Source organism: Bacillus cereus group sp. BfR-BA-01381, assembly GCF_022663555.1.
Lineage (GTDB): Bacteria > Bacillota > Bacilli > Bacillales > Bacillaceae_G > Bacillus_A > Bacillus_A pacificus.
Genome location: NZ_JAKUFR010000030.1, coordinates 1 through 54,617 on the forward strand (window position 1 = coordinate 1; position 54,617 = coordinate 54,617).

Sequence of the window (54,617 nt, forward strand, 5' to 3'; positions counted from 1 at the left end):
AGTGACGCGCTTCTCGCGTTGCCACCATGTAAAATTAACGCAAATGGAGTTTGCATATCAGTCATTTTAAATTCCCCCAAACCATCTTTTTTCTATATTGTTATCTTATTATGAAAACGCATACAATTAAACATAAAAAACTTCCGTTGTGTAACGGAAGTTTTTATATACTTCTCTTATAACGATAATAATATCTCTTGAAAATCTTCAACCACTTCAGCCTGAGCTAATTTCTCTATCGTGTTTTGATTAGACATAATATCATATAAAAAATCATAAAGCTTTTGTAAATCTTCATTATTATTGCGCTTTACACTAAATAAAATAATAACTTGTACTTTCTTATCTCCCCAGTCAACCGCTTTATCAAGTGTACAAAACATCAAAAATGTTTTCTCACTTAATAACTGCATCGGATGTGGAATCGCAACTAAATTCCCAACCGCTGTAGGGGATGTATTCTCTCTTTCCATAACAGAGTCATAAAAGCTTTCTGGTACATAATTTTTCTCAGCAGCTTTCTCACATAAAAATTGGATAACCTCTTCCTTTGTAGAAGCACTGTGATTTAAAAAGATTAAATCTTCCTTCATATATTGCTGCACACTATTATTCACATGCGTAAATAACTGTTGACCAATTGACTTAATCTCTTTATCATCAAATATTGAGTTTACTTTTATAACAGGCACAGGTAAACCACTTGGTATATGAATCGTACTAATAATACAATCTATCTTTTCTTTGTAAAGATCTTCTACTTTCAATTGATAATAACCTGTAATCCCTACAATCTCTAATTTATCTCGAAACTGTGATAGAATTTTATATTTCAATAGTTGAGCACTTCCTTGACCAGTCGCACAAACTAATAAACATCTTTTCTTTTGATTCTGTTCCTGTAAACGACTCATCGCTCCGCCGAAGTGAATCGCAATATAACCAATTTCACTTTCCGGAATCGATTCTCCCGTGTATTCACCAATTATATCTCCAACGAGAACCGCAATTTCAAAAGCATACGGATAATTCTTTTTCACTTCTGCCAAAAGAGGATTTCTCGTATTTAACTTATACTTCAAACGGTTTAATAACGTTTTTAAATGCACACCAAACCCAAATAATAATTCTTCATCATAATAAAAAATAAGATTCCGTTCTTCCGCTACTTTAAAAAGAATATGTTGCATAAATGCATATAGATCTTTTCCTAATAGTTCTTCCACATTTTCATAATGATCTTTCGTTGTAACAGCAGTACTTAATAAATGCATCGTCACATATAAAACTTCTTCTTCTGGAAATGAAAGATGCAACTCTTTCTCTAAATCCCCTAAAATCTCTTTCGCAATTGTATATTCTTTCTTTATTATAAGTTCAGCTTGCTCTACATGTATTCCTTTCATATAATGTTGATCTTCACAACGCTTTAATGCAATTGCAATATGAATGACTAAATTATCAATTTCTATATCTGATAAATATATCGTTCCTCCTTCGATATACTTTAATATAACCGAACGGATAAGCGGTATATGAGGTAACAATAAGTATGTATCATTCTGCTCAAATTGCTCATGAAACGGAGTATGATCATAACGCGGTAAACCGTATTGTGATAAACAAGAACGAATATGAAACTCCTCTCCCACAATACGTATACCATAATATGGTCTCTTTTCAATTTGTAATTGATAGCGACCACATATATCTGTCACATCTTTCATAATTAAATTTACAGTCGATTTACTTACATAAATCTCCTCTGCTAACTGTGAAAGCTTCACATATCCCTCAGTCGTTAAAATACGTTGCAGAATGTACGCTACCCTTTCTTCATAAGAAGTTGGGATTTTTTCTGTCTGTTTTTGAAATAGACTCACGCAAAACTCTTCAAACTGCTTTGTTTGTATAATTTCTAGTTCGTATCCAGTCCCTCGCTGTGATTCAATTTTCGCTCCGTTTTCTTCCAATATATCATTTAATAATTTTATATCTTTTTGAATCGTCTTCGTTGATACATGTAAACGGCTCGCTAAAAAAGCTCGATTTAACATCGATTTCTCTTCTAAAAACTCCTCTAAAATAGAAACTAATCGCTGATGCACCTTTGTCATAGCTCTTCCTCTCGCAATTTATATATAAAAAGGAAAAAGCTGCTGAGGTCAGTAGTTTTTTCCTTTTTTAATTTATCTATTTCTTTAATGTAAATCCGAATTTATCCCATGCTTGTAAATAGTCTAGTAAGAAAATCTCTTCTTCTACAATTCGACCAACTACATTTGTTTTTCCTGTATTCACCATATCTTTTAATGCAATTTGCAATTCACCTTTATATTGGCCATATTGCTCATTATCAATTAAAAGATCACCACGCTTAATTTCACGTGTATTATGAGGTTTAAACTCTTCTTTTTTATATTTGACACGGCTTTGTGTCGAACGAATCATATATTCAGATACATCCCCGCGATAAAAATGAGGTTCGTCTAATACGATAATTCTTTCTAATTCTGTCGTTGTATCATATAACTCTATATCAAACGTTTGTTTCTCTTTATTTAATGCACCTAGTGCTTGTAATTCTTCTTCTGATGCATAAGCGTTCGCAATAATAACATCATCAATTAATTCTGTCGCAAATAAATGCTTCGCCTGTGTTGTCATTGGTAGTTCACGATGCTGTTCTAACGTACATAATCCTTCTGTTACGGGCCAAGGTCCATATGTTGCATCAAATGATGAAATAAAAGCAGCCGTTCTCATACCGTAATCTTTAAATTGTTTCGAGCATGTAATGAAATGATCGTATGATAATCCAGAATAACGATGCGGATAAAAATTATGGCAACCAATTAAATTTTCACGATTTGGTCTATGGCTCATAATATTATCTACATACTTCGTACCGTTACTCATATTAATCTCAATTTTTAAGCCATACGGATTGTAAGTCATAATTGATTCTTCTAATCCTGAGAAACCAACATCTAAACGAATACCGTACGCACCTAGTTCATGGAAGAATGATAAATCATTATACGAAATACCTAGTTGTTCAAAAACAGCTGGACTAATATCAACTAATACTTGGAACCCTAATGCATTTGCATGAGAGATCGTTTCTTTAAACTCTTCTATAATTTTCTCTTTTTCTCCATCTACAGACAATAAGCATGTGAATACACGTGTAAATCCGTATTTACTTGCTAATGTTAAATATTCCTTATCTTTCTCTACTGTTGAATGTTCTGGATAAATAGAAATACCTAATCGTCTCATATGTACACGCCTCTTTCTTCATTGTTTTGTAAACCTTTTCAAATATATGTAGTGAAAAAGTATATATCCCCTTCTCATTCACTACTTTTTGAATCCGCTTTCTTTAAAGAAAAAATAATTTCTATCATTCATAACAACTACAAGTCTATACATCTATACTTTACAACTTTTTTTCATAGTTGTGTAGCTTTTACACAAATTTGTCAGTTTTTTACCTCGAAAATTGTTGTACGTTTTCAAGGCACCTTCCTTGACTGTTACATTGGCCAATACATATACTCGAAAGAAAAGAGAAATTTTTTATATAGGGGATGAATACATGGGAGAAGCAATACTCGTAAAACGAGAACCGTTATGGACGAAAGAATTTGTCGCGCTAATTCTAGCAAACTTATGTATGTTTTTAGGATTTCAAATGTTAATTCCTACTTTACCCGTTTATGTGAAAGAAATTGGAGGTACAAGTTCCAATATCGGATTCGTTGTCGGCATGTTTACTGTTGCGGCACTTTTTGTTAGACCGCTAACTGGAAATGCCTTGCAAAAATTTAGCAAAAAAATCATTTTAATGATCGGTACTGCTATTTGTTTACTCGCTATGGGTAGTTACCTTTTCGCTTCAACTGTTTTCCTATTGCTTGCCGTTCGAATTTTACACGGAGCTGGTTTTGGTATTACAACGACTACATATGGAACTGTCGTTTCAGATTTAATTCCGCAAGCTCGCCGTGGTGAAGGCATGGGATATTTCGGTCTTTCTGGAACGATTGCAATGGCGCTCGGTCCACTTATCGGACTTTGGCTTATGCAAACATATAACTTCACGATTCTTTTTTTATGTGCACTTTCCTGTACAATTGTTTCATTAATATTAACGAAACTACTTCAAATCAAAAAATCGCCGCAATCACCACAGCAAACATCTGGTACCTTCCTTGATGGATTTATTGAACGTAAAGCTTTACTTCCTTCATTATTAATATTATGTATTACATTAATGTACGGAGGAATCGGGAGCTTTATTACATTATTTGCTACGGAAGTCGGAATTGCTGATATAAGCCTCTTCTTCTTATTTAATGCACTTGCAATCGCCGTCACTCGGCCGTTTTCTGGAAAATTATATGATGCGAAAGGTCATACATTCGTTATTATTCCAGGAGTTATTATTACGTTTATAGGTATTATTTTATTGTCGTATACAACTACAATTCCAAGTTTAATTATTGCGGCAGCATGCTACGGAAGTGGATTTGGAGCGATTCAACCTGCTCTACAAGCATGGATGATCGACCGAGTAGCACCTCACCGCCGAGGAGTTGCAACAGCTACATTCTTCTCAGCATTTGACCTAGGAATTGGTGCTGGCGCAATTATTTTTGGATTCATTGCACATTTTACAAACTACGCAACTGTATATCGTTATTCCTCTCTACTACTTATTGCTTTCCTGTTCATTTACATCACAAGTGTAAAAAAACAAAAGCATGGAAATAAAAACAGAGAAAAAGCTGCTGGATAATTTCAGTGGCTTTTTTTCGTATTTTTGATGTTATAAAACTACATGCATTTTCCTACATATTTTTTTAACTTTCATCAAAAAATATACGATGAACTCGCAGACGCTTTCCTTCATATTCAACCGAACAATACTATTCTAAAAAGTGTGATTTCTTTACAAAATTAAGATTTATACAAGATAAAAACCAATAAAATACAGCCATTTCTTTAAGGAATTGTAAACTTTTCTTCCCTTTGTAAATTTAGTGTAAATTTTACGGATAAACCGTTTACAGTGCCTCAAGGTTCAGTTAATAATTACATCGTACATGAAATTTAAGGAGTGGAATGCGTGGAATATAATGTTCAAGATATGATCTTCCAGTTCATTGGTGGATTAGGTATTTTCTTATTCGGGATTAAATACATGGGCGATGGACTGCAACAAGCTGCTGGAGATCGTCTTCGCGATATTCTAGATCGCTTTACAACAAACCCACTAATGGGTGTACTAGCAGGTATGTTAGTTACTGTATTAATCCAATCAAGTTCAGGAACAACCGCTTTAACAGTCGGACTCGTAAGTGCTGGATTTATGACATTAAGACAAGCAATCGGTGTTATTATGGGTGCGAACATCGGTACGACAGTTACTGCATTTATTATCGGAATTAAAATCGGAGAATATGCTCTTCCAATTATGGCAGTTGGAGCTATCTTACTATTCTTCTTTAAAAATAAAAAAGTACATTCTTTAGGTCAAGTTATATTCGGTTTTGGTATGTTATTCTTCGGTTTAGAACTAATGAGCACCGGTATGAAGCCTCTTCGTTCTTTAGAGTCATTCCAAGAATTAACAGTTAGCATGAGTGATAATCCAATTTTAGGTATTGTTGTTGGTACAGTCTTCACTTTAATTGTACAAAGTTCAAGTGCAACAATCGGTATTTTACAAGAACTATTCGGTCAAGGTGCAATCGATTTACAAGCTGCCCTTCCTGTATTATTCGGTGATAATATCGGTACAACAATTACAGCAGTATTAGCAGCAATCGGTACTTCAATTGCTGCAAGACGTGCAGCATTGGTTCACGTTATCTTTAATATTGTCGGTACAATCATCTTTACGATTTTATTAATACCTTTTACAAATTTAATTCAATATTTCCAAACGTCATTAAACTTAAATCCAGAAATGACAATTGCATTTGCACACGGAACATTTAACGTAACGAATACAATCATTCAGTTCCCATTCATCGCTGTATTAGCATGGATTGTAACGAAAATTATTCGTGGTGAAGATGCTGCTATTGATTTCAAACCGCAACATTTAAATCCAATCTTTATTGAACAATCTCCAGCTATTGCTTTAACAGAAGCACAAAAAGAAATTATTCGTATGGCTGAGTTTTCATTACATGGATTGAAAGAAGCAAACCAATTTTTAAACACACAAGATAAAAAACACGCTGACATGGCTACTCAATTAGAAGGAGCTATTAACAATTTAGATAAAAAGATTACCGAGTATTTAGTTTTACTATCAGAAAAACCACTTTCACCGACAGACTCTGAGAAGCATTCAGTTCTAGCAGGTGTTGTTGGAGATATTGAACGTGTCGGTGATCATGTAGAAAACCTTGTAGAACTTGTAGATTTCCAAATCTCAAACCGTGTTTCCCTATCAGACGAGGCACTAACTGAACTAAATGAAATGCTTGAATTAACGATTTCAACATTACAAGACGCAGTTGAAGCTTTAACAAACTTCGATACTGAACTAGCTCAAACTGTTATTGCAAAAGAACGTAAAATCGATCAAATGGAACGTGTTCTTCGTAAACGTCACGTATTACGTCTGAACGAACGTAGCTGTTCAGGTGATGCAAGTATCATCTTCGTTGATATGGTAAGTAACTTAGAGCGTATTGGCGATCACGCTGTAAATATCGCTGATGGTGTTTTAGGTGAACAAGGTAAAATCAATTTAAAACAATCATTATAATAAGAAAGAGACGCTAACGTGAGCGTCTCTTTTTTCATTTCATATTTACAACCGTTCTTCCTTTTAACTTTCCTTGCAATATAAGTGTAAACTTCTCATCTAATTCTTCTAATGCACATTCTTCTGTATAAGATCGCAACTCTTTATTTCCCCATTCATTGGCTAGGAGCGTCCACACATCTCTTCTCACATCCACTGGGCATTGCACTGAATCTATCCCTAACAGGCTGATACCTCGTAAAATAAACGGATATACCGTTGTTTGTACTTGCTGGCCTGCCACATTACCGCATGTCGTTACGCACCCGCCATACTTTACCGTTTTTAAAGCTGTTTCTAACATATGTCCACCTACAGTATCGATAACCCCGGCGTATATTCCTTTTAACATTGGTCTTCCTGATTCATCATTCAATTCCGCGCGATGCATCACTTTTTTCGCTCCTAGACGTAATAGCATCTGTTCCTCTTCCATTTTTCCTGTCGCTCCTACTACGCTAAACCCTAACTTACTTAAAATACTAACAGCTACACTTCCTACACCGCCTGTAGCACCCGTTACTAAAACATCGCCCATACTAGGCGTTACTCCTGCTCTAATAAGCTTATATACTGATAAAGCGGCTGTAAAACCTGCCGTCCCGTACATCATACTTTCCTTTAATGACATTCCCTCTGGTAAAGGGACAATCCAAGATGCCGGCACGCGAATATATTCTCCAAAACCACCAGAAGTATTCATCCCTAAATCATATCCCGTTACAATGACTTTATCTCCTACCTTAATGGTAGCATCTTCACTACTCACAATCACTCCTGCTGCATCAATTCCTGGCGTATGAGGATATGTTCTCGTAACACCTTTATTACCTGTAGCTGAAAGAGCATCTTTATAATTTAATGAAGAATAATGAACCTGTATTAATACGTCTCCCTCAGGTAAACTACTTACTTCTCTCTCTACAACGTTTCTTACAAACTGCTTATTTTCTGTTTCGTTCACAACGATTGCTCGGAATGATGTATGATTCATTATGCCCTCTCCTTTATCCGTAAATTTCTTCTTTATTATATAGAAGAAATAATTAAACCTACTCATTTCTTCATGGCTATATTTCAACAAATCTTACTTCTCTATTACTTTCTCACAATACATATTTTCATTTCCACTAAAACAACTTATACTTATTCTACATCTCAAAAATAAAATATAAAAAATCTGACTTTTTATAAATAAATTGAATTTTTACGAAATGTAAATGTTTTGTAATGTTTTTTTTCGTCAAATTTCATTATAATAAGTGGATATGAGTGTCGTATTTCAATCCAAATGAAGGAGTACAGGAAATGGAGCAAAACCCATCTTTGCAAGAAAATACACGCAGTAAACCGAAAAAAAGTAAGAAAAAAACAAAAATTATTATAAGCGTTATTCTATTCTTTTTAATAGTAGGTGGCGGTTATACTTGGTTTTTAGTAAATAAAGCATCTTCTGCTGTTCGAAATGCCGCACACGATTTAGCACGCGGTGATAAATCTGATTTACGTGATAAAGTTGTAAAACCTATTACAAACAATGTCTCTGTCTTAGTAATGGGTGTCGATGAAAGCGATGTCCGTGGGAAAGAATATGGTGAAGCTATAAGAACGGATGCACTATTACTTGCAACGTTTAATAAAGATAGCAAAACTGTAAAACTATTAAGTATTCCACGAGATACATATACGTATATTCCAGTGGAAAAGAAAAAAGATAAAATTACACACGCTCATGCATACGGTTCTACTAAAAACGGAAAAGATGGTGGACCACAAGCAAGTATTGATGCAGTTGAAAAATTACTAAATGTTCCTGTTGATTACTTTGTAAAGTTTAACTTCAAATCATTTATGAAAATTGTCGACGATTTAGGCGGCATTGAAGTTGACGTACCAGTTGAATTTACGGAACAAGATAGCAATGATAATGCTGATGCAATTCACCTGAAGAAAGGTGTTCAAAAGCTAAATAGTGAAGAAGCTCTTGCTCTTGCTAGAACACGCCACATCGATAGTGATGCAATGCGTGGGCAACGTCAACAGCTCGTTATTGAAGCAATTTTAAAGAAACTAACAAGCGTTGGATCTGTAACAAAAGTTGGTAACATCATTGATGATATTAACGGACAATTCGTTACAAACTTAACATTCGATGATATGCTTTCATTCTATAAGTACGGATCGGATTCAGAAATTGAAAAATTACAAATTCAAGGTGAAGACTGCTACATGGCAAAAGGTGATGATACTTGTAGCCAATCTGCTGGTGGCGGCCGAACGTATTACTACAATCCAGATAAAAAAGAATTAGCAAAAGTTACAAACGATCTTCGTACTCATCTTGGATTACCTGCATATACAAAAACAGACTCTGATTCGAAAAAAACAAGTACAGAGAAAACAAAAGAATCTAAGTCTGAAAATTCAAGTGAACGCGAATCAAGTAACAATGAAGTGAAAAATAAAAATAGCAATGAAGATACAGAAACATCGTCTAACGACAATGAATAATAAAGAAGCAGTTCTCTATGGAGGTAGAGTACTGCTTCTTTTTATTCCATCAGAATCAAAAATCAGAACTTTCTAACTATCTTTTTTAATATTTTTAAATTATAATAAATAGTAGCAATCTATTCCAATTATCAGGGGGCTCATACATATGAAAGCTGCAGTAAAACATAACATCTCAGATTTTAAAGACTACTTAAAGTCAAACGATATATTTATGGAAGAAAATATAGATGAAAATGATGGTTCTGTTCATTTTTCAGTAGGATTAGAAACAGAAGCTGGTGCAAAAATTCAACTGATCGCCGCTTTCCAAAACGAACATCCTACTGTAGATATATACTGCTTCAATGTTGCTCACGTACCTGATGCAACAGCAACAAATGATATTTTGCATGTTATTAATGAATTAAACACATCTTATCGATTTGCAAAATTCACATTAAACAAGCAAAATGCAATTGACATTTCAACATCTCTTGCATTCTCAGAACCAAACTTTAATCCAGCACTTGTCTTTGAACATACGAGAATGCTATATAAATTAGCAAATGACGAATATAAAAACTTAATGAAAGTAATTTGGGCGTAAATAAAAGGATGGGCTGTAAGCAGCGCCATCCTTTTATTTCGATATCATATCAATCCACATCTTAACAGCAGTTCCTACAATCAAAATCGATAACATATATTGTAGTGCTTTTTGATTGATCCTCTTCCCAACTCGCGCCCCAAGCGGCGCAGCAAAGATACTTGCAATCGCAACAATAAGAGCTGGAATTACAACTACTTGCCCAGTTATTACTTTTCCAGTTGTAATCCCTACTGAAGAAATAAACGTAATAGCAATAGATGTTGCTATCGTTGTACGTATCGGCAATTTTAAAATAACTAGCATAATCGGAACTAAAAGGAACGAACCTCCAGCACCTATAATGCCTGATGCTCCGCCTACAATAAATGCTAATAAACTTGCTAACCATTTATTATATTTTACTTCATCACCATTATTTCGTTTCGGTACGAACATCATAATAGCAGCTATTGTTGCTAAAGCTGCATAAATAACATTGACCGTATGTTCCTCTAATATGTTAGCACCAAAACTACCTATGAAACTTCCTATTAATATACTAGCTCCCATATATACAACTAGCGTTTTATCCATCTCATTACTTTTCCGATAGGCCCATGCCCCTGCAAAAGTTGCAAAGAATACTTGCACCGCTGTAATACCACTTACTTCATGTGCAGTATAGCCAGTAAATCCTAGCAATACCGGAATGTATAAGATCATCGGATAATTAATAATCGCACCGCCAATTCCAACCATTCCTGATATAAACGATCCTATAAACCCAATTATAAAAAGTAATACGACTAAACTCACCTTATATCCCCCGCCTTCTAAAAAGAAGGTGATTTAAATGAATAAGTTCACATTCCCATCCGAAGCATCTGCTAAATAAGCTCCTACTCCTGCAAACTCTACCCCTTCCATAATCTCTTCCTCTTTTAACCCTAATAAATCTACTGTCATTTGACAAGCTACAAGTTTAATCCCCTGTTCTTTCGCCAAATCTATTAAATCTGGTAAAGGCATCGCATTATGTTTTTTCATAATACCTTTAATCATCTTTGGCCCCATACCGGCAAAATTCATTTTCGATAATCCCATCTTGTCAGCACCGCGTGGCATCATCTTTCCAAATACTTTTTCGATGAAAGTTTTCTTTACCTTCACATGCTCATCTTTCCTTAAAGCATTTAATCCCCAAAAAGTATGAAATATAGTTACCTCTTGATCATACGCCGCTGCACCATTTGCAATAATATAAGCAGCCATCGCTTTATCGTAATCTCCGCTAAATAAAACGATTGTTGTTTTCTTCTGTTGTTCCATGTTGTTTTCCCTCCAATTACCTATAGGGGTATTTTTATTGTTATAAAAAATCGTTTCACCCTATTCTACTTTCCCTTCCCACGCTAACATACCACCTACCATATTAATCACTCGAAAACCGTAACCTTCTAAAAATTGAACAGCTCTTGCACTTCTCCCGCCAGAGCGACAAACGATAATATATTCTTTCTTTTTATCCAACTCATGCATACGAAATTCTAACAGCCCTAGTGGAATATTACACGCTTCTGGAATTTTCCCTTCAGCTACTTCTTCTACTTCACGTACGTCCACGATATTTACTTCTTCTTTACGTAACAATTTTTCTTCCAATTCTTTTACTGTCATTTCTTTCACTTTACATTTCCTCCTCACAAACCATTCATCCCGCCTGAAACATTGATAACGTGCTGAAACCCTAATTTCTTTAATACTTTTGCTGCTTGCTTACTTCTCATCCCGCTCTGACAAATAACGATTACTTCCTTATTTTTATCTAACTGACTTGCTCTACTAGCTAACTCATTTAAAGGGATATTTTGAAATCCTTTCATATGATTTCCTCTATATTCACTTACTGTACGAACATCGATAAGTTGTTTCCCCTTTTTTCCCGCTATATTCTTTAATTGTTTTCCACTTATATTTTGAACACCTTTAACTGGTAAAAAACGCGACATAACAACTACTACAGCAAATAAAATGAAAAGCGTACTTAGTATTGTATTCATATAACCAACCTCTCTATATTTATAAAACTACTACGCCTTCTTAATCCAAAACTTCAGCACATCGGCTTCTTCTACATGCTTTACAATGTCATGACCACTTTTATTTGCCCATGCTGGAATATCCTTAATAGACCCTTTATCCGTTACATGTACTTCTAACACTTCTCCCGTTTGTAAAGTATCCATCGCTTTCTTCGTTCTTACAATCGGCATTGGACATGCTAAACCTGTCGCATCTAATACTTGTTTTACATTCATCATCTATTCCTCCATTTTTTATTTATTTCATTATTCGTGCACTGCACAACGATTTGGACCAATCTCCATTTCACGCTCTTTATCCACACTTAGGTGAATTTTACCCATATTGGTTTGACGGATTTCTTCATATGCATTTGGCTGAGGTGGTAAGTTTTCTGTTACAGTTTTACGGAACTCTACCGCATCCTCAATATTTAACCCTGCATTATTCGCAAACAAATCTTTTAATTTTGCGCTAACAATACCACTTTCGTTCATTTCACTTACTTTTGAATAATGAGCTGGTAACACAACTAAATTTTGAGATAGCTCTTTATATCGGCTATACAAAGTATTACGTAAATCACTTACCCAATCTTCAGCCTTCCCAGCAAGATCTGGACGCCCGATTGAATCCACAAATAAAATATCGCCTGATAATAAATAAGAATCATCTACAATAAATGATGTACTTCCAATCGTATGCCCCGGTGAGTATAATGCGTCAATTCCAATTTTAGTACCCCCCACCGTAATAACAGATTCTTCAACAAGCGGTTCGTATGAAAAAACAACTTCCTCCGCATCTTTTGGCGGTAACCAATACGTACCACCGATTTTTTCCGCTAGCTTACGTCCTCCAGAAATATGGTCTGCATGTAAATGCGTATCCATTACATTCGTAATCGTAACACCATGCTCTTTCGCAAATTCTTCATACGCTTCAACTGTTCTTACTGCATCAATAACTGCTGCTTCACCGTTTGAAACGACTATATAAGATAAACAACCTTTTCCAAGGCGGTTAAACTGATACATACTTCCGCCATTTTTTAAATCTCCAACTTTTATAGGCTTTACATATTCACTCCAAGCCTTCATACCACCAGCTAAATAATAAATATTTTCTAACCCAGCCTCTGTTAACTGCTCTGCCACAAATATAGAAGACCCTTCTTTTGCACATACTACTAAAACATCTTTATCTTTAGGCAATTCACTTGCAATATGATCTACACCCTCTAATAAATCAAAGTACGGCACATTCATTGAAGTAACTTCTTTTCCTTCAATTTTCCAATCTTCATAATCCGCCTCATTACGAACATCTAAAATAAACAACTCTCCGAATAAAACTTTCTCTGCAACATCTTTCGCTTGTAACGGTTTAACATTCATTTAATTACCCCCATAGGTATATTTTTATTTGAAAAATTTTAATGCTTTATATTCCCTTGCCACTCTAACATGCCTGGAATGACATTCTTCACATTTACATAACCTTTCTCTTTCAACATGTGGCAAGCTACATCACTACGGTTACCAGTTCGGCAAACAACATAAATTTGCTTCGTCTGATCTAAAGCTGCACTGTCTAACTCTCCTAACGGCACGGAAATAGCCGATGGTATATGACCAAAAGCGAATTCCGCTGCTTCTCGAACATCTAATACAATACACTCTTCATCACTTAATAATATCTCTTCCAACTCCGTATTCGTAATTGTATGAGGATACTTCGCTACTTCATTCAATTCATGTTCATGTGCTTTTCTAACGTAATGTCTCAAAACATCGCCCTCTTGTTTCGTCCCGATATATTGATGTCCTAGTTTATTCGCCCAGCTTTGTATGTCTACTGTAGACCCTTTATCTGTTGCCTCAATCTCAATCACCTGCCCTGACGTCAATCCTTTCATCGCCTTCTTTGTTTTCACAATCGGCATCGGACAAGCCAATCCTTTACAATCTAAACTCATATTCACTTTTATACTCATAGTCGATTCCTCCACAATTTATATACATATACCTGTAGGGGTATATTAAAATGTTTTTGAAAATCTGTCAACTCTTACGTTTGACAGATTATCGGCTTTTTACAAGTAATTGAACAGCTTCTTTAATTAACTCTTCATTTGAACCATTACCACTTTCAAACTGCTCACGTAAACATTGCTCTAGATTTGTTCCAACAACAAGTCCAATTGTACGATCAAGTGCAGAACGAGATGCCGTTAACTGTGTAATAACCTCTCGGCAATCTTTTCCTTCTTCCATCATACGAAGCACACCACGAACTTGGCCTTCAATACGTTTTAATCTATTTTTCATATCTTGATTGTATTCCACTATAGACCACCTCCGTAATTATAACTATATTATACATTACTTTGTAACTTTGTATAATATCATATACCCTTAAGGGTATATTGTAAAGCGTTTTGTTTTTTGGACCTTTCTAATGGATAGTAAAAATGCAAAAGCCACTGATTGTATTGGCTTTTGCATTTCTCAACTACACTGCATTATTATCTTACTTCTTATAAACTCTTTTTAAAACTATAATCCATTTCTCCACCTAGTGCTGCAGCTGTATCACCAGTTTCTCTAAAATCATGTGTATATATTTTTTCAAATGAACCGAAATCTACTTGCTTATAAAATTCAAAACAAGGGAATCCATCATGCTCTCCTTGAACATCGATAGTACCATCCTTTTTCACACAGACATTTAATACATAATCTACAGGAGGTGCATATACATTTAATGGATTACTTGCACTCGCACTCATTTTAAATTGTACACCACCGGAATTCCATACGATATCAGTACACACAATATTTTCCGTACTCGCTTTTCCAGTTCTTTTATTCACCGAACCATCTGGATTCGTAATCTTCTCTGTCGTAATACCCGTATTCGCATATGAAAACACTTCTTCTTTATGAAAATCAACTACTACCTCTTGCTCCACTCTAGAGCGCATCGTATTTACCGCATGTGGTGTAAATTCACGTGAATCACCTTCAAATTGGATTACTTGTCCTGTTTCCATATCCTTCTTGGCTTCAGTCCAAGACATTGGAATAAATACACTGGCTCTAATTTTTACGATATTAGTCATAAGAAACACCTCTATAATTCTAATTTTATATACTGCATTATTTAATAAAAAATCCACCATTTCAGCTACATAATTAAAGCCTTTCTCTTTTATGTTGGCTACTTCCTTCATAAAAATGGTGCTATATTTTCGTTTTAAAGTTATATTCCATTTCTCCAGCTAGTGCTGCTGGAGTATCATTTGTTTCTCTGAAATCATGTGTATATATTGATTCAAACAAACCAAAATCTACTTGTTTATAAAATTCATAGCAAGGGAAACCATCATGTACACCTTCAACATGCAAAGTACCACTTTTATTAACTCGTATAGCCAACAAATAATCAGCTGCGGGTGCCGCCGCATTTAACGGATTACTTGCACTTGCTCTCATTTCAAATGAAACTTCATCTTCACTCCATACAATATTTGTACATGCGATGTTTTCTGTACTTGTTTCTCCCTTTTGATACTCAATTGAGCCATCTGGATTTGTAATTTTTACAGTAACGATGCAAGCATCTGCATATGTGAAAATTTCTCTTTTATAAAAATCAACAATCACTTCTTGTTCCAATCTTGAACGCTTTGTATTTACAGCGTACGGTGTAAATTCACGTGCATCTCCAGCGTATTCAAACACTCTTCCTGTTGCAGCATCCTTAATAGGCTTCAGCAATGCATACGGTGCAAATACACTCCCTCTAATTTTTACGATATTAACCATGTGAAACCTCCATTGATTGTATATTATATAAATCATTATTTGTTCTACAATGTAATATAGTCAATTTGATTGACTATATTATGCATAGTACAATAAGTGTCATATATAGTCAACTTAATTGACTACAAATGCGGAGGTTATATACATGGATCAAACATTTAACGAGTTAGATCTTACATCGCTTTTATCATTATCATTTAGCACATTAATTACTGAACTACATGACAAATTAAATGAATTGGGATTTGAAGATATTAGGCCAGCACATGGTTTTATGTTCAAACGCATTCTACCTAACGGAGCAACGGGTATAGAACTAGCTGAATATTTAGGGGTTTCAAAACAAGCTGTAAGTAAAATGGTGGATTCTCTTGAGAAGAGTGGCTACGTTACACGCAAAACACATCCTACTGATAAAAGAGGGAAAATCATTGTTTTAACCGAACGTGGTTTGTCAGTATTGAAGGCAAAAGAAAAAATAGTAGCTGAAATAGAGCAACAATGGATTGAAAACATAGGTGCTGAACGAATGCAAATGCTCAAAGAAGATTTAACAACATTCGTTACGAAAGAAAATACAGGAAAATTATCATCAAATATACGACCTGTCTGGTAAACAAAAACTCCATATAAAAACGAATCCATTTTGATTATTCTTTTTCAAAATGGATTCGTTTTCTACAATAATATATTTATTACTCTCGTTTCATCTCTATCATTAACCCTAACTATTTGCGTCTCACTATTTGGTAAAAATACGATATAATTTCCCTTCCTCACATTCTTCCAAATAACTTTCCCTTCTTCATCCGTTTTCCCTATTGAAATCCCAATTTCTTTACTCGACTCAGGTGATTCGTCTTTCATAAGTATAATTTCAAAATCTTTTATTGGCTGTTTTTCTTTATTTTTCACGTGAAAAGTTACAGAATTAACAATCTTACTAAACTTCTTTTCATTATTTGCTATAGAACTAGACATTATGATAATGACCAATATACAACATAAAATCCATATAAACTTATTATATTTATTCAGACCATTTTTTAAGATTATTAAAAACATCGTCTGTCACCCGGTTTCCAGAATTCCAAGAACTACTTCCTACTGTATGGGTAGCTGTTATTGTTACACCCGTACGAGAATGGATAATTAAAATTACTGTCTCTTAATAAGTATCCCCAACCTTCCCCACCATGTTTACGCCCTTCAAATGAAAGCGAAACAAGATTTTCTCCCCTTCGATCATTGCTATACAAAGAGTGTTCTTGAAAAAGTACACGTTCTCCCTCATTTAAAACCGATGTCCATGGTACATCTTCTGCATACACCTTTTGATTCACCAAAAAGACTATACAAAAAAAGATAAAAAGAACACCAAAACTATAAAGAGCCAACCTACATCTTATAGAAATAAAGCTATCCAACATAACTTACCTCCTATACAAATGATAGCGAACAATTGAAGATTCCTTTATAAATTCTAGTTTTTCTTTTTTTAGAAGTCAATGTAATTAACAATGATAATCATTATTAATTACATTGACTTAACAAAATCACACAATTAGTCATATTCTTTACTCTGCGTTCAAAAATCTGTCTCATTAAAGGTTTACTTTATTACATAAACCCGTAACCTTCTTCACAATCAGCTCCGCTGTATTTTCCTCCAGTGGCATCAATAAATTCGTAACCGGTCCATACACTACAGGGCTTAATTCCACTTCATATCCACCGTATGCGAATTCTTCTTTCGTTGGTAAGTAGCCAATATATCCGTTCGTATATCCACCAAAGAAAGCTAGTTCATTTTGAAGACTCTCTTTCATTTCTAACGCAGTCTCTGAAAAAGGTTCCATCGGTATACCAGAGAATATATCATCATTAATTTGAAACAGTTGCACTTCTAAATCAATACGTAACTGCCGAATACCTTGCTTATATTTTTCTAAAACGATAGTAAGCCATTCATCCGTATTCACGCCCCACTGTTTCTCTGCTAATTGAGCCATGCTTCGTATCTCATCAATTTCAGGGATATCCTGCAGTTTCATTTGCATCGTACTCGAAACTGTTCTTACATTTACAATCGGACTATATGTAACTGTTGGTAACATCGTTAATACATGTCCACTAAGCGTGTAAGCCATTTGTTTTAACGCTTCCTTTGAACCTCTATACTTCGCATTCACATTACCAGCAGCACCTTGCACAATCATAACAGGGCAGTTTACGATTTTCTCAAGAATCTCTCTCGTCATTCCAGGATAATCTGCTGATAATACATCACTATCACCTTTTAAAACATTCGGATGGGCCGTACAAAATACTACAATCCCAGATAACTCCTTCGTTTCAGCATCTCTTATTGCTAACATGCCAATACGTTTATCTACAACACCATCTATATTTGTTCCCATCTTTGCTCTTCCATCAGATGTTCTCTCTCTTCGGTTTACTCCAATATCACCTGTCGTAACACCCCAGCCAACTTTACATCGCTCCAAGTTTTTATTCTCAGTAACCGCACCGTGCACCACATTATTTACTAAAATCGTTTTATACGACTGTACGAGCGGATTATCACCGACCGTCTCTGGACCGGAATGCGTATGAGTATAAACAACCGTTATTCGCTCAAACGGCACATGAAGTTCACTCGCTACTTGCTCACGAATCATATTCGTATCTTCTACTAACATCCCAATATTATCAATACTTATAAACACAGTTTTCATTTCATCTTTTTCAAATACAAAAACCGTCCCATAAATATGCTCTTCAATATTATTTATTCCTGCCTCTCTATGGTATCCGACAAAATCAATACCGACAGGCGGCGTAATATCCACCTTGCATACCCCTATTCTGCTCATTTGAATCGCTCCATTTCTCTATGTAACTCCCTTTTGTTTAAGAATAGCATATTTTACCTTTTTCCAAATAAAAAAGACCGGACATAGCATTCTATGTCCGGTCTTTTCATCACACATACTTCCGATGCACCATCTTCCCATCATAAGAAAACACAACACCCTTACTCTCCACAATCGACTCCATATGCACCGTTCTTCCCCATAGCTGATGAAGATATGGCAATACCTTTTCTAAGTATTTTAAATCGAGCTCAATTCCTTCGTAACTATGTTTAATGTACAATTCTCCATTCTTTAAGTAGTCCCCGTCTTCTACTACTAAATACGGGAAGCCACCATTTGTCCGCATATTTACGAGCTGATCACGTACATGTTCCCACTCTTTATCTATTACTTTATATTCTTTTCCTTGACGCTGGAATAAGTACATATCTTCTCTCATTACGAGATCTTTATTTAAGTAGTTTCTTAAAAACGATACGTCCCATTCGATTTCGCGTACTTCAAAGATTTTGTCACGACCAGATCCTGGTTTGACACCTCGTCGCTTCATTTCTTCTGTCGGGTTGTTGTAGCGCTCCTCAATATCTTCAAACATTTTAATACCGAGGTAGTATGGATTAATGCTTGTTTTGGATGGCTGAACGACGCCCGCATTTAATTTCGCAAATTCAATTGCTTCATCCGATGTTAAGTCCATTTCGCGAAGTATGCGTTGGTGCCAGTATGATGCCCAGCCTTCGTTCATGATCTTCGTTTCAAGCTGTGGCCAGAAATATAACATTTCCTCACGCATCATCGTTAATATGTCCCGCTGCCAATCTTCTAGCTCACGGCTATATTCTTCAATAAAGAGGAGTAAGTCTTTCTCTGGTTGTGGTGGGATTTTCTTCTTTTTACGTACATTGGAGCGTTCCCTCTTTTTATTGCGATCATCTAAATTCCATAAATCATCGTATTGCGATACCTTTTTCTTTTCTACTTCTTCCTCTTCTAAATCATCAATACTCCATGCAAGTTTTGGACGCATGAGCGACGGATCAATATGCTCTTGAATGGCAAGTACGGCATCTAAAAATGTTTCTACCTCTTCTTTTCCGTACTTATGCTCATATGCTTTCACCCGTTCAGCTGTCGCTGACATACTTTCTACCATATCTCGCTTCGTATTTGAAAAACGAATATTATTTTTAAAGAAATCACAGTGCGCTAACACGTGCGCTACGATTAATTTATTTTGAATTAACGAGTTCGTATCTAATAAAAAGGCATAACATGGATCAGAGTTAATAACGAGTTCGTATATTTTACTAAGACCTAAATCGTATTGTAATTTCATTCTGAAAAACTGTTTCCCAAAACTCCAATGTGAAAACCGCGTCGGCATCCCATATGCACCAAATGTATAAATAATTTCCGCTGGACATATTTCATAACGCATCGGATAAAAATCAAGCCCAAATCCAGTCGCAATTTCCGTAATTTCCGCAATCGCATATTGCAGTGCTTTATCGTCACTTGCTCTCATTATTTTCCCTCCTTACACTTTCCCTTAAGAAAGTGTATGATTGAGAACAAGCTTTCATGAGGATTGATTGCATAATAAAAAGACACCCCCGTAAAAACGAGAATGTCTCATCTATTAACCTTCAATAATCTCCATCTTCTCCGTAATCGGTGTACGAGCTTTTCCTTCTGGTGCTTTATCGAAATAGCCAAGGTGAAGAATTCCAACGATGCGTTGACCTCTTGTTAAACCAAGTCCTTCTATAAATAATGGATTGTAGTTTAATCCGCCTGATTTCCAAACACAACCTAATCCACGTTCCCAAGCAAGAAGTTGGAAGTTTTGCATAAATGCGCATGTTGCAGCGTAATCTTCGTCACGTTGAATCTGACGAGGATCTTCATTTATATACACAACGATTTGTGCAGGTGTGCTTAAGAAACGATCTGATAAAATTTTACCGCGTTTCGCTCTTTCTTCTTCTGTGAAAGAGTTTAATACTGCATCTACTAATTTCTGACGACCTTCTCCAATGTATAATTTACAATTCCATGGTTCACGATGTTTATGATTCGGTGCCCACGTTGCGTCGTTTAATAGTTCAATTAATAACTCTTTGTCTACTGCTTTATCTGTAAATGTACGAACAGAACGTCTTTCTTTAATCACATTTGCGATGGAAGTATATGTAGTCATATTTTTCTCTCCCTTATTTTTATCTATATGTATACGTTTATTATTGATATTGATTTTCAATTTCGATTATACCTTAGTTTTTTACTATTAATCAATGTTTTATGTTGGAAAACTCCCAAAAACTTCATTTCATACTGTGAATAAAAAAACTTGATTTGTTCACAAGTATTTCACATTTTATGGAAATGATATGTGTACAGTTTTCCACATTATCTATCTAGGAGGAGTTTATATGTACAAAAAAATCGCAGTAAGTATGACTATGGCAGCATTATTATTCGGTGCAACCGTCTTCCCCACTTTCGCTGCTACGCCAAAAGAAGTAACATTTCATCATCATAAACCAATTTCAGAAGAAGAAATGCAATCGCTCGAAAAACTCGGCTATAACAAACATGAAATTTGGAAAGCTGCCCACATTGCAAGAATGAGTAAAAAAGAAATTAAGGACGTTTTAGCTTACTATAAGCAAAATAAATCTTGGGAGAAAACAGCTGAGCATTTCGGGGTAGATCCAAGTAAGTTGAAAAAGCATCATATGAATAAAGAAACGAAAAAGGCGCTACTGCAAGAATTAGCAAATATGCAAAAATCTACACCAGACGGGCTAAAACAAAAAATGAAAGAATATAATATCGGATTACGTCAGCTCACGGTATTAACAATCATCTCTCAAAAAAGTAATACTCCCCTTGATGATGTGCTAAAAATGAAAAAAGACGGAATGGATATGAAACAAATTGCCGAAAAATTAAACGTAAAAAAAGAAGATATACGAGCAGAAATGATTAAGTTAGTAAAGTCTATTAAGGAAAAGAAAACAAATTAATACGCCAAAAAGGAAGAGTTTTTCAATACTCTTCCTTTTCTTTATGAACTTTCAATTTTCAAGTATAAATTCCCGTCTTTCCCAAAAACTAACACAAGGAAATGATATATGTTAGGGGTGAGAAAATGTTCGGTTTATCATCTAAGAAATCAAAAAATACTAGCACAAAAACAATTTGTTCTATTCCAGAATTTATACAAACCATGAAAGAATCTAGCGATTTTGTCTCTTATAACGTACTTGAAGATGAAACATTATGCTTGTTTTATTATAAATCTGTCGTGGAAGCACTTATTATTAAACAATTTATTTTAACTCCTATAAAAAAGAAAGCAGAACACATTCAAAATATCTCTGATTTATATAATATTGTCTCTATTGAAGACATCATTACCTCTCCTTCTATTGATGATATTCGCGAAAAATTATTAGGTGGATATATATTAATACGTTTAAAAAACAATTCGAATCCCAATCAATATGCTTTAATTCGTGCAGAGAGTACTGTTCTAGGAAAACGGTTATATAACGATACAGAAAATGAATATAGTGTAATCGGTCCTAAAGTTGGTTTCGTTGAGAATATTGATACAAATATACATTTATTACGCCGAAATATCGTAACAGAGCAACTCATTTTTAAAGAAATTATCGTTGGATCTATGTCAAAAACGAAGGTAGCAGTTGCTTATATTGAAGGAGTTACAAATGAACAATTTATCAACATCGCAATACAAAGACTAGAAAATATTGATTTTGATGTCCCATTTGATGCGACTATGATTGAACAATTTATTAGTGATAATAGCAATTCACCTTTTCCTGTTCTACTACCTACAGAACGATTAGATCGAGCAATATTTGCATTAATTAGCGGGGAAGTTTTAATTTTAACAGATGGCTCCCCCTATGCTTTATCCGGACCGACAACATTACTAGATTTTTTCATTTCACCAGAAGACTATTATTTACCGTGGATGATTGGATCGTTCTTTCGTGTTATTCGTTTTTTCGGAGCTATATTTTCTCTTTTTTCCTCCGCTATTTATACAGCGGCTTTAACTTATCATTATCAAATGATTCCTGCCGACTTATTAGGCCCTATTATTTTTTCGAGAGCGAACGTACCTTTCCCGCCTATTCTAGAAGCACTCTTCTTAGAAATTACAATCGAATTGCTTCGTGAAGCGGGAGCACGTTTACCGACAAAAGTTGGGCAAACGATTGGAATTGTTGGTGGAATTGTAATTGGTCAAGCATCCGTTGAGGCAGCTTTAACGAGTACGATTTTATTAATTGCAGTTGCTTTATCTGCCCTTGCATCTTTCACAACACCGACTGTAAAGATGTCTTCTACGATCCGTTTGTTACGCTTTCCGCTTATTCTTTTAGCCGGCGCATTCGGAGGATTAGGGCTTATTGTTGGATTTGTATTTATTTTAGCTCATTTAATTAAATTAAAATCACTTGGATCACCTTATTTATTACCTTTATATCCATTTCGTGGTTTAGGTACAGCAGAAGGTTTTCTTAGATTACCATTTAGTCAAACGGCACAAAGACCTTCTTTTCTTAGGCCAAAATCTAAATGGCGCTATAATCCAAGCAAAGCGAAGCAAAAACGTGATGGTGATGGTGAATGAAAAAACCCTTATTGCACCTTATCATGATCTTCTTTTTTCTACAAACTGGCTGTACACAAACGTATATAGTGGATACGCAGCGTATTATTCATGTCGCTGGATTTGACATCAAAAAAAACAAAAGATTCCAAGGAACTATCTTATTTCCAGAGTATACACATGGTGTGAAGTCTAAACCAGAAACCCAATCAACATCTGCCCGTTCACTTGAAACTATTGCTTCACGATTAAATGCGAAATCTCCTCACAATGTTGTTGTAGGTCAAATGCGTGTCGTCCTATTCGGAAAAACTCTAGGAGAACGAGGAATGGGAGAAATTATTACTAACTTACAACGTGATCCAAATATCGGGCGTGATGTACAACTAGCAATTGTAGATGGATCAGCTGAAGAGCTTTTAAATCGCGGAAAACAAAATGGTTCATTATCCATTGTTGATTTACTTGAGCAAAATATACGAAATGAGAACATTCCACAAACCTCATTGAACGTTTTTTTATATAATTACTATTCTTCTGTATGTGATGCCTATGTCCCATATATTAAAACGGACGCTAATCATTCCGTCGTTGTCAAAGGACTTGCTTTCTTAAAAGACGATAAAGTGGTCATGTATACAGATAAAAGACATTCTGTTTTAACAAAATTACTTATTAATCCTACGAAAAATGGACGTTACGAAGCAGCGATAAAAAAGAATAAACATAAAGGTATGGTTGTCATACAAGATTTAGCTGGGAAAAGTAAATATGATATAGATCAAACTGGTGACATACCAAAAGTAAAAATCAATTTAAAATTAGATGGATTAATTAAAAACTCTCCTACTTGGATTGATTTAAGAAAAAAAAGAAATATCAATTATATAAAAAAACAAATTGAGCGAAATGTTGAAAAAGACTGTGAAGGGTTAATAAAACAATTTCAAGAAAAGGAAATTGATCCTTTAGGAATACGTGATGAAATTAGAAGTCATACGAGAAAATGGAATATAAAACAAATTCGAAATATGTATCAAAATATAGACATTGATGTAAATTTAGATATTAACATTGTTCAATCTGGAATCGGGGAATAGTGAGGTGAAATAAGCAATGCATACAATGAATAAAACAAAGACTGTCTCTCCATATTTTGCATTTATTTTGTTGCATTCTCTTCAAATCGGAATAGGAATTCTAGGATATCAACGTGTAATTTTAAAAAATGCTGGCTATGATGCCTGGATTTCTCTTATTATTGCGGGAATTGCAACTCATATTGTGCTGTTTTGTATGTTAAAAATGTTAGAAAAAGATGGAGATTTAATTAGCATTCATACAACAACTTTCGGGAAATGGATTGGCTCTATATTTTCTGTCATTTTCACTCTTTATTGCTTATTATTCTGCCTTACTGTTCTTCGTACATATATGGAAGTCATACAAGTTTGGATTTTTCCTACCATTAAATTATGGAAACTTACCCTTATGTTTTTATTAGTGACTTACTACATTATAAAAGGTGGATTTCGTTCTGTGACTGGAATATGCTTTTGGGGAGTCATTCTTCCTATTTTCGTTGTATTCTTTTTAATCTATCCAATGAAATACGCTCATTTCCGTAATATTTTACCTATTTTTACACATTCACCTACTGACATGCTTATATCTGCAAAACAATCTGCATTAGAGTTTCTCGGCTTTGAAACAATTCTTATCTTCTATCCATTTATTGAAAAAGGAAAATCTTTAAAGAGATGGGCCCATGCAGGAATTGCTTTTAGCACTTTAATTTATGTAATTTTAGCCATCGTATCCTTTATGTATTATAGCGAAGGACAATTAAACCGTACTATTTGGCCTACTTTAACAATGTTAAAAATTATTAAGGTCCCTTTTATTCAACGCTTTGAATACATTATTATTTTTATTTGGTTTTTAATTATTTTGCCAAACCTTTGCTTAACTATTTGGTCATCATGCCAAACGATGAAGCGTTCCTTTCATATTTCGTTTACATTTACATTACCGTTCTTTATTTTTATCATATTTTCAATTTCTCTACTTTTCACAAACCGTGAAAGTATAAACACATTAAACACAGTACTATCTCAAGCTGGTTTATATATTGTATACGCTTATATCCCAATTTTATTTCTATTCCATTCGCTAAGATGGCGCTTCAAAAATCAGTCGAAAAAATCTTCAACCGATACACCGTAATCTCTGATACAATTTGATTAATACATTTGTAAAGGGGACAAGCGAATGAAAAAATATGTATTTTCTTTACTTGCAGTACTAAGCTTAATTCTTGCTGGATGCGGAAGTACTGGTACAAATGACCAAAAATCTTCTGAATCAAAAAAAGAGGAACATGACCACGCATCGCACACTCAGCAAGCTGACATTCAAGAGAAAACAAAAGGAATCGACACACTTCCTACATTCCTAGACAAGCTTGATCCACAAATGAAAGACATCTACACTGTCGTTGGACAAAATGCAGAGCTATTAGATTGGATTCCATGTTACTGCGGTTGCGGTGAAAGTGTAGGACATAAAAATAATAAAAATTGTTTTATTCGTGAAATTAAAAAGAATGGTGAAGTTGTTTGGGATTCTCATGCAACGACTTGCGTCAATTGCCTAGAAATCGCAGTTGAATCTGCTTCCATGAAACAAAAAGGAAAAACAACGCTTGAAATTCGTAACTATATCGATAATAAATACAAAGAAGGCTATGGCAAACCAACACCTACGCCAATGCCAAAAGCTTAAAAAACGAGGACACACCTCGTTTTTTTCATTCACTTTTTTTCTTAACAAATTCTTTCAAGTGTATTTCTCCTTACTTATCACACACTATATATAACTCTCGGTAAGGAGGGTACACAGTGCAAACATATAACGATTATGATAAAGCTCTCTATTACACGTATTGCTGTAATTGGGATAAATTACTCGTTCTCATGGTTCAAACGAACGATCAATTATTTTCTAAGCGTATTGAGCATTTTTTACACGCTTATCAATACAGTAAAGAACTGCCAGAAGTTGATAAACAATTGCAGCTTCTATTTCAATATATTGACCACGCATCCCAAAAGTCACATATAGAAGAAGTAGAGCAAATTCAAATGTAAACTATAGCGCTATTCTCTTCTGGAGAATAGCGCTTTTTTAAAATGTTCATATCAATAAAAGTTTCCCCTTATAAAACTTTTATTGATAAACATATTTTTTCTTTCTTTTCTGTACCACTTCATACTATAATTTAGTATGTAACTATTATAAGAGAGGTATAAAATATGGGACGAGAAAAAAAGCAAGAATATGCTTTATTTACCGCGTGGGGAGCTTCTTTTATTGCTACACTAGGAAGTCTATACTTTTCCGAAATCATGAAATTTGAGCCTTGTGTCCTTTGTTGGTATCAACGTATTTTCATGTATCCATTCGTTTTATGGCTCGGTATCGCTGTAGTAAAAAAAGACTATCGCATCGCAAATTATTCTTTACCAATCGCAAGTATCGGTGCTTGTATTTCTTTATATCACTATGCAATTCAAAAGATCGCAGCATTTTCGGCTGCCGGGGCAGCTTGCGGCCGTGTACCATGTACGGGAGAATACATAAACTGGTTCGGCTTTGTGACAATCCCGTTTTTAGCACTTATCGGCTTTATTACAATCGCTGTTTGTAGCTTTATTGTCATTAAAAACAAATAAGGAGATGAAAGAATGAAAAAAATACTTATATTTGGCGGTATTATTATCGTTTTATTTGCGGCAATGTTTGCTGTAGCACAAATGGAAAAGAAAAACGCATCGACAAATGAAAAAGATTACTACTCAAATAAAATTTCTCTTGAGGATCTCAATAAAAATATAGAAGATAAAAAAGAACAAACGATTTACTTCTATCAAACCTCTTGCGTTCATTGCCAAAAGATCTCTCCTATTGTCGTACCTTTAGCGAAAGATTTAAATGTTGATATGAAAGTAATTGATATTGAAAATTTAAACGAGCCTTGGGATAAATACAATATCCAAGGAACACCGACAATTATTCATTTTAAAGATGGTAAAGAAGTAAGCCGTATTAGCGGAGAACAGTCAAAAGAAAGGTTCAAAGAATGGTTTGAACAAACGAAAAAATAACGAGAAAAGGAAACTCCTTCTACACATGAAATGGACGTAAAATTCCAAACTAATGTATAAGGAGGGGGTTTTATGCCAGAAGTAAGATGCTCTGTTTCCAATTGTTCATTTTGGGGACAAGGTAACTTTTGTCAAGCAAGTGCGATTATCGTTCAGCCAGATGCGGATGAAACGGGTCAAACTGAAAATGAATCATATACAAGTGCAGTTTTAACGAACGAGACGCTAGAAAGTTCTGTAGCAACAAGTGTAGAGACTTGTTGTCATACATTTAAGCCAAAATATTAAACATAAAAAGCATACGATTAATCGTATGCTTTTTTACATCCCCCTCCAAAAATCATGCATAATAAAAAAGTATAAAATAACGAGAACGGCCGTCCCGCATAAGGTAATGCGCCGATATATACTCTTCTCCCCTTCTCTCGCCTTAACAAACGCCCAAATAAATCCGAAGAACAATATTAAATCAACATATGGAACATAAAAAGAAAAAACGAGAAACGCATATAAATACACAATAAATAAACAGGTCGTTACTAAGAAAACTTTAAACGCAAATTCACTTTTCATAATGTAACCGCCCCCTATCTGTACTGTATTATATTCAGCAAAATACAATAGTTGCAGTTAAACTCGAAGTAGAAATAAGCTACCGTCTATCATACGGTAGCCTATTACGGAACATTATATTTCCGTTTATATATATTACTTAAAGCTGAAGAAGGGATTTGCTCATAACGAATTTTTTCTCCTGTTTCATCCACTATATACAAATTGTTTCCTATATAATATATTCCATCTTTTCGTTTTGAGTACACTGCATACCTTTCGTTTGGCAATACCATTTTCACTTTCGTTAGCTGTCCATTCGGTTCTTGCCAATATATATCCACGCGATCTACTAACGTAAGCATACCAATTTGCTCTTCTTCTACTTTACGACCATTCCAGCTCACAACACGATAACCAAGCTTATTCGCTTCATATTCCGGGCTCGTATGAAACCGAGAAATGATTACTTTCGTCTGTAATTGAACTCGGTCATATAACCACTGTATATCCCTGTCATGCATACGAATACAGCCATTTGATTCCCTACTTCCAATTGTCCATTCCCGATTTGTCCCATGAATCGCATATTCATTTTTATCTAGTCCAAGCCATCTCGTACCAAGAGGATTGTTCGGTGCACCACCAGCTATTTTTTTTCGATGATATTCTTTATTTTTAAATTTAGTTATAATACAAAAATTACCTTCAGGTGTAGGAGTACGATCTCTTCCAGTTGTTACGGGGAATGTTTTTGTATAATTTCCATTTTCAAAAAAAGATAATTGGTTTGTCGTAAGGTTCACTAATATTAGATGATCTGTATTAGCAAAGGCACTAACCGGTAGGATGAAAAATAATAGTATGACAAAACATAATTTTTTCATCTATATCCCTCCCCTAGCGCCACTATAATAAGTGGAATTAACTTTACTTTGCTCTTATAAATGAAAACTATCCATTTACAATAACGCCCCCATTTACGTGTATCATTTGCCCGGTAACATAGGATGAATCATCAGACGCTAAATATACGTATGCTGGTGCTAATTCATATGGTTGGCCAGGTCTTTGCATCGGAACATTGCTTCCAAACTGTGATACTTTTTTCTCATCAAAGCTCGATGGAATAAGTGGTGTCCAAATTGGTCCTGGCGCAACACCATTTACACGAATCCCTTTTTGCACTAATGACTGAGAAAGTGATCTTGTGAAAGCAACAATTGCCCCTTTCGTTGCGGAATAATCAATTAACGTTTCATTTCCTTCGTATGCAACGATAGACGCTGTATTTATAATGACATCTCCTTGCTTTAAATGAGAAAGTGCAGCCTTCGCAACGTGAAAATAAGAAAAAATATTAATACGAAAAGTCTTTTCTAGCTGTTCTGCTGTAATATACTCTAATCCTTGCTGCGGATATTGCTGCGCGACATTATTTACTAAAACATGTAAACTCCCTAGCTGCTTGACGGTCTCTTCTACAATATCTTTACAATGCTGTTCATCACTTAAATCACCTGGTAACAACACACACTTTACACCTTCTTGTTCTACACGTTGCTTCGTCTCATTTGCATCTCCATCTTCATCTAAATACGCAATCGCAATATTTGCTCCCTCTTTCGCAAAAGCGATAGAAACAGCTCGTCCAATTCCACTATCTCCCCCTGTAATTAATACATTCTTTCCTTTTAACTTTTCGCTACCTTTATAATTTGGATCTTCAAACTGTGGTAGAGGATTCATTAATGATTCAATACCAGGTTGTTTATTTTGATGTTGCGCTGGCATTGTTATAAAGTTTTTTTGCTGTGGCATAGCTTCTTTCAACTCCTTTTCCTTATAATGTGCATAATAAAAACTGAAATTCACACATCAAGTTACGATTAATATTCGAATTTAAGACACAAAATATGAATTGTTGTAAACTTTTTATGCAAAACTATTGCAAAATAGATAAAAAACGAATATTATATATAACTGTTGTGAAAATTATTCGTAAACAGAAAGGATGTTTATATGTTTAACCTTTCAAAACATAAAACTTCTATTAAAACTGAAATTATGGCAGGTATTATTACCTTCTTAACAATGGCATATATCATTGTCGTAAACCCAGTTATCCTTGGGGATGCAGGTGTTCCATTTGAACAAGCATTTACAGCAACAATTATCGCTGCTGTTGTCGGAACATTATTTATGGCGATCTTTACAAACTTACCAATCGCAATTGCACCAGGTATGGGATTAAATGCTTACTTCTCTTACTCTGTTGTAAAAGCTCATGAAGGCATGACTTTCGCAATTGCATTCTCTGCTGTATTCGTAGCAGGTATGATTTTAATTTTGTTATCATTCACATCTTTCCGTACAAAATTAATGGAAGCAATTCCTGAAAACTTAAAACATGCAATTACTGCTGGTATCGGCCTTTTCATCGCCTTTATCGGTTTACGTTTAACAGGTATCGTTACAAAAAATGAAGCAAATTTAGTTGGACTGGGTGATCTTCACTCTGCTCCAGTACTACTCGCATTAGCTGGACTTGGAATTACAATTGTCCTTATGTCTTTAAATGTAAATGGCGCACTATTTATCGGTATGCTATTAACTGGTATTATCGCTTTCTTCACGGGACAATTATCATTCTCAAACGGTGTTACATCAATGCCTGGCTTACCAGAAGGCATTATCGTTTCAAATCCAATTACTGCTGTATCTGATGTAATTAACTACGGATTATACGGCGTTGTATTCTCATTCTTCCTTGTTACATTATTCGATACAACAGGTACATTACTTGGCGTTGCTCAACAAGGTGGATTTATGAAAGATGGAAAGCTTCCAAAAGCTGGACGAGCTCTTCTATCTGACTCATTCTCAGCAACAATCGGTTCTATGTTCGGAACAACACCATCAACAGCTTACATTGAATCATCTGCTGGTGTTGCAGCTGGTGGTCGTACTGGTTTAACAACTGTTACAGTAGCTGTTTTATTCGCACTAGCAGCATTCTTCGGACCATTAGTAAGTGCCGTTTCTGGTGTATCAGCTATTACTGCACCATCATTAATTATCGTTGGTAGTCTTATGATGGGTTCAGTTCGCCACATCGATTGGGACGCATTTGATGAAGCATTCCCAGCATTCTTAGTAATCTTAAGCATGCCACTTACATCAAGTATCGCAACAGGTATCGCACTTGGATTTATTTCATACCCACTTATGAAAGTGGCAAAAGGTAAGTTCCGTGCTGTTCACCCGCTTGTGTATGTATTTGGAATCTTGTTCGCTTATCAATTAATTTTCTTACCACATTAAAAAAGTAGAGCATCGAAATCCGATGCTCTACTTTTCTTTTATAACAATCATTCAAACTATAACGGTCCCTCCAAAATATGAAGGAGCTTATAACCATTTAATACTTCTCTTCTACCTGTAATTCTTTACTATACTTTTGAATGAAAACTGACGAAACAACCATTACCATTCCTACACTAAATCCAATAAGCTGATCCAGTAGCATTTCATCATGAATGAACCAGCGCAGTAAAAATACCCCACCAAAAATAAGCATCATAATAAATCCAGTATGTCTAAGCCCTTTATATACATTTTCCATATGTATCACCTCTCCACATACTTTTATCCATATTATACCATAATCTAAAAACGTGTATAACCAACATTCAGCATTGAAACCAATAATAAAAAGGCTGCAGAGAATTTCTTCTCCACAGCCTAATACTTATTTTTGCAAGAACGCTTTTAAATCTGCAAACTGTCTCTTTGCATCTTCATAGCCTTGCTCATATAGATTTTGTAGTTTTGCTGTATCTTTTTCCATACGATCTACTTGAAGCGGTACTTCTGGACGAATAACAAATAAATTACCCGCTTGTTCTTCTTTTTCAATGTAGTGAAGTGTTTCATTATACACTTCATAGCGATTTAGCATCGTGTTAACAAGATTCGGATATTTTTTATAAGCCTTCGCAGCAATCCACCCAAATCTTGATTTTTTCTTTGCGTAACCGTGATTTCTTGTTAAAATTACGACTGATTTTTTAAATCCATCTTCCTGTGCTTTACGAACTGGAATTGGATCTGAAATCCCGCCATCTAATAATTGCTTACCACGATAATTTACTACTGGTGCAATGAAAGGTAATGAACTAGAAGCTTGTAATAAATTTAGTGCATCGTCATTCGTTCCTTCTTTTTCAAAATAAACAGACTGCCCTGTTTCACAATCCGTCGTTCCTACAAGGAAACGCTCGGGGCTATTAAAGTATGTTTCAAAATCAAACGGCACATGCTTTTCTGGAATTTCATGAAAAATAAAATCCATATCAAATAGCTGACGTTTTCTCCATAAGTTTTTATACGATAAATATTTCGGATGTGATGCATAATCAATATTTACTGTTTTATTTCTATTTCTTTGTCTGGAAAGATACGACGCTGCATGACAAGCACCAGCTGATACACCGATTACATATGGAAAATATAAATCTTGTTCCATAAAGTATTCTAATATCCCACCCGTATATACACCACGCATACCGCCGCCTTCTAATACTAACCCTGTATTTTCAAGCATGTTACTCTCTCCTCTATATATATTGACCCTTTAATTATTCACCATGTTAAGTATCTGTTTCTATTATATATGAGTTCTTTCAGAAATTATATTTAAAAGACTTGAGAAAACGGATTTTTTTCTTCCAATTATATTTCCAAATGATTGGAGACATCCTTTATAAACCTTTGAATAAAATCTTGTTCTTCTTTCGTATATCTATCTAAGAGTAACAGCCACTTTTCTTCAGCTTGTTTATGCAATTTATCATGAGCTTTATATATTTCATTTCCGCTTTCCGTTAAACGGAAGAAAATTTCTTTTTGATTGTCTAACATTTGCATCTTCTCAACGAATTTCTTTTGGAACAACTTTGTACAAACTTTAGAGATTGCGCCCTTCGTCATTCCCATTTCTATCGTAATTGCCGTTACATTCATCAGACCATTCTTCCCGATACACTCGATTACATGTAACTCAGATAAAGACATACCACTTACACCTGTCTCACGAAGAAACTTCTCATTTTGTCCTTTCAAATGTTCTTCTCTTTTATGCAAAAGTGTACGAATGTCCGAAAGTATTTCCATTTGTTTCGTTGTATAATCCAATCTATTCGCCCCCTAAGTTTCCAAAGAAACGATTTAACTATATACTATTTTAAAAAATTTTTTTCATATTTACAAGTTAGAAAAACATGTTAAAATAAATTTAGTTTCCGAGGAAACTAAAAAGAAGGAGGTTAACACAATGAAAAAATCCAAACTACATTTCATTTTATATGTTGTCTGTATTAGTGCCTTACTCGGTTCCTTCGCTCAAAATATTTACACACCTATCTTGCCCATGATTCAAGGTTCTTTTCATACTTCTCCTTATCTTGTAAATGTCACAGTTTCACTTTTCACATTCATTCTTGCAATTATGCAGCTCGTATATGGACCTTTAATTGATACAAAAGGGAGAAAATCTGTCCTTATCCCTAGTTTAGTCATTAGTACAATTGGTTCAATCGGATGTGCTTTTTCGGCAAACATTTATTTATTTCTCTTTTTTAGAGCTGTTCAAGCTATAGGAATAGCGGCTATACCTGTAGTTTCAGCAACGATTATTGGTGATTTGTTTGAAGGAAAAGAACGAGGAGAAGCAATGAGCCTTTATCAAATGTTACTTGCTCTTGCACCTGCGATTGGCCCCCTCATTGGTGGTTATCTCGGCAGTATAAACGGCCATGTATCCGTATTTCTCTTTTTATCTATACTTGGCATTCTCTTATTAATGATAAACATTTCACTACTTCCAGAAACAAAACCAACTGTAAGTAAGCAACCGCAATCAAAAAAGAATTACTGGTTTATCTTAAAAAATAAAACTGGATTTTCTATTACTCTTATTGGCTTTATTCAATTTTGTATTTACTTTTGCTTCCTCGTTTTTTTACCGAGCATTTTAACAAATTTATTTCACTTAACTGCAAGTGAAATTGGTCTTATGTTTGTACCGATGTCCCTTTCTATTATGTTAGGAAGTTATTGCTACAAGTTTTTGCAAAAGCGCCTCACAACAAAGCAAACTTTATTCATTACTAGTTTCTTCAATATTATATGTGTCACTTTATTCTCTTTCACATATAGCATCAATATCCCATTTATCATTATCGTTACATCATTGTACGGTTTTAGTATGGGACTTTCTATGCCAACTCACACTACTTTATTAACGGAAGAATTCATACAAGAACGCGCAACTGCTATCGGTATGTACAACTTCATCCGCTATCTTGGTATGGGCACAGGGCCACTTATAGGTGGATTTCTTTTATTTAATCAAAATTACTTTTGGATTTTCTTCATAGGTGCAATTATGTTTCTACTCATAATCTTATATGCGATGAAAATGCTACGATTCCCTGCCACACACAAAGCAAAATAGAGACCTACAGATGGTCTCTATTTTAAACTCGTTGATCCGCAACAATATGAATATCAATATGCTTCGTCTGTCTCATAATTTCATTCACAATCGAACCTTTTCGAATTTCTTCCCATCGCGTTCTCGCTGATTGCCCAAGTAAAATTTGCGTTACTTGTAATCTTTTTGCAACTTCAATAATAACATCCGCTGGCTTTCTTCCTTTTGCTTCTTCTAATACAAAACTTGCATCAAATTGATTCGTGAGCGCCTTCCACTCTTCAATCGTCTGCTTTTTTCCAGCTGAAAGAGAATCTATATTTTCTCTTTCAACATTTAATACATACAATTCAGCGTTTAACCGATCAGCCATGCGCCAGCCCCGTCTTATTAATTTCTCTGCTGTTGAACTGTACTGTACACAAACGAGAATTTTTTCTTTCACGCCAATTGGTTCTATCACTGTTTGACTAATTTTCTCGTCCATATCGTCAGCGACTTCACGAAGCGATAATTCCCTGAGTGCTCCTAAATTATTAAGCGTAAAGAAATTTTGTAAGCTTTGCTGAATTTTTTCTTCTTTATATATCTTTCCGTCTATTAACCTCTTCCGAAGTACTTCCGGCGTTGCATCGACAAGCTGAATTTCATTTGCTTTTTGTAAAATAAAATCTGGAATTCGTTCTCTTACTTTTACATTCGTAATTTGAGCTACAATATCATGAACACTTTCTAAATGTTGAATATTAAACGCTGACAATACGGATATACCAGCCTCTAACAATTCTTGTACATCCATATAACGCTTCTTGTTTTTAGAGCTGGGAATATTACTATGTGCAAGTTCATCCACAACAACGACTTGCGGTGCACGCTTTATAATTCCTTCCACATCAAGTTCATAAAACACTTTCCCTTTATACTCTATTTCTTTTAAAGGAACCTTTTCTAAATCAGCAATTGCGTCTTCCGTCTCTTTTCTCCCATGCGTTTCAATTAAACCAATTACAATATCCATACCGTCCTTTTTCATCTCTCTAGCATCAAAGAGCATTTTATAACTTTTCCCTACTCCTGGAGCTGCTCCTACATATAGCTTTAACTTCCCGCGGTTTTGCTGACGAATATATTCTAAATACTCTTCTGGCGTTCGCCTTTGAAAAGTTGGTTTATAGTCATCCGCATACAAAACACTCACAACCTTTCTTTCGAAACAACGCTACCTCAATCCGTTAGATTGAGGTAGCACTGTTACTATTTCAGTAGTTTCTGTAATTCTAAATTTAACTTTAAGACGTTTACGCGGGTCTCTCCAAATAAACCAAGTGCCGCACCTTCCGTTTGATCCTTAATCAATTGATTTAGCGTTTCTTTCGGAATATTCGTTATTTTAGAGATGCGCTCTACCTGCACGGAAGCTGCCTTCGGACTAATGTCAGGATCAAGCCCTGAACCTGAATTTGTCACTAAATCGATTGGTACTTCTGTAACTGGAACGCTCGGATTTTGTTTCTTCCACTCTTCAATACTTTTCTCTACTCGTTTCTCTAAATCTGGATTAGACGGTGCATAGTTATTTGAACCAGACGCTTCTGCTTTATATTCAATACTAGAGACACGCCCATGAAAATAACGTGGATCTGTGAAATTTTGACCGATTAATTTAGAACCAATCACTTCATTTTTATCATTATATATTAGACTTCCATCCGCATTATCCTTCATGACTGCTTGTGCAATACCAGTAATAATAAGCGGATATACAAGTCCGCACAACACTAAAAATGTAAAAGTAATCCGGATGATTGGTGATAGTATACTTTGTTTCTTCGCCATCTTTTTCCCCTCTTCCTTATATGAACAAGCCGACAATTATATCAATTACTTTAATTCCAATGAACGGTACAATCACTCCGCCCAGCCCATAAATAAGTAGGTTTCGGCCAAGTAGTGCATTCGAACTCATCGGTTTATATGCGATACCTTTCATCGCTAACGGAATGAGTAATGGAATAATAACTGCATTAAATATTAATGCTGATAAAATTGCTGACAGTGGTGATGTTAGTTTCATAATGTTCAATGCTTCCATTTGCGGAATAGCAAGTGTAAACATCGCTGGAATGATTGCAAAATATTTTGCGATATCATTTGCAATACTAAACGTCGTTAACGCACCGCGTGTCATTAACAATTGCTTACCGATTCCCACTACCTCAATAATCTTCGTTGGATTCGAATCTAAATCAATCATATTGGCTGCTTCTTTCGCAGCTGTTGTACCACTATTCATCGCCAATCCAACATCAGCCTGTGCTAATGCCGGTGCATCATTTGTACCATCACCTGTCATCGCTACGAGTTTTCCTTTATCTTGCTCTGCTTTAATAACTGCAATTTTATCTTCTGGTTTGCACTCAGCAACAAACTCATCTACTCCTGCTTCTTTTGCAATGGTTGCTGCTGTTAATGGGTTATCCCCTGTACACATAACCGTTTTAATCCCCATTTGACGCAACTGTTCAAAACGTTCACGCATACCAGGTTTTACTGTATCTTTTAAATAGATTAAACCGTAAATACGATTATTCACTGCAACTACAAGTGGTGTTCCGCCCTCTTTTGAAATGAAATCTGCTTTTTGATTTACATCTTTCGGAATTGTTCCACCTTGTGACTGAACCCATTCAATCACGCTACCGACAGCACCTTTTCTCACTTTCGTTCCATCCTGTAAATCAACACCACTCATTCTCGTTTCTGCTTTAAATGGAACAAACTCACCTTGTTCTGCAAGTTCTCTATTATATGATATAGATTTCGCTTGCACATACTCAATAACAGATCGACCTTCTGGTGTTTCATCTAAAACTGAGCTAACAGCAGCCCACTTTCCAACTTGCTCAATCGTTTCATTTCCTACAGGTAATAATGTATGAGCCATTCTGTTCCCGAAAGTAATCGTACCCGTTTTATCTAAAATAATTGTATTAATATCACCTGCAGCTTCTACTGCTTTACCCGACATCGCTAACACATTAAACTTTGTCACGCGGTCCATCCCGGCAATACCAATGGCCGATAATAATCCACCAATTGTCGTTGGAATTAAACAAACTAACAACGCTACAAGTACAGCTGTATCAATTTGAAATCCTAAATAATTTGTGAAAATCGGCAGCGTCACAACAACGATTAAGAAAATAAGCGTTAAACTCGTTAATACTGTATTTAAAGCAATTTCATTCGGCGTTTTTTGACGAGCAGCTCCTTCTACTAACGAAATCATTTTATCAATAAATGATTCACCAGGATTACTCGTAATGACAATCGTAATTTCATCACTTACAACCATTGTACCGCCTGTCACGGAACAAAAATCACCGCCTGCTTCTTTTATTACAGGAGCTGATTCCCCTGTAATCGCAGATTCATCAACAGATGCTAACCCTTTTATTACTTCTCCATCACTTGGAATCATTTCTCCTTGTTTTACAATAACAACGTCACCTTTTCTTAGATCAGTTGCTGAAACTTGGACGATGTCTCCATTTTCTTTTACAACATTTGCAAACACATCTTTCTTCGATTGTTTTAAAGAATCAGCTTGCGCTTTCCCCCGTCCTTCCGCTAATGCTTCTGCAAAGTTAGCAAATAAAACTGTAAATAATAGAATGAGGGAAACTGTTATATTAAACCATCCTGGTACACTACTAGAACGACTTGGAAGAAACGATAAAATGAACGTAATGATAAATCCAATCTCCACAACGAACATAATCGGATTTTTTATCATAACTTTCGGATTCAATTTCGCAAAGGATTGTTTCATCGCATGTTTCACGATATCACGATCCATCGTTTTCGCTTGTCTAACCTCATCTTCTACTGCATGTATGTGTGACTCATTTACTCTTTTTTCTTTTACTACTACCGGTCTCATCATTTACCCTCCATTACTTCAATGTAAGAAATTCTGCAATTGGGCCGAGTACTAACATCGGGAAGAATGTTAATGCACCGACAATTACAATTGTTCCGATGAAAATGCCGCCAAATAAACTATTATCCGTACGGAACGTTCCGACTGTTTCTGGCACAACCGTCTTCTCTTTCAATGAAGCTGCAACAGCTAGCATCGTAATTAAACTAAAATAGCGTCCTAAAAACATAACTAAACCAGTTGTAATATTCCAAAACGGTGTATTATCTGCTAACCCTTCAAATCCAGATCCGTTATTCGCAGCTGATGACGTATACTCATAAACAACTTGTGTTAAACCGTGGAAGCCCGAGTTAGAAATCGCTTCTGTTCCTAAATGTGTAGAAAGAGCCAATGCCGAAAATCCTAAAATAAGCAGTGGATGAAATAGTATCGTTACCGCAATTAATTTCATTTCCTTCCCTTCAATTTTCTTACCTAAAAACTCCGGTGTCCGTCCAACCATCAATCCAGATATAAAAACTGCAATAATCGCATACATAATAATGTTCACAAAGCCTGCTCCAACGCCGCCGTATACTGTGTTTAACATCATATTTACGAGTGGTACTAACCCGCCAATTGGTGTTAACGTATCATGCATCGTATTCACCGCTCCAGTTTCAGCAGCTGTCGTTACTGTTGCGTATAGTGAAGAAAATACTGTTCCAAACCTTACTTCTTTTCCTTCTGAACTTCCTTGTACATGTTCGATACCCATTCCATTTAAAGCTGGATTTCCATGTAATTCAGATGTCGTAATCGTTATAAACCCTAGTAAAAAGACCATGAATAGTGAAACAAAAAGGATGCGACCTTGCTTTTTATTGCCCACCATTCGTCCGTACGTAAATGGAAGTGCTGTTGGCAATAACATCATAAGCATCATTTGCAAAATATTACTCATTTGTCCTGGATTTTCGAAAGGATGTGTAGAGTTTGCTCCGAAAAATCCACCGCCGTTATTTCCAAGTTCCTTAATAGAAACGAATGATGCAACTGGCCCGCGTAATATGCTTTGCTTTGCCCCATCAATTGTTTGTGCTGTAACGGCACCGTCTAACGTTTGTGGTACGCCAAGTGCAACAAAGACTAGTGCCGCCATAAATGCGATAGGAAGAAATACTCTCGTTAGTGCTCTCGTAAAATCAACGAAAAAGTTACCGAGTTCTTTTCCAGCAAGCCCTCTTATAAATGCCATAACGAGCGCTAAAGTCGTTGCCGGTGCTGCAAACATTAAGAATGTAATTCCGATTAATTGTGATAAATAAGATAAACCATTTTCACCGCTATAATGCTGTAAGTTCGTATCAGCCATAAAACTAATTGCTGTATTAAAAGCGAGCGTAGGCTCCATTCCTTCAATGTGTGCTGGATTTAATGGCAATACTCCTTGTAGTCTGAAAATGAAATATACGACAACAATCATAAATCCATTTAATAAAACTAATGATAATGCGTACTGTTTCCACGTTTGATTATATTCTTTTACACCCGTAATTTTAAAAATAAGTTTTTCAAAAGGCCCGAATACTTTATCTAGCTTTTTACTCCCTTGAAAGGCTTTCTCTAAATAAATTCCCGTTGGCTTTGCCACAAGAATAAACAATAGCATTGTAATAACGACTGCAACCCAGATCATAATGAATGACTCCCCCTAATTAAAACTTTTCCGGATTTAATAATGCATACACTAAGTACACCGTAATTGCTGCAACAATAATTGATAAGGCAATCATCATGATTGCTTCCCTTCTTTCACAACTTTATCTGACCAACTTGCAAGACTTGCCATCGATGCGACTAACACAACAAAAATTCCGATCATTACAACATCTAACATAGCTACCCTCTCACCTTTCTGTAAAAATTTACCATTAAAATATTAAAAAAGAACACTGAGCTCTACTCAGTGTTCAAAAAATGAACAACAAAAAGTAAACCTCCTCTCTAAACGCTTACGAGGTTAGCTGTCGGATTCGGGCCTAAAGAGTAGCCCTACTTTCAAAACTGAAAGATTCACCCCAAGTGACAATGCACAAAATTGGTTCCCCCGCTCCATTTCTGGAACTCAGCGATTTTAGGTTTTTTTGGAAATTTTATGAATGATTTATGAGAGTAAATATACTCCTCTATTTTTCACTTGTAAAGAGCTAAATTACTGAAAATAAGAAAATATCCATCTATTTAAACGCTTACATTGAGTGTTATTAATATTTTTTCATCTGTTTTCTCGTCTTTTCTTTCTTTTTCACATAAATGATCTTTTAAATACGAAATAAAAAGAGCGAATGACATGAAGTGCATAGCTTGTTGCACTTAGCATTCGCTCTTTTTTCATTCACTATTTATTCTCCTCGTAAAAAAGCACGTAAATTTCTCCCGCGAATATAAACTTGTGACAATTCTGCATGTAGCTGCTCATATTCGATAACATCTGTTTTTAAATATAAAGCATCTTTTGATGGCAATATGATATAGGGCCTTGGAAAAATAGGATCAAGTACGACCAATTCTTGAACTCGTTCTACCGATACCGCCCAACGATTCGCTATATCTCCTAGTAACAACACCTTCATCTTCTTCTCCCCCGCCCTATTCAAAAAATAAAAAAGAAATATTATCACAATTCGTAAACACGACAAATGTAGCTCCAATTGTTTCATAGAGCCTCGCTGGATACCGTTTATTCCTTGTAACAACAGTAATAGGCGCTTGAAAAGAAAAGCGAATGTGTTCTGTAAAGAAGCTAACGATTGGAAGCTCATCCCCTAGTAAAATCACCTTCTTAATACACTCATAAATACTAGTAAAATCCTGCTCCTTACTACAACTATACGTCCAATCAAATCCACAATTCCTCACTTCAGCCGCTATCTCTTCATTTGCTGTAAAAATAATTAACTCATGTTGAAAGGCTACTAAATCTATTAAACTATTTATCTTGCTTTCTTCTCCAACACAAATAAGTGTTAGTTCCATGTACCTCATCCTCCTTAGCATAAAAGAACTCAAACATAGATTGATATTCCCCTATACTAATCAGATCGATGAAGTGATGTATCCATCATGGCACCGTCCTCTCTCAAGACGCTTACGAAGTTAGCTGTCGGATTCGGACTTTGAGAGTAGCCCTACTTTCAAAATTGAAAGATTCACCCCTAGTGACACTGCACAAATTGGTTCCTCCGCTCCATATAATTGGACTCAGCGTATTACAAAAAATATATTCTGGCTGATATATTACTCCTGTATTTGGAAAAAGTAAACAGAAAAAAAGCCAGTTATACAACTGACTTTTTTTCTACTTACACATGTGATTTATTTAATTTATACGCAAAATGATTCGTCGGTCCATGACCACTTCCAATATGCAGCGGCTCTTCAATTGCTATACTAATAAATTGTTTTGCTTCTTGAACTGCCTCTTCAATTGAGTATCCTTTCGCAAGTCCTGCTGTAACCGCTGAAGCAAATGTACAACCGCTTCCATGCGTTTGCTTTGAAGGAATTCGTTCACTTTTAAATTCGATAAACTGCTCACCATCAAAGAGTAAATCAACTACTTCATTACCTTGATATTCTGCATGTCCGCCCTTCATAAGCACATATTTTGCACCCAATTCATGCAGTACTTTTGCAGCTTCCTTACTATCTTCAACATTATAAATCTCCATCCCAGTTAACACTTCTGCTTCTGGAACATTCGGTGTTACAACCGTTGCTACTGGTAATAAATATTCTTTTAATGCTTGTACTGCTTCTTGTTGTAATAATGATGCACCGCCTTTAGCAATCATAACAGGATCTAGTACAATATTATTCCAGCCAAATTTATTAATATGTTCTGCTACAATTTGAATAATTTCGCTGCTAAATAACATTCCTAATTTCACAGCATCTGGTGTTAAATCCGTACCAATTGAATTCAACTGTTCCGTAATACCTTCTAATGGAACTGGATATACCCCTTGAACGCCAAGCGTGTTTTGAGCAGTAATTGCCGTAATAGCCGTCATACCATACACACCAAGCTCTTGGAATGTTTTTAAATCTGCTTGAATGCCGGCACCGCCGCCACTATCAGACCCTGCAATTGTTAAAGCTTTATTTACTTTCATCCCACTCATCCTTTTCTATCCAAAATAGCGATGATAAATTGTTTTTGCTTCGCTTATATCTTTCGTTCCATGTACAAGTACACGACCATCTTTAAAAGCAACTAATCTCTTTTCTTCCACAGAAAATGATAATAAATATGGATTTACATTTAAATCATTCACACGATCATTCAGCAGCTCTTTATATCGTTCAAAATCTATTTCCTCTTTATGAGGTGGTCTAATTTGAACTGTATTTCTCCCGCATAACACTGCTGTTTTCGATGTATTGTCTTTATTTAAATACGGATACAATGCATTCTCTCCGCACGAAGGACAATTGTGTTTACGAAGCTTTTGCACATTCATACATGAATATTCATTCTTCCATACATCAAACGATACAAGTCCATCTCGAAGCGATTCGTAATCTTCTACTAACAATTTTAGAGCTTCCGTTACTTGATGAGAAACGACGAGAGATACAGCAGGTGATATAATCCCCGCTGTATCACATGTTGCCCCGCCAAGCGGAATCGATTGTAATAAACAAGATAAACATGGTGTTTTACTAGGAAGAATTGTGTAAGAAAGGCCGTAACTCCCTACACATGCTCCGTAAATCCATGGAATAGAATGTTTTTGCGCTATATCATTCACAATGAAACGCGTTTCGAAATTATCAGTTGCATCAATCATTACATCAACGTTTGTAACGAGTTCTTCTAACTCCTCAGCTGTTACATCTTGAACGAGCGCTTCTACTCTTACTTCACTATTAATCTCTTCTAGACGCTTCTTCGCCGCTACAGCTTTCGGAAGATTATTCTTCACATCACTCTCTGCATACAATTGCTGCCTTTGTAAATTACTCCAATCGACATAATCCCGGTCAACAATCGTTACTGTACCAACACCAGCTCTTACAAACATTTCTGCATTTGCACTACCTAATGCACCTGCACCGATAATAAGCACATGCTTTTCCCTTATCTTTTGCTGTCCTTCTTCTCCAATTGGAGAAAATAGTTCTTGGCGAGAATATCGATTATTCAACTACGCTCATTCCTTCTAAAGGACTACTTGCCGTTGCACAACGCTTACGTGCAATACGACCTGCTTCAAATCCTAAACGGCCTGCCTCAATACTTAATTTCATTGCTTGTGCCATTTTAATAGGATCTTTTGCTCCTGATACAGCTGTATTTAATAACACGCCATCTGCTCCTAATTCCATTGCAAATGCCGCATCAGCCGGGCTACCGATACCAGCATCAACGATAACTGGTACTGTCGCTTGTTCAATAATAAAGCTCAAATTCAATGGATTTACAATACCAAGTCCTGATCCAATTGGAGATGCTCCTGGCATAATCGCATGCACGCCAAGTTCTTGTAATTTACGTGCTAATACAACATCATCAGATGTGTACGGAAGTACGATAAATCCTTCTTCTAGTAACATTTCAGATGCCTTTAACGTCTCTACCGGATCAGGTAATAACGTTCTATCATCACCAATAACTTCTACCTTTATCATGTCACAAAGCCCAGAAGCTTTTGCTAATTTTGCAATACGAACAGCTTCTTCAGCATTTTTTGCTCCGGCTGTATTCGGTAATAACGTATATTTTTTCACATCAAGTTTCTCTAATAAATTAGGCTGCTTTGCATCAAATATATCCATACGACGTACTGCGAACGTTAAAACCTCAGCCTCAGATACATCAATTGCCTTTTGCTGCACATCAAAATCAGGGAATTTTCCTGTTCCTAATAAAAGTCTAGAATGAAATGAAAATGGTCCAATGTTTAACATAATCAACCGCCTCCTACGAAAGTTACAATCTCAATTTGGTCTCCATCAAAAACAGATGTATCTGTATGATCATCTTTTTGTAAAATATCTTTATTACGCTCTACTACAACAATTCTGTTATCTAACTCTAAATGTGTAAGTAGCTCAGCTACTGTTTTCACACTCTCTGGCACTTCAATTTGATTACCATTAATTTTTAAATTCAAACTTCCATCCCCTTTCTAAACTGTTTTAGAAAGCAATGAATCTAGCAAGTGATTCTCCTGCTTTCCCTCTATTAAATCAGCCATATATTGACCAGAAACAGGACTTAATAAAATACCGTTTCGATAATGGCCCGTACAAGCATATAAACCTTTTATTTCTTCATGCTCTCCCATATAAGGAGCTTCATGATTCGATTGTGGTCTTAATCCTGCCCATGCACTTTCCCATTCAGCTTCTTTTAAAGCAGGCAATATTGTATACGCGCGCTCTAATATAGAAGTAATACTTTCTGGTTGCACAGTTTTATTGAACGTACGGGGCTTCATCGTTGCTCCAATTACGTAACGTCCGCCGCGCTTTGGTGCAATGTAAAATCTTTCTTGGAAAATAGGCGCCTTTAAAAGTGGTTTTCTACTTCTTATTGCTACTACTTCTCCTTTAACTGGATATGTACCCCATTCTCGGTGAAAATAACCTAGTAACTTCGTGCTCCATGAGCCACCTGCAATAACAACTTTCTCGCAAGTGATCATACCTTCGCTTGTCACAATTCCAGTCACTTTATTATTTTCAATACGAATATCAAACACTTCTGTCTGTTCATATATATCAGCACCCGAAAATGATGCGGAATGTGCGAATGCTTTCGTAAGCTCTGGTGCAATAACATGACCATCTTTCGGATAATATACAGCCCCTATAATTGACTCAGATAAATACGGCTCTTTCTCTCGTAAACGATCTCCCGTTAAAAAGTAAGAATCTTCACCGGTTTTCTGCTGCCAATCCATAATATGAAGAATTCTTTCCTTCTCCTCTTCATTTTGAGCAATGCGATAAATGCCTTTCTCTTCATACCCAATATCGATGCCTGTTTTTTCACGTAAAACTTCTGCAAGTTGTGGAAATATAGCACGGCTTTCTCTAGCAAGTTCAAATAGCGGGTCATATTCATCCCATTCTGCCTGCACCCCAAGTAAACCAGCGGCTGCTTTCGAGGCTTCAGATGCAATCTGTTGCTTCTCTACAATCGCTACTTTATGTCCTCTTTCTGCTAGAAAATGTGCAACTGAACTACCAATTACACCACCGCCAATTATCGCTACATCATACTTCTTACACATGTTTTTCCGCCCACTTTCTTATTGATTCCTTATAAGACTTCGCTTTGCTATACGGGTTACTACTACTTATAATCCCAGACATAACAGCAATACCACTGACGCCGTTAGTAAGAACATCTCCAGTGTTTTCCGGAGTGATTCCTCCAATTGCTGTAATCGGTATGGATAAACACTTTGCAATGTCTGAAATTTCTTCAAGCCCTCTCGCTGGCACACCTTTTTTACAATCTGTCGGAAATACATGACCATAAACGAGTGAATCCGCGCCATTCTTAAATGCATCGATCGCCTCTTCTAAAGAATGCACAGAATAACCGACATGCAAATAAGAAAACTTTTCTTTCACTGACTTTACATCTGCGCTTCGATACCCTAGCTGCACGCGCGGAATGTTTAATAAAATAGCAATATCAATTCGATCATTTATCACTATTTTCGATGCTGGAAAGCCTTTCGTTAAAAGACTTTCCACACCTTCATATAATTCCTTTGTGCTTTTCTCACGCTCACGAATATGCAAATAATCAATCTCACTCTCAATTTGCATCGCTACATTCACTAACTCTTCGAATGGCATGTGACCATTTGAGATTACATGAAGCTCATTTTTCATATTCATTCGCCTACTTTAAAATGTTTTCGAATAACTCTTCAGCCGGAACGATTTCTTTCGTCATTCCTTTATCTTTCAGCCATTTATTTTGTTTCTCCCATGACTCTTTTGAATCCGATAAAAATGGCTCATCTTTCGTTTCCATCTTCTCTAATAAAATTTTCATACTTTCTTTTTCAACTTCTGGTACAAGTGGGAAGTTTTCTTTTTCTTGATGATTTAATAAAATATTTAATGCTTCATCTAGGTTTTTCTTCATGAAATCATAACCTTTTTTCGTACCACGTAAGAAAGCTTGCAACGCTTCTTTATCTTTTTTCAACGTTTTATCACCTGTTACAAATACAAGCTCATGATAATTCGGTACACCGTAATCTGCTGGATTAAAGTATGCTGGTTCATGACCTTCATGACGCATAACAGGTACTTCATGGTTAATGTATGCCCCTGTTACCGCATCCACTTTTTTCGTGATTAATGCTGGTACTAAATCAAAACCAACATCGACTACTTTCACTGTATCTGGATTACCACCAGCTTCTTTTACCATCGTTTTTAAATACATCTCACTTAAAGGTGTTCCAGAATATCCAACTGTTTTACCCTCTAAATCTTTTGGCGATTGAATGCCTGCAGACTTCAGCGATACAACATGATTTAATGGTGAACGTACGACGGCTCCAATTGATTTCACTGGAATTTGTTCATTTGCTTTTGCCATGACAACATCTGGCTGATAATATAAGCCCACTGTTACTTTTCCTGCAGCTGCTAACGTTAATGGATCAGTCGGATTAGAAGGGAATTTAATATTTACCTTTACTCCTTCTTCTTTAAAGTAACCTTTTTCAATTGCCGCATAAATAAAGCTATGTACCGCATTTGGGTACCAATCAAGCATGACCGTTATTTCTTTCTCTTTTTTACTTTTTTCCGATACTGAATTACTCGAACATCCAGCAATCATTGCAACTAATAATGTAAGCACAAAGATGCGTTTTAAAAATTTCATGAATGCTTCCTCCAACTAATGAATTTCTTTTCTAATACTGAAATAAGTACGACGAAGAAAATAGCTAATAATGATAACAATACAATGGGTGCAAATACACCTGCCCCGTCTAATTGCGTCATCATTCTCTTACTGAAATATCCTAGCCCCGCTTGTGCACCGAGCCATTCACCAATTGCCGCCCCAATTACACTAAGCGGTACTGCAATTTTTAAAGCTGAGAAAAAATAAGGAAGAGCAGACGGCAATTTTAATTTAAGAAAAACATCTTTTTTCGTTGCCCCATACGTAACTAAAAGCTCTTCCCATTCTTTTTTCGTACTGCGCAGTCCATCATACGTATTAACCGCAATTGGGAAAAACGTAATTAAAACCGTAACAACAACCTTACTCCAGATCGTATATCCAAACCATAAAACGAAAAGCGGAGCAAGCGCTGTAATAGGAATCGTTTGTGAGGCAACTAATAATGGATAAAATGCTCTCTCCATCCAATTACTCGCATTCATTAACATCGCTAGCCCTACCCCAAGTACGATAGAAATAGCCACCCCTATTAAAACGACATATAATGTTGCTGGCAAATGAACCGTAAATAATATGTCTTTTAGTTTCCATATTTTCATTACAATTGCAGACGGTGACGGTAAAATGTACATTTCATCTACAATTCTTGCGCCTACTTCCCAAATAGCAAGTAAAATACTAGAAAGCGTAAGAGCAGGTAATAGCTCCTTCAACCGGTTCATCATACGAGTACCTGCCTTTGCAACATACTAAGAAGCTCATCTTTAAGGGCTAATACTTCTGGTTTATATAAATCTTTTCTTGTCCGATTATGATCAAGCGGTACAATCCTCTCGGTTAAAGTAGTTATCGGTTGCTGCTCTACTACTAAAATTCGATTAGAAAGAAACAATGCTTCTTCCACATCATGAGTGATAAATAAAATTGTTTTTTCCCACTCTTTCCATTGTTCAAACAACCATTCTTGCAAAGAGGCCTTCGTTAAAGCATCCAACGCACTAAACGGTTCATCTAACAGCAATATCTCCCCACCTGTTAATAAAGTTCGAATAAAAGATACACGTTGTCTCATACCACCAGATAAATCTTTCGGATATTTTGTCTCATACCCTTGCAAACCAAATTTATGTAACAGTTCCTTTGCCTTTACTTGTGCTTCTTTCTTCTGTACACCTTGGCACTCTAACGGCAGGGCAGCGTTCTCAATAATCGTTCTCCATGGCAGGAGCATATCTTTTTGGGGCATATACCCTACAGGATGGCTCTTTGTTTCTATTAGCTCTATCTGTCCCGTACTTGTTTCTTCTAAACCTGTAATAAGACGAAATAAAGTACTTTTCCCGCATCCACTCGGTCCGATAATACTTACAAACTCTTTATCTTGTATAGAAGCATTTAATTCATTGACGATTGGCTTCTCATCATAATGAAAAGAAACATTATGAAACTGTAGTATGTTCTTGCTCCTCAAATCCCCACATCTCCTTACGATAGGACATATCCCAGAATAAATATTCAAATCGACTGGAATATAGGAAAATCTCCTCTAATCGATCTAGCTCTTTTTCAGACTTTCCAACTGCCATTTCATTTAATAAATCGATTAACCAAACACAAAGGTTACCGTATTCTTCAGAACTATAGCCTTGAATCCACTCACCAAAGAACTCATGATTTCTTGCCCCAGGAATATCATTTAAACGCTTTCCAATCTCCCAATAGCTCCACATACATGGAAGAAGTGCTGCTATTAATTCCGCAAGTGTGCCATTTTGAGATACAGACATCATGTAATTTGTATAAGCTAGATTTTTAGCAGATGGCTTTGCAGACTCTATCTCCTCTATAGAAATTCCAAGTCTTTTTGCATATTGTTTATGAATTGTCATTTCTCCATTTAATATCCCATCAATTTGTTCAGCAAATTTCCCCATTACTTGTGGATTCGTTGCCTTTACAACACCGATCGCATATAGCTTTGCATAATCTAACAAATATAAATAATCTTGAATAATGTAATACTGAAACTTATCTTTTTCTAATGTGCCATCCCCCATACCTACAACAAATGGATGATTATGACTCATCTCCCAAACTGGTTGTACAGTTTCTAATAATCTATCGCAAAATTTCATTTCTCTATCCCCTTTCAATTTATATATCTAAATAAAAAACCACTTCTAAATAAGAAGTGGTTACAGCAAATAAAATTATAATTTATTCGTTGCTCCACTTCCCTTCGCTAGTATTACCTAGATCAGGTCTGTAAGGGTTAAGGATTATTCCTCTCTCAGCACAACAAGCACCCCTAGTGGTTTCAATATGAAATTTTCAAATAAAAAAGCCCCGTTTCTATACGCAAAGAAACGGGGACTCATTATTAGTGTCCGAATTGCTTCCCTACGCTAGCATAATCTAGATCAGGTAATAAAAAGGATCAAAGACTTAAGGCCTTACTCTCAGCTGGCAACACCAGCTCTCCTAGCAAACTATAAAATTATCACTGTCAGTATAACATCGTAATAAGACATCATCAACTATTTTAATTTTCTCAATTGTCAACAAAATAACAAAACCATATGATACTTATATTCTATCTTAGAAATTATTATCCTAATGAATTGGATAAAAAGGAATCATTATCCTCAAAAAATTTATTTTTATATTGATTTCATATTACATTTATGTGAATACACCCACTATATTATATCTTTATACTATAATAAAATTACAACTATACAACTAGAGGAGGTCTCTATTATATGAATATGAAAGCTACTGCTTTAACAGCAACTACTGTCGCAATTGCTTCTTTACTTCCTTCTATGGGAGAAACAAATGTACAAACAGCCAACGCTGAACAATTATCTAATGTGAAAACTGGATATGTCAAAGTTGATCAAGTAGCCTTACATACAAAAGATAACGCAAATAGCTCATCAATTGATACAATTCGCTTTAATACGAAAGTGAATATACTTGAAACAACTAATGGCTGGTATAAAGTATCTGTTAATAATAAAGTAGGTTACGTACAAAAAGATTCTATTCTACTAAAAAACAAACTTCAATCTAATAATCAATATATCGTCAATGCCAATGCATTAAACGTTCGTTCTGAACCTAATTTAGAATCTTCAATTTTAGATGTATTACCAAATGGGAAATTCGTTACCATTCAAGAAGAACAAGGCGAGTGGTATAAAATTTTACATAATGGCAAAACAGGGTACGTACAAAAGGCATTCGTATCTAATGGTTCACAGCCTTTAGTAAAAGGCATCACAGTTCAAAATAATGCGAAATACACAGTTGCAACACCTAAACTTAATGTACGTAGCAACGCTAGTACAAGTAGCGCACTACTTGGTTCATTACAAAATGGTACACAATTACAAGTAGTGGAAACTGTAGGAACTTGGTATAAAATTCGTTTTGGCACAGGATACGGATACGTGGCAAAACATTATGTAGTGCAAAACCAAACGCAATCACAAGCTCAAACGGCTCAACCTACTTCCATTCCAGCCGTTTTCAAATTCCCTACTCAAGGAAGAATTAGCTCAACATTTGATATGCGCTGGGAACAAATGCATTATGGTATAGATATCGCAGCTCAGGGTAATGTCTCTATCCAGGCGGCGGCGGCAGGTAAAGTCGTGAAATCATATTATTCAGCTAGCTATGGCAATGTTGTGTTCATCGCCCATCAAATAAACGGGAAATTATATACAACTGTCTATGCTCATATGAAAGATCGCACTGTACAAGCTGGTGATCAAGTACAAGCTGGACAATTAGTAGGTCATATGGGAAACACAGGTCATTCATACGGGCAACATCTTCATTTTGAATTACACAATGGAGAATGGAATTTTGAAAAAACAAATGCAGTAAACCCACTGCCATATTTAGTTAGGTAAATTGTATGCCACGCAATATCAATATACCTCTCTTAATTGAATACTTAGCCTTTTTAGGCTTAATCTGTTGCTTAGTAATTTATAATACAAATACTGTATTTTTATCTATTATCATTGCTTTTGTTGCTTTAGAAATTATGATGGAAGCTTTTCAAGTTCAACTAAAACAAAAAATTGCCCATATTTATAATGCCATTTTTCTATTAAGTGCCTTAATAACAAATATTATTAGTAATGGTTTTTATTTATCTACCGTATTTCCCGTATTCTTTATGGCTGTTTTATTATTCATAGCTAGATACATTCATGTCCCTAATAACAAAAAACACGAACAAGAAGCTTAGAAAGAGGAGACACTGTGTACCAATCTTTCAAAGATAATCCGATAAAATATATATTGAATTTATATAAAAAAACAAATACTTTTTTTGGTATACAAGGAAGCTATACGGCACAATTTCTCCTTTATGGAATGTTATTTCTCGTCTTAATTACATTCTCCTTGCTTTACTAATAACAAAAGGATCTCACAATTGAGATCCTTTTTAATTTATATAGAAAATGCTCTTTACCCGCAAGCATATTTTTCATAAATAAAGCTAAGATTATATTTTTTCTCTAAGCTCATTCTTTGTTCATCATCACACCAATAGAACAAAATATCATGAATCGTTGCATAACGCTTATTTTTAAGAAACAGTTTAAAGAAAGATGGTAAACAGTCATGTAATTGTATAAATATATAATTGCGTAATATTTCTTCTTTATATTTAATGCCCTTACAAATATACAATAATTCTTCACAATAATATGCATGTTGTGGAACTTGGATCATTTCGAAAAATGGCACATATGATAATAACTTTCCAATAAAATGATCATATCGATCCATTATCCCTATCGTCATATGCTCCATCATATCTTTCATTACATATAAATAATCATCTACATGAGTAGTCTTGAGTGGGTCTAATCGATCTGAAATTTGAGAAAGTACAGCCCTTTGGCAAGCTAACACCGCTTGACTAGGTCCATAATATGATAGAAAGTCTGTACACTTACGATACTTTCGTAATAAATCATATGTATATAAGTCATAAACAAAAGTATTACAATACATCGCTAAACTCATCATATCACTATTTAATTGCTCTTTTGATAGTGACTTAGCTCTCTTACACATATAAAAGAATGTAAATTCTAATACTTCTTTATGAGATAATAGATGTTTACAGTCTGTTATACATTTCTCATTAAATTTAACTCTATCCCAAATTTCTACATCCCCATCAGTTAATTCACCAATACGATATTTAATAATTAAATAGTTTAAAGCCACCGCCTGCGTCAAAAGATCCCACGTTTCATATTCCAATGAAGTATGAACAAACTCAGCTAGCCCTTGAGTTACCATAAAAGTATTCGCTTCTTCATACCAACCAATTTCTTGGCATAAGCGAAGAATACGTACTAAAGTTGGAATTTCGTCTTTATGAAATTGCGGTAAATTCTTTGCTTTATTCATTCCATATACGATAAATGCCGCTAAATTTTCTTCTTTATAAAATTCTTTTTCTTTCCACACTAATATAGTTCGTTCTTTCCCTTCACCTTTTGGATGACAAGGTACAAGCAAAGAAAATAATTCAGCGAAATTATTTGGTTCTATATATGTATCTGTAACCAAATTCCAATTTGGATCGCGCTGTACAGCCTTCATATAATTCCCCTTCCCTTTTGTCTACATAGGAAATATTAATTCATTATCACATCATTAACAATAAATATTGTTATATTCGAAATCAATCATAATACTTATATCTATCAGTATATCATTTTTTCTCTTATTTATAATTAGGAATGACAAATTTAAATAAACTGTCGAAATTAATAACTATGTACTTATTATATAATGTATCAGATGCATCATGCTAACATATTTGTTTAATCCTATATACTAGAATAATGCATCTGATTTTTATACGTAACGTATTCCACTAAGTAAAGTCTTTCTTCATTCCGTATGCTCTGATATTTCACTTAAAGCAAATCCGGCTTGATCATCTGCCGATTCTTTTATAGCTAAATCTCCTAGTGCTAACATCCCAACGAGTTGACCACTCTCAACTACTGGCAATCGTCTAATTTGATACTGCGCCATTAACTCTGTAGCCTTTTCAATAGGATCATCTGGAGAAACTGAAACAATGTTTGTTGTCATTACATTTGTAATTTTATTAGATCCAGGATGTTTTTCAGCAATCCCTCGAACAACTAAATCCCGGTCCGTAACAAGACCAACAACTTGTTCATTTTCAACAACCGGAATCAATCCAATCGATTCTTCTTTCATCTTTACAGCAGCTTCATATACATTGTCTAACGGTGTACACTGTACAATATGAGTGCTCATCAAGTCTCTCACTCGTGTCATTTGTATCTCCTCCTTTTTATACATACCATAGCTTTTCCTAAATCCCTTTATTTATTTCAGGAAAATCAGTTGATAAAGGAGAATGAACGCACAATAAAAAAGAGTCAGCAATATGCTGACTCTTTTTTTATGACCCGTACGGGATTCGAACCCGTGTTACCGCCGTGAAAGGGCGGTGTCTTAACCACTTGACCAACGGGCCATGGCTCCGCAGGTAGGACTCGAACCTACGACCGATCGGTTAACAGCCGATAGCTCTACCACTGAGCTACTGCGGAATAATATATGGTGGGCCTAAATGGACTCGAACCATCGACCTCACGCTTATCAGGCGTGCGCTCTAACCAGCTGAGCTATAGGCCCATATACTTTACAGGGGCAGTAGGAATCGAACCCACACTGGAGGTTTTGGAGACCTCAGTTCTACCTTTAAACTATGCCCCTAAAGGATGCCGACTAGAGGACTTGAACCCCCAACCTACTGATTACAAGTCAGTTGCTCTACCAATTGAGCTAAGTCGGCATAAAAAAATGGTGGCTCGGGACGGAATCGAACCGCCGACACGAGGATTTTCAGTCCTCTGCTCTACCGACTGAGCTACCGAGCCAACATAAATGGCGGTCCCGACCGGGGTCGAACCGGCGATCTCCTGCGTGACAGGCAGGCATGTTAACCACTACACCACGGGACCATTTGATTGCGGGGACAGGATTTGAACCTGCGACCTTCGGGTTATGAGCCCGACGAGCTACCGTGCTGCTCCACCCCGCGATGATAAAATATTTAATTTAGAAAAAATGGAGGAGGT

At 35.6% G+C, this 54,617-nt stretch carries 61 protein-coding genes, 8 tRNA genes, 2 pseudogenes and 4 riboswitches; of the genes and pseudogenes, 18 read left to right on the top strand and 53 right to left on the bottom strand.

Features of this window, described 5'->3' with window-relative positions; translation table 11 throughout:
* The 3 genes and pseudogenes from MR079_RS12550 to MR079_RS12560 form a co-directional block, all read right to left on the bottom strand.
* Positions 1–65, bottom strand: a pseudogene (locus MR079_RS12550) (PTS lactose/cellobiose transporter subunit IIA); the annotation flags it as partial.
* A gap of 111 nt (positions 66–176) precedes the next feature.
* Positions 177–2,117, bottom strand: coding sequence for a BglG family transcription antiterminator (locus tag MR079_RS12555; protein ID WP_242294066.1), 1,941 nt, complete (start codon positions 2,115–2,117; stop codon positions 177–179).
* 76 nt (positions 2,118–2,193) lie between these two features.
* Positions 2,194–3,282 (bottom strand): DUF871 domain-containing protein, encoded by a 1,089-nt coding sequence (locus MR079_RS12560; protein ID WP_001253342.1) that lies wholly within the window; start codon positions 3,280–3,282, stop codon positions 2,194–2,196.
* Between the two features lie 319 nt (positions 3,283–3,601).
* Here MR079_RS12560 and MR079_RS12565 point away from each other — a divergent pair, with 319 nt between their 5' ends.
* Positions 3,602–4,804, top strand: a complete 1,203-nt coding sequence (locus tag MR079_RS12565) for an MFS transporter (RefSeq protein WP_016716534.1) — start codon at positions 3,602–3,604, stop codon at positions 4,802–4,804.
* Positions 4,805–5,134: 330 nt separating this feature from the next.
* A complete protein-coding gene (locus MR079_RS12570) occupies positions 5,135–6,790 on the top strand; it encodes a Na/Pi cotransporter family protein (protein WP_242269653.1) in 1,656 nt (551 codons plus the stop codon).
* A 34-nt stretch (positions 6,791–6,824) separates the two neighbouring features.
* On the opposite strand, the gene MR079_RS12575 is transcribed toward MR079_RS12570, so the two are convergent.
* The gene (locus MR079_RS12575) at positions 6,825–7,823 is read right to left on the bottom strand and encodes a YhdH/YhfP family quinone oxidoreductase (protein WP_242294067.1); all 999 of its coding nucleotides are present in this window, start codon (positions 7,821–7,823) and stop codon (positions 6,825–6,827) included.
* A 314-nt stretch (positions 7,824–8,137) separates the two neighbouring features.
* On the opposite strand from MR079_RS12575, the gene MR079_RS12580 reads away from it, so the two are divergent.
* On the top strand, positions 8,138–9,340 hold the full coding sequence (locus MR079_RS12580) for an LCP family protein (protein WP_016716532.1): 1,203 nt from the start codon (positions 8,138–8,140) through the stop codon (positions 9,338–9,340).
* Positions 9,341–9,488: 148 nt separating this feature from the next.
* The gene (locus tag MR079_RS12585) at positions 9,489–9,929 is read left to right on the top strand and encodes a YbjN domain-containing protein (RefSeq protein WP_101168581.1); all 441 of its coding nucleotides are present in this window, start codon (positions 9,489–9,491) and stop codon (positions 9,927–9,929) included.
* A gap of 33 nt (positions 9,930–9,962) precedes the next feature.
* Here the strand turns inward: MR079_RS12585 and MR079_RS12590 are convergent, their stop codons facing one another.
* The 10 genes from MR079_RS12590 to MR079_RS12635 form a co-directional block, all read right to left on the bottom strand.
* Positions 9,963–10,727, bottom strand: coding sequence for a sulfite exporter TauE/SafE family protein (locus MR079_RS12590; protein ID WP_242294068.1), 765 nt, complete (start codon positions 10,725–10,727; stop codon positions 9,963–9,965).
* 33 nt (positions 10,728–10,760) lie between these two features.
* Entirely contained in the window at positions 10,761–11,240 is a 480-nt protein-coding gene (locus MR079_RS12595; RefSeq protein WP_000437728.1) for a DsrE/DsrF/DrsH-like family protein, read from the bottom strand.
* A gap of 60 nt (positions 11,241–11,300) precedes the next feature.
* A complete protein-coding gene (locus MR079_RS12600; RefSeq protein ID WP_242294069.1) occupies positions 11,301–11,597 on the bottom strand; it encodes a rhodanese-like domain-containing protein in 297 nt (98 codons plus the stop codon).
* Between the two features lie 14 nt (positions 11,598–11,611).
* On the bottom strand, positions 11,612–11,971 hold the full coding sequence (locus tag MR079_RS12605) for a rhodanese-like domain-containing protein (protein WP_242294070.1): 360 nt from the start codon (positions 11,969–11,971) through the stop codon (positions 11,612–11,614).
* 30 nt (positions 11,972–12,001) lie between these two features.
* Positions 12,002–12,232, bottom strand: coding sequence for a sulfurtransferase TusA family protein (locus MR079_RS12610; protein ID WP_139868991.1), 231 nt, complete (start codon positions 12,230–12,232; stop codon positions 12,002–12,004).
* Between the two features lie 27 nt (positions 12,233–12,259).
* Positions 12,260–13,390 carry an MBL fold metallo-hydrolase gene (locus MR079_RS12615; RefSeq protein ID WP_242294071.1) on the bottom strand — a complete coding sequence of 377 codons (1,131 nt, stop codon included), beginning with the start codon at positions 13,388–13,390 and terminating at the stop codon, positions 12,260–12,262.
* Positions 13,391–13,428: 38 nt separating this feature from the next.
* Positions 13,429–13,989, bottom strand: coding sequence for a sulfurtransferase TusA family protein (locus MR079_RS12620; protein WP_242294072.1), 561 nt, complete (start codon positions 13,987–13,989; stop codon positions 13,429–13,431).
* An 88-nt stretch (positions 13,990–14,077) separates the two neighbouring features.
* Positions 14,078–14,341 carry a metal-sensitive transcriptional regulator gene (locus tag MR079_RS12625; protein WP_000456206.1) on the bottom strand — a complete coding sequence of 88 codons (264 nt, stop codon included), beginning with the start codon at positions 14,339–14,341 and terminating at the stop codon, positions 14,078–14,080.
* 191 nt (positions 14,342–14,532) lie between these two features.
* Positions 14,533–15,117, bottom strand: a complete 585-nt coding sequence (locus MR079_RS12630) for a DUF3238 domain-containing protein (protein ID WP_139868994.1) — start codon at positions 15,115–15,117, stop codon at positions 14,533–14,535.
* Positions 15,118–15,238: 121 nt separating this feature from the next.
* Positions 15,239–15,823, bottom strand: a complete 585-nt coding sequence (locus tag MR079_RS12635) for a DUF3238 domain-containing protein (RefSeq protein ID WP_242294073.1) — start codon at positions 15,821–15,823, stop codon at positions 15,239–15,241.
* A 145-nt stretch (positions 15,824–15,968) separates the two neighbouring features.
* Between MR079_RS12635 and MR079_RS12640 the strand changes: the two genes are divergently transcribed.
* On the top strand, positions 15,969–16,439 hold the full coding sequence (locus tag MR079_RS12640; RefSeq protein WP_000372889.1) for a MarR family winged helix-turn-helix transcriptional regulator: 471 nt from the start codon (positions 15,969–15,971) through the stop codon (positions 16,437–16,439).
* A 62-nt stretch (positions 16,440–16,501) separates the two neighbouring features.
* Here MR079_RS12640 and MR079_RS12645 read toward each other — a convergent pair whose 3' ends face one another.
* The 5 genes and pseudogenes from MR079_RS12645 to MR079_RS12665 form a co-directional block, all read right to left on the bottom strand.
* Positions 16,502–16,888, bottom strand: a complete 387-nt coding sequence (locus MR079_RS12645; protein ID WP_139868996.1) for a DUF2606 family protein — start codon at positions 16,886–16,888, stop codon at positions 16,502–16,504.
* Between the two features lie 80 nt (positions 16,889–16,968).
* Positions 16,969–17,253: pseudogene (locus tag MR079_RS12650) on the bottom strand (hypothetical protein); the annotation flags it as partial.
* 174 nt (positions 17,254–17,427) lie between these two features.
* Complete coding sequence (locus MR079_RS12655; RefSeq protein ID WP_242294075.1) at positions 17,428–18,699, bottom strand: neutral/alkaline non-lysosomal ceramidase N-terminal domain-containing protein; 1,272 nt, start codon at positions 18,697–18,699, stop codon at positions 17,428–17,430.
* Between the two features lie 109 nt (positions 18,700–18,808).
* On the bottom strand, positions 18,809–20,227 hold the full coding sequence (gene spoVR / locus MR079_RS12660; protein WP_139868998.1) for a stage V sporulation protein SpoVR: 1,419 nt from the start codon (positions 20,225–20,227) through the stop codon (positions 18,809–18,811).
* A gap of 114 nt (positions 20,228–20,341) precedes the next feature.
* Positions 20,342–20,902 carry a nitroreductase family protein gene (locus MR079_RS12665; protein ID WP_000214810.1) on the bottom strand — a complete coding sequence of 187 codons (561 nt, stop codon included), beginning with the start codon at positions 20,900–20,902 and terminating at the stop codon, positions 20,342–20,344.
* 232 nt (positions 20,903–21,134) lie between these two features.
* On the opposite strand from MR079_RS12665, the gene MR079_RS12670 reads away from it, so the two are divergent.
* From MR079_RS12670 to MR079_RS12710, 9 genes are all read left to right on the top strand, one after another.
* Positions 21,135–21,731 carry a hypothetical protein gene (locus MR079_RS12670; RefSeq protein ID WP_242294076.1) on the top strand — a complete coding sequence of 199 codons (597 nt, stop codon included), beginning with the start codon at positions 21,135–21,137 and terminating at the stop codon, positions 21,729–21,731.
* Positions 21,732–21,856: 125 nt separating this feature from the next.
* Positions 21,857–23,374 carry a spore germination protein gene (locus tag MR079_RS12675; protein WP_242294077.1) on the top strand — a complete coding sequence of 506 codons (1,518 nt, stop codon included), beginning with the start codon at positions 21,857–21,859 and terminating at the stop codon, positions 23,372–23,374.
* On the top strand, positions 23,371–24,453 hold the full coding sequence (locus tag MR079_RS12680) for a Ger(x)C family spore germination protein (protein WP_242294078.1): 1,083 nt from the start codon (positions 23,371–23,373) through the stop codon (positions 24,451–24,453). Before MR079_RS12675 ends, MR079_RS12680 begins: the two co-directional genes overlap by 4 nt.
* A 16-nt stretch (positions 24,454–24,469) precedes the next feature.
* Positions 24,470–25,579, top strand: a complete 1,110-nt coding sequence (locus tag MR079_RS12685; RefSeq protein ID WP_000557314.1) for a GerAB/ArcD/ProY family transporter — start codon at positions 24,470–24,472, stop codon at positions 25,577–25,579.
* Between the two features lie 45 nt (positions 25,580–25,624).
* The gene (locus MR079_RS12690; RefSeq protein WP_242294079.1) at positions 25,625–26,137 is read left to right on the top strand and encodes a PCYCGC domain-containing protein; all 513 of its coding nucleotides are present in this window, start codon (positions 25,625–25,627) and stop codon (positions 26,135–26,137) included.
* Between the two features lie 116 nt (positions 26,138–26,253).
* Positions 26,254–26,502, top strand: a complete 249-nt coding sequence (locus tag MR079_RS12695; RefSeq protein WP_001195458.1) for a YhdB family protein — start codon at positions 26,254–26,256, stop codon at positions 26,500–26,502.
* A gap of 165 nt (positions 26,503–26,667) precedes the next feature.
* Positions 26,668–27,087 carry a disulfide formation protein C gene (locus MR079_RS12700; RefSeq protein ID WP_000532254.1) on the top strand — a complete coding sequence of 140 codons (420 nt, stop codon included), beginning with the start codon at positions 26,668–26,670 and terminating at the stop codon, positions 27,085–27,087.
* Between the two features lie 12 nt (positions 27,088–27,099).
* Positions 27,100–27,519 carry a thioredoxin family protein gene (locus MR079_RS12705; RefSeq protein ID WP_242294080.1) on the top strand — a complete coding sequence of 140 codons (420 nt, stop codon included), beginning with the start codon at positions 27,100–27,102 and terminating at the stop codon, positions 27,517–27,519.
* Positions 27,520–27,591: 72 nt separating this feature from the next.
* Positions 27,592–27,807, top strand: coding sequence for a DUF1540 domain-containing protein (locus MR079_RS12710; protein ID WP_001115486.1), 216 nt, complete (start codon positions 27,592–27,594; stop codon positions 27,805–27,807).
* A gap of 33 nt (positions 27,808–27,840) precedes the next feature.
* Here MR079_RS12710 and MR079_RS12715 read toward each other — a convergent pair whose 3' ends face one another.
* The 3 genes from MR079_RS12715 to MR079_RS12725 form a co-directional block, all read right to left on the bottom strand.
* Positions 27,841–28,092, bottom strand: coding sequence for a hypothetical protein (locus tag MR079_RS12715; protein WP_000834195.1), 252 nt, complete (start codon positions 28,090–28,092; stop codon positions 27,841–27,843).
* Positions 28,093–28,196: 104 nt separating this feature from the next.
* The gene (locus MR079_RS12720) at positions 28,197–28,958 is read right to left on the bottom strand and encodes a L,D-transpeptidase (protein ID WP_000732021.1); all 762 of its coding nucleotides are present in this window, start codon (positions 28,956–28,958) and stop codon (positions 28,197–28,199) included.
* Between the two features lie 67 nt (positions 28,959–29,025).
* On the bottom strand, positions 29,026–29,892 hold the full coding sequence (locus MR079_RS12725) for an SDR family oxidoreductase (RefSeq protein WP_242294081.1): 867 nt from the start codon (positions 29,890–29,892) through the stop codon (positions 29,026–29,028).
* A gap of 201 nt (positions 29,893–30,093) precedes the next feature.
* Here MR079_RS12725 and MR079_RS12730 point away from each other — a divergent pair, with 201 nt between their 5' ends.
* A complete protein-coding gene (locus tag MR079_RS12730) occupies positions 30,094–31,395 on the top strand; it encodes an NCS2 family permease (protein ID WP_000482726.1) in 1,302 nt (433 codons plus the stop codon).
* Positions 31,396–31,492: 97 nt separating this feature from the next.
* Here MR079_RS12730 and MR079_RS12735 read toward each other — a convergent pair whose 3' ends face one another.
* The 3 genes from MR079_RS12735 to MR079_RS12745 all read right to left on the bottom strand — a co-directional run bounded on the left by MR079_RS12735 (position 31,493) and on the right by MR079_RS12745 (position 33,267).
* Positions 31,493–31,696, bottom strand: a complete 204-nt coding sequence (locus tag MR079_RS12735) for a hypothetical protein (protein ID WP_000432811.1) — start codon at positions 31,694–31,696, stop codon at positions 31,493–31,495.
* A gap of 126 nt (positions 31,697–31,822) precedes the next feature.
* Positions 31,823–32,677 carry a patatin-like phospholipase family protein gene (locus MR079_RS12740; RefSeq protein ID WP_000892678.1) on the bottom strand — a complete coding sequence of 285 codons (855 nt, stop codon included), beginning with the start codon at positions 32,675–32,677 and terminating at the stop codon, positions 31,823–31,825.
* Positions 32,678–32,805: 128 nt separating this feature from the next.
* Positions 32,806–33,267, bottom strand: a complete 462-nt coding sequence (locus tag MR079_RS12745) for a MarR family transcriptional regulator (RefSeq protein WP_139869001.1) — start codon at positions 33,265–33,267, stop codon at positions 32,806–32,808.
* 139 nt (positions 33,268–33,406) lie between these two features.
* Between MR079_RS12745 and MR079_RS12750 the strand changes: the two genes are divergently transcribed.
* Positions 33,407–34,588, top strand: a complete 1,182-nt coding sequence (locus MR079_RS12750) for an MFS transporter (protein WP_139869002.1) — start codon at positions 33,407–33,409, stop codon at positions 34,586–34,588.
* Between the two features lie 22 nt (positions 34,589–34,610).
* Here the strand turns inward: MR079_RS12750 and kdpDN are convergent, their stop codons facing one another.
* The 18 genes from kdpDN to tenA form a co-directional block, all read right to left on the bottom strand.
* The gene (gene kdpDN / locus MR079_RS12755; RefSeq protein WP_139869003.1) at positions 34,611–35,765 is read right to left on the bottom strand and encodes a KdpD-like non-kinase potassium sensor; all 1,155 of its coding nucleotides are present in this window, start codon (positions 35,763–35,765) and stop codon (positions 34,611–34,613) included.
* A 56-nt stretch (positions 35,766–35,821) separates the two neighbouring features.
* Entirely contained in the window at positions 35,822–36,403 is a 582-nt protein-coding gene (kdpC, locus tag MR079_RS12760; RefSeq protein ID WP_139869004.1) for a K(+)-transporting ATPase subunit C, read from the bottom strand.
* A gap of 16 nt (positions 36,404–36,419) precedes the next feature.
* Complete coding sequence (kdpB, locus tag MR079_RS12765; protein ID WP_242294082.1) at positions 36,420–38,510, bottom strand: potassium-transporting ATPase subunit KdpB; 2,091 nt, start codon at positions 38,508–38,510, stop codon at positions 36,420–36,422.
* 13 nt (positions 38,511–38,523) lie between these two features.
* Positions 38,524–40,191 carry a potassium-transporting ATPase subunit KdpA gene (kdpA, locus tag MR079_RS12770; protein WP_016716498.1) on the bottom strand — a complete coding sequence of 556 codons (1,668 nt, stop codon included), beginning with the start codon at positions 40,189–40,191 and terminating at the stop codon, positions 38,524–38,526.
* A gap of 19 nt (positions 40,192–40,210) precedes the next feature.
* Positions 40,211–40,291 carry a K(+)-transporting ATPase subunit F gene (gene kdpF / locus MR079_RS12775; RefSeq protein WP_000972376.1) on the bottom strand — a complete coding sequence of 27 codons (81 nt, stop codon included), beginning with the start codon at positions 40,289–40,291 and terminating at the stop codon, positions 40,211–40,213.
* Entirely contained in the window at positions 40,288–40,392 is a 105-nt protein-coding gene (locus MR079_RS12780; protein WP_000887889.1) for a SipW-dependent-type signal peptide-containing protein, read from the bottom strand. The genes kdpF and MR079_RS12780 overlap by 4 nt, the downstream gene beginning before the upstream one ends.
* Before the next feature lie 98 nt (positions 40,393–40,490).
* A riboswitch (cyclic di-AMP (ydaO/yuaA leader) is annotated at positions 40,491–40,636 on the bottom strand.
* A 261-nt stretch (positions 40,637–40,897) separates the two neighbouring features.
* Entirely contained in the window at positions 40,898–41,128 is a 231-nt protein-coding gene (locus tag MR079_RS12785) for a hypothetical protein (RefSeq protein WP_000866315.1), read from the bottom strand.
* Between the two features lie 16 nt (positions 41,129–41,144).
* The gene (locus MR079_RS12790) at positions 41,145–41,531 is read right to left on the bottom strand and encodes a hypothetical protein (RefSeq protein ID WP_061183500.1); all 387 of its coding nucleotides are present in this window, start codon (positions 41,529–41,531) and stop codon (positions 41,145–41,147) included.
* 93 nt (positions 41,532–41,624) lie between these two features.
* Positions 41,625–41,772, bottom strand: a riboswitch (cyclic di-AMP (ydaO/yuaA leader).
* A gap of 85 nt (positions 41,773–41,857) precedes the next feature.
* A complete protein-coding gene (gene thiD / locus MR079_RS12795) occupies positions 41,858–42,679 on the bottom strand; it encodes a bifunctional hydroxymethylpyrimidine kinase/phosphomethylpyrimidine kinase (protein WP_242294083.1) in 822 nt (273 codons plus the stop codon).
* A 6-nt stretch (positions 42,680–42,685) separates the two neighbouring features.
* Positions 42,686–43,705 carry a thiazole biosynthesis adenylyltransferase ThiF gene (gene thiF, locus MR079_RS12800; RefSeq protein WP_139869007.1) on the bottom strand — a complete coding sequence of 340 codons (1,020 nt, stop codon included), beginning with the start codon at positions 43,703–43,705 and terminating at the stop codon, positions 42,686–42,688.
* On the bottom strand, positions 43,698–44,468 hold the full coding sequence (gene thiG, locus MR079_RS12805) for a thiazole synthase (RefSeq protein ID WP_000931995.1): 771 nt from the start codon (positions 44,466–44,468) through the stop codon (positions 43,698–43,700). Before thiG ends, thiF begins: the two co-directional genes overlap by 8 nt.
* A gap of 2 nt (positions 44,469–44,470) precedes the next feature.
* Positions 44,471–44,674, bottom strand: coding sequence for a sulfur carrier protein ThiS (gene thiS, locus MR079_RS12810; RefSeq protein WP_001049505.1), 204 nt, complete (start codon positions 44,672–44,674; stop codon positions 44,471–44,473).
* A 15-nt stretch (positions 44,675–44,689) separates the two neighbouring features.
* A complete protein-coding gene (thiO, locus tag MR079_RS12815; protein ID WP_139869008.1) occupies positions 44,690–45,799 on the bottom strand; it encodes a glycine oxidase ThiO in 1,110 nt (369 codons plus the stop codon).
* On the bottom strand, positions 45,792–46,412 hold the full coding sequence (tenI, locus tag MR079_RS12820) for a thiazole tautomerase TenI (protein WP_242294084.1): 621 nt from the start codon (positions 46,410–46,412) through the stop codon (positions 45,792–45,794). The genes thiO and tenI overlap by 8 nt, the downstream gene beginning before the upstream one ends.
* Before the next feature lie 10 nt (positions 46,413–46,422).
* Positions 46,423–47,424 (bottom strand): ABC transporter substrate-binding protein, encoded by a 1,002-nt coding sequence (locus MR079_RS12825; RefSeq protein WP_242294085.1) that lies wholly within the window; start codon positions 47,422–47,424, stop codon positions 46,423–46,425.
* Positions 47,421–48,173, bottom strand: coding sequence for an ABC transporter permease (locus MR079_RS12830; protein ID WP_242294086.1), 753 nt, complete (start codon positions 48,171–48,173; stop codon positions 47,421–47,423). The genes MR079_RS12825 and MR079_RS12830 overlap by 4 nt, the downstream gene beginning before the upstream one ends.
* A complete protein-coding gene (locus tag MR079_RS12835) occupies positions 48,173–48,922 on the bottom strand; it encodes an ABC transporter ATP-binding protein (protein WP_139869011.1) in 750 nt (249 codons plus the stop codon). The genes MR079_RS12830 and MR079_RS12835 overlap by 1 nt, the downstream gene beginning before the upstream one ends.
* On the bottom strand, positions 48,891–49,586 hold the full coding sequence (gene tenA / locus MR079_RS12840; protein ID WP_139869012.1) for a thiaminase II: 696 nt from the start codon (positions 49,584–49,586) through the stop codon (positions 48,891–48,893). Before tenA ends, MR079_RS12835 begins: the two co-directional genes overlap by 32 nt.
* Before the next feature lie 82 nt (positions 49,587–49,668).
* Positions 49,669–49,771, bottom strand: a riboswitch (TPP riboswitch).
* 60 nt (positions 49,772–49,831) lie between these two features.
* Positions 49,832–49,944: riboswitch (TPP riboswitch) on the bottom strand.
* Positions 49,945–50,213: 269 nt separating this feature from the next.
* Between tenA and MR079_RS12845 the strand changes: the two genes are divergently transcribed.
* Complete coding sequence (locus tag MR079_RS12845; protein WP_139869013.1) at positions 50,214–51,374, top strand: SH3 domain-containing protein; 1,161 nt, start codon at positions 50,214–50,216, stop codon at positions 51,372–51,374.
* Positions 51,375–51,379: 5 nt separating this feature from the next.
* Positions 51,380–51,718: a hypothetical protein gene (locus tag MR079_RS12850; RefSeq protein ID WP_001137811.1), complete on the top strand. Its 339-nt coding sequence runs from the start codon at positions 51,380–51,382 to the stop codon at positions 51,716–51,718.
* Positions 51,719–51,942: 224 nt separating this feature from the next.
* Here MR079_RS12850 and MR079_RS12855 read toward each other — a convergent pair whose 3' ends face one another.
* From MR079_RS12855 to MR079_RS12900, 10 genes are all read right to left on the bottom strand, one after another.
* Positions 51,943–53,094 carry a DUF3965 domain-containing protein gene (locus MR079_RS12855; RefSeq protein WP_000648924.1) on the bottom strand — a complete coding sequence of 384 codons (1,152 nt, stop codon included), beginning with the start codon at positions 53,092–53,094 and terminating at the stop codon, positions 51,943–51,945.
* 294 nt (positions 53,095–53,388) lie between these two features.
* Positions 53,389–53,808: a CBS domain-containing protein gene (locus MR079_RS12860; RefSeq protein ID WP_000199016.1), complete on the bottom strand. Its 420-nt coding sequence runs from the start codon at positions 53,806–53,808 to the stop codon at positions 53,389–53,391.
* Between the two features lie 130 nt (positions 53,809–53,938).
* Positions 53,939–54,010 (bottom strand) — tRNA-Glu (locus tag MR079_RS12865).
* A 1-nt stretch (position 54,011) separates the two neighbouring features.
* Positions 54,012–54,086 (bottom strand) — tRNA-Asn (locus MR079_RS12870).
* 8 nt (positions 54,087–54,094) lie between these two features.
* Positions 54,095–54,171: transfer RNA gene (locus tag MR079_RS12875), tRNA-Ile, on the bottom strand.
* 10 nt (positions 54,172–54,181) lie between these two features.
* Positions 54,182–54,252, bottom strand: a tRNA-Trp gene (locus MR079_RS12880).
* A 6-nt stretch (positions 54,253–54,258) separates the two neighbouring features.
* A tRNA-Thr gene (locus MR079_RS12885) sits at positions 54,259–54,331 on the bottom strand.
* Between the two features lie 9 nt (positions 54,332–54,340).
* Positions 54,341–54,416 (bottom strand) — tRNA-Phe (locus MR079_RS12890).
* Positions 54,417–54,424: 8 nt separating this feature from the next.
* A tRNA-Asp gene (locus MR079_RS12895) sits at positions 54,425–54,500 on the bottom strand.
* Between the two features lie 6 nt (positions 54,501–54,506).
* Positions 54,507–54,580: transfer RNA gene (locus tag MR079_RS12900), tRNA-Met, on the bottom strand.
* Positions 54,581–54,617: the final 37 nt, after the last annotated feature.

Excerpts from the sequence above, each read along its gene's own strand:
- MR079_RS12555 (WP_242294066.1), bottom strand. The coding sequence starts at position 2,117 with ATGACAAAGGTGCATCAGCGATTAGTTTCTATTTTAGAGGAGTTTTTA.
- MR079_RS12560 (WP_001253342.1), bottom strand. The coding sequence starts at position 3,282 with ATGAGACGATTAGGTATTTCTATTTATCCAGAACATTCAACAGTAGAG.
- MR079_RS12565 (WP_016716534.1), top strand. The coding sequence starts at position 3,602 with ATGGGAGAAGCAATACTCGTAAAACGAGAACCGTTATGGACGAAAGAA.
- MR079_RS12575 (WP_242294067.1), bottom strand. The coding sequence starts at position 7,823 with ATGAATCATACATCATTCCGAGCAATCGTTGTGAACGAAACAGAAAAT.
- MR079_RS12580 (WP_016716532.1), top strand. The coding sequence starts at position 8,138 with ATGGAGCAAAACCCATCTTTGCAAGAAAATACACGCAGTAAACCGAAA.
- MR079_RS12585 (WP_101168581.1), top strand. The coding sequence starts at position 9,489 with ATGAAAGCTGCAGTAAAACATAACATCTCAGATTTTAAAGACTACTTA.
- MR079_RS12595 (WP_000437728.1), bottom strand. The coding sequence starts at position 11,240 with ATGGAACAACAGAAGAAAACAACAATCGTTTTATTTAGCGGAGATTAC.
- MR079_RS12605 (WP_242294070.1), bottom strand. The coding sequence starts at position 11,971 with ATGAATACAATACTAAGTACGCTTTTCATTTTATTTGCTGTAGTAGTT.
- MR079_RS12610 (WP_139868991.1), bottom strand. The coding sequence starts at position 12,232 with ATGATGAATGTAAAACAAGTATTAGATGCGACAGGTTTAGCATGTCCA.
- MR079_RS12615 (WP_242294071.1), bottom strand. The coding sequence starts at position 13,390 with ATGAATGTTAAACCGTTACAAGCGAAAGATGTTGCAGAGAAAGTTTTA.
- MR079_RS12620 (WP_242294072.1), bottom strand. The coding sequence starts at position 13,989 with ATGAGTATAAAAGTGAATATGAGTTTAGATTGTAAAGGATTGGCTTGT.
- MR079_RS12630 (WP_139868994.1), bottom strand. The coding sequence starts at position 15,117 with ATGACTAATATCGTAAAAATTAGAGCCAGTGTATTTATTCCAATGTCT.
- MR079_RS12635 (WP_242294073.1), bottom strand. The coding sequence starts at position 15,823 with ATGGTTAATATCGTAAAAATTAGAGGGAGTGTATTTGCACCGTATGCA.
- MR079_RS12640 (WP_000372889.1), top strand. The coding sequence starts at position 15,969 with ATGGATCAAACATTTAACGAGTTAGATCTTACATCGCTTTTATCATTA.
- MR079_RS12645 (WP_139868996.1), bottom strand. The coding sequence starts at position 16,888 with ATGTTTTTAATAATCTTAAAAAATGGTCTGAATAAATATAATAAGTTT.
- MR079_RS12655 (WP_242294075.1), bottom strand. The coding sequence starts at position 18,699 with ATGAGCAGAATAGGGGTATGCAAGGTGGATATTACGCCGCCTGTCGGT.
- spoVR (WP_139868998.1), bottom strand. The coding sequence starts at position 20,227 with ATGAGAGCAAGTGACGATAAAGCACTGCAATATGCGATTGCGGAAATT.
- MR079_RS12665 (WP_000214810.1), bottom strand. The coding sequence starts at position 20,902 with ATGACTACATATACTTCCATCGCAAATGTGATTAAAGAAAGACGTTCT.
- MR079_RS12670 (WP_242294076.1), top strand. The coding sequence starts at position 21,135 with ATGTACAAAAAAATCGCAGTAAGTATGACTATGGCAGCATTATTATTC.
- MR079_RS12675 (WP_242294077.1), top strand. The coding sequence starts at position 21,857 with ATGTTCGGTTTATCATCTAAGAAATCAAAAAATACTAGCACAAAAACA.
- MR079_RS12680 (WP_242294078.1), top strand. The coding sequence starts at position 23,371 with ATGAAAAAACCCTTATTGCACCTTATCATGATCTTCTTTTTTCTACAA.
- MR079_RS12685 (WP_000557314.1), top strand. The coding sequence starts at position 24,470 with ATGCATACAATGAATAAAACAAAGACTGTCTCTCCATATTTTGCATTT.
- MR079_RS12690 (WP_242294079.1), top strand. The coding sequence starts at position 25,625 with ATGAAAAAATATGTATTTTCTTTACTTGCAGTACTAAGCTTAATTCTT.
- MR079_RS12700 (WP_000532254.1), top strand. The coding sequence starts at position 26,668 with ATGGGACGAGAAAAAAAGCAAGAATATGCTTTATTTACCGCGTGGGGA.
- MR079_RS12705 (WP_242294080.1), top strand. The coding sequence starts at position 27,100 with ATGAAAAAAATACTTATATTTGGCGGTATTATTATCGTTTTATTTGCG.
- MR079_RS12710 (WP_001115486.1), top strand. The coding sequence starts at position 27,592 with ATGCCAGAAGTAAGATGCTCTGTTTCCAATTGTTCATTTTGGGGACAA.
- MR079_RS12715 (WP_000834195.1), bottom strand. The coding sequence starts at position 28,092 with ATGAAAAGTGAATTTGCGTTTAAAGTTTTCTTAGTAACGACCTGTTTA.
- MR079_RS12720 (WP_000732021.1), bottom strand. The coding sequence starts at position 28,958 with ATGAAAAAATTATGTTTTGTCATACTATTATTTTTCATCCTACCGGTT.
- MR079_RS12725 (WP_242294081.1), bottom strand. The coding sequence starts at position 29,892 with ATGCCACAGCAAAAAAACTTTATAACAATGCCAGCGCAACATCAAAAT.
- MR079_RS12730 (WP_000482726.1), top strand. The coding sequence starts at position 30,094 with ATGTTTAACCTTTCAAAACATAAAACTTCTATTAAAACTGAAATTATG.
- MR079_RS12735 (WP_000432811.1), bottom strand. The coding sequence starts at position 31,696 with ATGGAAAATGTATATAAAGGGCTTAGACATACTGGATTTATTATGATG.
- MR079_RS12740 (WP_000892678.1), bottom strand. The coding sequence starts at position 32,677 with ATGCTTGAAAATACAGGGTTAGTATTAGAAGGCGGCGGTATGCGTGGT.
- MR079_RS12750 (WP_139869002.1), top strand. The coding sequence starts at position 33,407 with ATGAAAAAATCCAAACTACATTTCATTTTATATGTTGTCTGTATTAGT.
- kdpC (WP_139869004.1), bottom strand. The coding sequence starts at position 36,403 with ATGGCGAAGAAACAAAGTATACTATCACCAATCATCCGGATTACTTTT.
- kdpB (WP_242294082.1), bottom strand. The coding sequence starts at position 38,510 with ATGAGACCGGTAGTAGTAAAAGAAAAAAGAGTAAATGAGTCACACATA.
- kdpA (WP_016716498.1), bottom strand. The coding sequence starts at position 40,191 with ATGATCTGGGTTGCAGTCGTTATTACAATGCTATTGTTTATTCTTGTG.
- kdpF (WP_000972376.1), bottom strand. The coding sequence starts at position 40,291 with ATGATGATTGCCTTATCAATTATTGTTGCAGCAATTACGGTGTACTTA.
- MR079_RS12780 (WP_000887889.1), bottom strand. The coding sequence starts at position 40,392 with ATGTTAGATGTTGTAATGATCGGAATTTTTGTTGTGTTAGTCGCATCG.
- MR079_RS12785 (WP_000866315.1), bottom strand. The coding sequence starts at position 41,128 with ATGAAGGTGTTGTTACTAGGAGATATAGCGAATCGTTGGGCGGTATCG.
- MR079_RS12790 (WP_061183500.1), bottom strand. The coding sequence starts at position 41,531 with ATGGAACTAACACTTATTTGTGTTGGAGAAGAAAGCAAGATAAATAGT.
- thiD (WP_242294083.1), bottom strand. The coding sequence starts at position 42,679 with ATGAGTGGGATGAAAGTAAATAAAGCTTTAACAATTGCAGGGTCTGAT.
- thiG (WP_000931995.1), bottom strand. The coding sequence starts at position 44,468 with ATGTTAAACATTGGACCATTTTCATTTCATTCTAGACTTTTATTAGGA.
- thiO (WP_139869008.1), bottom strand. The coding sequence starts at position 45,799 with ATGTGTAAGAAGTATGATGTAGCGATAATTGGCGGTGGTGTAATTGGT.
- tenI (WP_242294084.1), bottom strand. The coding sequence starts at position 46,412 with ATGAAAAATGAGCTTCATGTAATCTCAAATGGTCACATGCCATTCGAA.
- MR079_RS12825 (WP_242294085.1), bottom strand. The coding sequence starts at position 47,424 with ATGAAATTTTTAAAACGCATCTTTGTGCTTACATTATTAGTTGCAATG.
- MR079_RS12830 (WP_242294086.1), bottom strand. The coding sequence starts at position 48,173 with ATGAACCGGTTGAAGGAGCTATTACCTGCTCTTACGCTTTCTAGTATT.
- tenA (WP_139869012.1), bottom strand. The coding sequence starts at position 49,586 with ATGAAATTTTGCGATAGATTATTAGAAACTGTACAACCAGTTTGGGAG.
- MR079_RS12845 (WP_139869013.1), top strand. The coding sequence starts at position 50,214 with ATGAATATGAAAGCTACTGCTTTAACAGCAACTACTGTCGCAATTGCT.
- MR079_RS12850 (WP_001137811.1), top strand. The coding sequence starts at position 51,380 with ATGCCACGCAATATCAATATACCTCTCTTAATTGAATACTTAGCCTTT.
- MR079_RS12855 (WP_000648924.1), bottom strand. The coding sequence starts at position 53,094 with ATGAAGGCTGTACAGCGCGATCCAAATTGGAATTTGGTTACAGATACA.
- MR079_RS12860 (WP_000199016.1), bottom strand. The coding sequence starts at position 53,808 with ATGACACGAGTGAGAGACTTGATGAGCACTCATATTGTACAGTGTACA.